The following is a 48,466-nucleotide window of genomic DNA, read 5'->3' as shown; positions in this document are numbered from 1 at the left end:
TTGGCTTTATAAAGGAGAAATATTACCGAAATCAAAATGTATTTTGATGGAAGGTAGCTAGCGAAGCGGAGCGGAACCGAGGAATCTCATATCGTGTTAACGTTAGCTTTAGAGATCTCTCCCGAAGCCTCGGGAACAAGGTCGAGATGACAGGAAGTTAGAAGTTGAAAGTTAAAAGTACAAAGTTAGAAGTTAGAAGTCCCTGATATAGGTTGAAAAATACAAAAGATAAAAAAATCTACCATTCCTTTTCGGTAAAATCGGTGCCAATTCGTGAAATCCGTGTCTAAACTTGAAACCATGAAACTTGAAACCCTTTTAACGTCCTCCCAGTTTAACCTTGAATTTTAAACTAAGAATATTGAATCTTTTGGAGTATGAAGAGGTGAGAAGTTTGCAGTTGGAAATTAGATATGAAAAGTACAAAAGATAAAAAAATCTGCGAATACTTTTCGGTAAAATCGGCACCAATTCGTGAAATCCGTGTCTAACCTAGAAACCTAGAAACTTGAAACCTGAAACCTTTTAAACTTCATCCCTGTCTAATCTTGAATTTTAAATGAAAAATATTGAACCTTTTGAAGAACCTTGAATCTTTTTAAGCATGAAAAAAACAACCCAAATAGCCTTGGCAATCGCCCTACTCTTATTGCTGTTTCTCTTCAAAGACTGGATTAGACATGCCATCATTACCAGTCTGGGCGGCTATACGACCAAAGAAACCCAAGTAGTCACCAAAACCGAATACCGACAAGGAATTATTGATACCTTGGAGATCTTTAACCACTATGTGAGCACCAAAGGCATCACACTCAACCCCAAGCCTAAAATTGTATATGTTACCCGTAAAGTAGGGACTCAAACACCTATTGCCACTCCCAAAGAAAGCATCCCGATAGATTCCGTCAAGCAGTTTGAAGTCCAAGTGAAAGATAGCTTGCTAGACGGACGCTTTACCATCTTTAATAAATTTAATGGAGATTTGCTCTCTTCTGAATTCAACTACAAACCGCTCTTTCCCAAATACCTCTTACGGGTAGACACCCTCCGAATCGCCACTACTCAAACGGAAACCTTGACAAGGATTCGTTCTAAATTCGGACTGGGCTTAGGGTTTGACACGCAAAGTCGGCTTCAAATCCTGGGCAGTTATACCACCAAAAACAACTGGCAGTTTGTCTATGAGTTTGGAGTACCTAGTGGGATTTCTAGTACTACGGGTGTGCAGCAACCGGTACATGGGGTAAAGGTGTTGAAGGGGTTTTAAATAGTCCTTTTTGCCCCTTTGTCCTACGGACATTTCCCCTAAGGGGAAAGTGAAAAAGTCCATTCTGATAGTGGTTTTTGCTTTGGTTAGAGTTTGGAAATATAAGTATTATGTAAAATCGTGTAGAGATGTAAGTTTTGAATTTATACAAGAGGGCTATGAGGTAGTCTACAGATATAGCAAAGGAAATTTGTACCAGCCCAAATGCAATCTAATCTGCTTTGATGATTTAGGAACGGAAAGCAACTTAAAATACTTCGGGAATGAGTGCAATGTCATGGCAGAAATTATATTAAGTCGGTACGATCTATTCATAAGTAAAAAATTAAAAACGCACACCACTACAAATCTATCAGCATCAGAAATCGAACAACAGTATGGGAACAGAGTAAGAAGTAGGATGCGAGAACTATTCAATTTAATTGCTTTTAATAATAGTTCAAAAGACAAACGAAAGTGAAAATCAATGAACACCGCTTGAATACAAAAAGCACTTTTCACCAGAGAACCGAGTAGAATTTAGCGAGATATCCTGTTCATGATTTAACCTTGTTCACGAATAATGAACCTTGTAAAAAAGTGAACATAAAGTGCAGGTAAAAGGAGTGGACTAGCTATTTTAAAGAATGTTATATAGAAGGAAATTACAAATTAAACGTTGGCAAAAAATAAAGTATTTGCCAAATTTTGGTACAAAACTAGCAGAATAGATATAGGTGAAAAAATTAAAATGAGTGTTATTTCAATCATATATAGTATATTTGTAGGAAATAACAATCATTTAGTGATGGCTAAGAAAAAACAAATACTGTTTCCGAAGCATCAGGATATGCTAAAACAGATGGGCGAGAATATAAAGTTAGCGCGTAAGAGAAGGAAGCTAACACAAGAGCAAGTTGCTGAAAGAGCAGACATTGTTAGGAGCACCGTGTACCTAATAGAAACAGGAAATCCTAGTGTGGCAATAGGTGCCTATTTTAATGTATTACGGGTATTGGGTTTACAAGACGATTTTTTAAAACTTGCTGCAGATGATGAATTTGGTAGAAAACTCCAAGACCTCGACTTAATTTAAAGTAAGGTCGTCATTGCGAGCGAAGCGCGGCAAACTGTTCATCGTAAATAAAGTATAAAATGGCAAAGGGCAAACAAGATATATACGTTTACGCACATTGGAAACCAATGCAAGAACCTCAATTAATTGGTACACTTTCGGCACTATCTGCCAAAGGAAAAAAGGCCTTTAGTTTTGAGTACAACAAAGATTGGATAAAATCCAAACAGCAACTATTGCTCGACCCAGACATACAATTCTACGGAGGCCCACAATATCCCAATAATAAAGAAAATTTCGGTATCTTTTTAGATAGCATGCCAGATACTTGGGGACGTACATTAATGAAACGTAGGGAAGCACAAAGAGCAAGAGAAAAAGAGGAAAGAGCAAAAACACTCTATGAAATAGATTATTTATTGGGTGTGTATGATGAGAGTCGCATGGGAGCATTGCGCTTTAAAACAGATTTGAACGGCTCTTTTTTAGATGACAAAAACCAAACACCAACACCACCTTGGTCATCCATCAGAGAGCTACAAGAAGCAGCAAAGAATTTTGAAAATGACGAAGATAGTGAGGAGGTAAAAAAATGGTTGGCAGTATTGATGGCGTCAGGATCTTCATTAGGAGGTGCCAGACCAAAGGCCAATATTCTAGACAACGATAAAAACCTTTGGATCGCAAAATTCCCTGCCAAAAATGATACCATAGATAAAGCAGCTTGGGAATACCTAGCGTATCAACTCGCCACAAGAGCTGGCATTAAGATGTCCGAATGCAGAACTCAAAAAATTACAGGTACATACCATACCTTTTTTACCAAACGATTCGATAGAGATAGGGGAGAAAGAGTACATTTTGCATCGGCAATGACCATGACAGGAAATAATGAAGATACTATAAGAGACCAGCCTGCAAGTTATTTAGACCTAGCAGAATTCATCCAGACCCATGGCGCAATGGTAGATGAAAATTTGGAACAATTATGGCGAAGAATGGTATTCAATATAGCCATTTCAAATACAGACGATCATTTAAGAAACCACGGATTTATACTCACCGATAAAGGTTGGGTATTATCACCCGCCTATGATATCAACCCATCCATAGACAAAGACGGATTAGCATTAAATATCGATATAGATAACAATGCCCTTGATTATGAGCTGGCAAAAAGCGTTGGAGAATACTTTCGTTTGGACGAAGAGGAAATGAATACAATTATAAATGAAGTGCTAGCGGTAGTGGCTATGTGGAAAGAAGTAGCTAAAGAAATAGGGATTTCAAACAAAGAGCAACAGATAATAAATAAAGCTTTTAATATTTCATAAAAAATACCCTTATCATTTTAAAGGTATTTTATATAAAAAGATATCGCGTATTGCAATATGCGATATTAAATAGTCTAAGGGTAGATTTATATAATAATTTTTTCATATTGCATATCACAATACAAAATATTAAGATGGCACAAGCAAAAAACAATCTGAAACCACAAGACATTGTAATTTCAGCAATGCATATCCACCCATTAGTCAGAGAAGAAAGGTTTCAGATGTTAATGGAAAAAATCGAATAATTAACAAGGTAATATTTGAAGAAACTAAATTATAACTTCTCACAAATCAAAATTCAAGAGCTGTTTTTCAAATTGTCTCTATCTTCTGTTTATAAAACTTATCCTGAGCAAAGCCAAAAGGCGCGCCACACGCCCATAGCGTTTAAATCCCCATACTACTGCAGCACATGATAGCTTGCTCCATTCGTACCTCCTTCCACAACTATAAAGAGCTGCGCCAGCAAAAGCTACTCACTACTCAAACATCCTTCAAAATTAAATTAAAAAAGCAGCGCTATTTTAAAAAAAACAAAATTAATTTATCATCCTTATCAAAACCTTTTCGAATTTTAATATAAGCAATACGTAATTGCCCTTCTACAGTTTTTAATGAGATATTTAGTTGTTCTGCAATCTCTCGGTGTTTGTATCCTTCCCATTTACTAAGTAGTAAAATTTCTTTACACCGTTCGGGTAAATCATTTACAATACTTTTTAATTTTTCGATTTTAGCATGCAATTCATTCTCATCATCCTCCAATTCAAAAGACATGGCTTCATATTTTAGATTTTCAAAAAAATCTTCTTTTTTTTTATTTTTCCTAAATTTATCTATGTAGGCATTATACACTGCTTTATATAAATAAGATTTTATAGATGTATTAATCGTTAAACTTTCTCGTTTCATCCAAAGTTTCACAAAAACACTTTGCACCAAATCTTCCGCATCGGGCATGCGTTGTGTGAATTGTACAGTATAAGAACAAAGAGGTTTATAGTAGAGGTTGAAAAGTTCTTTTAACGCCAATTCATCATGTTGCTGAATACGAATCCATAAAGAGTTACTCTTCATCATAAAACGAGATAATTTTGTAAGGTAATAAAATCTAAAAGGTAAAGATTAAAAAAATATTTAACTTTTTGTTAAGGGTGTAATATCTTTTTTGCGTCACACGTAAAACAAAACAAACCAATCATTGGAAAAAATAATTATAAAATACCTAACGGATAAGATCTCTTTAGAAGAACTTAAGATATTAAGAGCTTGGTTGAAAGATAACAAAAATAAAGCATCTTTTAAAGAGTTTGTAAGGATAAATCAACAGTTAGATACGGCGTATAGCAATGTGAATGCAGAAGAAGCGTATCAAAAAATTATCAATAAAACAAAAGAGAGAGAGAAACCAGTTAAAAGAGTGTATCAAACATTCTTTAAATATGCTGCCGCTATTTTAATCCTATTTTCAGTGGGCTATTTTTATCAGCAAGGATATTTTAAGACGAATAATACATTAATAATTCCTAATGAAAATGTAACACTTCAGTTGGAAAACGGTGACGTAAAGGTTATTTCTGAACAAATAAACTCGCCAATCGTTAATAAAAATGGTGCCGTTGTGGGAAATCAAAAAGGGAATGTAATTGCGTATAACGGTACAAATGAAATACAAGAATTAAGCTATAATACCATAACAGTTCCATACGGTAAAAGATTTGAGTTATTTCTGTCAGATGGTACGCATGTTTATTTGAATGCAGGTTCTACATTTAAATACCCTGTAAAGTTTTTACCTGATATGGAAAGAAAGGTTTTTTTAAATGGCGAAGGTTTTTTTGATGTAACTAAAAACAAAAAAAATGCATTTATCGTTAACGCCGAGGAGCTAAATATTCGGGTATTTGGTACTCAGTTCAATGTAAGTACATATCCAGAAGATGTATCAACCGATGTTGTATTGGTTGAAGGTTTAGTAGGTTTAGATAAAATACATACTACTTATGATGTAAACAAACAAAAAAAAGGAAAAATGACTATAAGTCATATGCTAGAACCTAGCTTTAAAGGAATTTACAATAAACAATCAAAAATCATTAATCAAGAAAAAGTAAATACATACAATTATACATCCTGGATTGAAGGAAAGTTAATTTTTAAAAACACATCGTTTAAGAACATGCTTAAAAAAATGGAACGTCATTACAACGTAACAATTGTGAATAATAACCCAAATTTAAATGAAGAAATTTACAACGCAAATTTTGGTGATATTTCAGTGTACGAAGTTTTAGAAGGTTTACACGCTTCTTACGGCGTTGAATATACCATTGAACAAAATAAAATATTTATTAACTAAACAAGATAACAAATGAACAGTATTTCAAAACACTTTTATTGAATTAAAAGGAAAAGAAAATCGGAAAATGCGGTCACATTTCCCGATCCTTAAAAAGTAATTAAACAAAATTTATTTAATCACCTAAACAGCGTAAAAGTATGAAAAAGCTTCTTAACACAAAAAGAAGATGCAAATCTTTATTAATTCTCCATTTAAAGATGAAACTTAGTCTATTATTTATATTTAGTATGGTTTTTGTAATGCAGGCAAACACTGCATTTTCTCAAAAAAAAATCACCCTAAATTTAGAGAATGTTACCATAAAACATTTGATTGATCAGATCGAATTAAAAACAGAATATCGTTTTGTTTATAAACTAAAAGATGTCGATTTATATCGTAAAATCTCCATTAATGTGGTTCAAGAACCAGTATCAAATGTGCTAACTCAAGCATTTGAACTATCTCAAACAGATCATAATATTATAGAATCACAAGTTTTTTTGGTAAAAAAAACAACAAATACTTTAAAGGAAAATACAATTAAAGTACCAAAAAAAGTGCAACAAAAAATTACAGGGAAGGTTGTAGATGAAAACAATGAGCCCTTACCAGGAGTAACGATATTAGTTAAAAAAACAAAAAAAGGGACGAGTACGAATCTTGACGGTACGTTTAGTATCGCCGCAAACCCAAATGATGTCCTGGTATTCAGCTACCTGGGATACAAAACAGAAGAAGTAACTCTTCAAAATCAAAATACAATCAATATCCAAATGAAAGAAGATGCTACTGCATTAGATGAGGTAGTTATTTCTACGGGTATTTTTAAGCGCAAAGCAAATAGTTTTACAGGGTCTACAATAACCGTCACTAAAGAAGAATTAAAACGTGTGGGGAATGCCAACCTATTTCAAACCATTAGAAATTTAGATCCCTCTATTGCAATATTTGATAATTTTGAATTAGGCTCTAACCCTAACGCCCTACCCGATGTTCAAATACGAGGTACTTCAACGCTACCACCAGAAGAATCTGAATTAAATTCTAATTTAAGAGGAAATTACTTACGAAACCCTAATCAACCACTATTTATTTTAAATGGTTTTGAAAGCACCATTGAACAAGTCTTAGACATAGACATTAACTTTATACAGAGTGTTACGTTGCTTAAAGATGCTGCATCCAAAGCCATTTATGGATCACGTGGCGCCAACGGTGTTGTGGTTATTGAAACACAACGACTATCAGGTGCTAAATCTAGAATTACTTATAATACCAATTTAGATGTTGTGTTACCAGACTTAACAAGTTATGACCTGACTAATGCCGCAGAAAAATTGGAAGCAGAGCGTATAGATGGGGTTTATACACGTAATAGTGGAGATCCAGACGAACTAGTACGCTTACAACAATTATATAATTTTAGACGAAAATTAATCTTGGAAGGCTTAGATACAGATTGGTTGGCAAAACCCCTGCAAACAGGTATTGGACAACGCCATTCTTTATCTGCAGAATTTGGTTCAGAAAGTCTACGAATGCTTGCCAATGTAAGCTACAATGATGTTGCTGGTGTTATGAAAGGCTCTGGAAGAAAGACTATAAGCGGTGGTATAACAGCATTCTATCGTACAAAAAATCTAGCTTTTACAAATAGAACAAATATTATTAGTAATAAAGCTGAAGAATCTCCGTATGGTGCATTTGGTTTATATACAAGGATGAATCCTTATTGGAGAGCAAATAATCCTGATGGGAGTATTCCTTTTTACAGTGAGGTCATATCAGATGATATATATTATACCAATCCATTATACAATGCAACTATAGGAACAAAATTAGAATCCACCTATCTTAATGTAATAAACAATCTTTATATAGAATGGGACATTTCACCAGAATTTCGTGCTACTACAAGAATAGGTATTGACGCCAAGCGTAACGATGCCGATGAGTTTTTACCATCTGACCATACCAGTTTTGACATCTTTGATCCCGGCGGTATAAGTGATGAGCGAAGGAGAAGAGCAGGTTCTTATCAGGTTAACAATGGGAAAAGTATGCGTTTGTCAGGCGATTTTAACCTTCAATTTAATAAAACTGTAAATAAACACACCTTTTTTACGAATGTAGGTTTCAATGCTTATGAATATAAGTTCAGCGAAGTCGTACATAAGGTAGAAGGCTTCCCTAGTGGACAAAGTAATATTATATTTGGTAGAGATTATGCTTTGGGGTCTCGACCAACAGGTATAGATGCCATATCGCGTGAGCTTGGATTTTTAGGGACAGGTTCTTATGTATATGACAACCGTTTTCTTTCTGATGTAACCTTAAGAACCAATGCATCGTCACAATTTGGTGCAGATAATCGCTGGGCTACCTTTTGGAGTCTGGGTTTAGGATGGAATTTACACAACGAAAAATTCTTTAAAAGTGATGCCATAAAACAGCTAAGACTTCGTGGTACGTTAGGATCTACGGGAAATCAAAACTTTAATGCCAATGCTTCAGTAGCTACGTATTCTTATTATTTAGAGAAGCTATATCAAAACTTTAATGGCTCTTTTTTAGATAGACTAGCCAATAATGGTTTGCAATGGGAAACCAAATTTGATTATAATTTAGGGCTTGATGCACGTGTAAAAGGACTATCACTTACATTTGAATACTATGAAAGTTATACAGAAAATTTAATTACAGATATTACAATACCCACCTCTACAGGATTTAATTCGGTAAAAGAAAATTTAGGTAAAGTTAAGAATTCTGGTTTCGAGTTGAATGCTTCGTATTTGGTATGGTCTAATGAGAATAGCTTTTTAACCTTTAATGTAGGCTTATTTACTAATAAAAATGAAATTATAGAACTCTCTGATGCTTTAGAAAGTTTTAACGAGGCTGCCAGAATTCGTGCTGCAGCAGATGATAATAATAAACCTGTACTTTTTTATGAAGATGGGCTTTCATTGAATACTATTTGGGCTGTACCTTCTTTAGGGATTGATCCTGCAACAGGTAGAGAAGTGTACATAAATAGAGATGGTAATACAACTTTTGAGTGGGATGCGAACGATATGATTGCTGCTGGAGATAGCAACCCAACTTTTCGTGGTAATTTTGGTTTTACTACAGAATATAAAGGCTTTGGGCTTTCTGTAACTGGTAGATATTTAGGTGGCGGGCAACTCTATAATCAAACACTGGTAGATCGGGTCGAAAATGTCGATATTAATTTTAATGTTGATAAGCGTGTACTTACAGGACGTTGGAATACCCCAGGCCAAGTCACACAATTTAAAGGACTGGGATTTTTTAACAAAATTGGGACTTTTACAGATTTTACTACGCTAACACGACCTACCACACGTTTTGTTCAAGACCGTAATGAACTAGATATTGCAGCTATAAACGTGTATTATGAATTTAATAAAAAGTTTTTAGCTAATACAAAATTGCAACGTTTGCGATTGAGTTTTAATATGAACGAAGTGGCTAAATTTTCGTCAATACAGATTGAACGCGGTACCAGTTTTCCGTTTGCGCGCACCCTATCCTTCTCGCTTGCCGCTACATTTTAATACTAATTGATAATAAAGAGACAAAAAATGAAAAATAAAATAACCTATATATTTTTAGCAATAGCGATACTCTTATCTAGTTGGTCTTGTAATGATTTTTTAGATGAAACATCATCGGCGCAAATTACCGCAGAAAGTCAATTTAGTTCTGAATCTGGTTTTAAAGATGCTTTAATAGGAGTATATATTGGGATGACTACCCCAGAGTTATACTCAAGAGACCTTATGTATAATTTAGTCGATCTGTTGAGTCGTCAATACGAACTTGTTAATGCACTCTCCGATTATGCCCAAGTTCAGAATTATAATTACAGAGGTGTAGAATCTACCCCTCAAGTAGATGCCTTATGGACAAAGACCTACAATATAATAGCCAATATAAATAGTGCGCTAGATGTGATTGATGAGCAACGCAATATTCTTGACCCTATTGACTATGCCGTTATAAAAGGTGAATTTTTAGGGCTACGAGCATTCTTACATTTCGATTTAATGCGCTTGTACGGATTAGGAAACCTAGCTGAACGTAACAATGGTAATGGAGAACTTGCCATACCGTATGTTATAAGTTTTACCAAAAATGTGACTCCAAGACGTTCCTATACAGAAACTTTTAATTTAATGGAAACTGATATTGAAAATGCATTAGAACTATTAAAAGAAGATCCTATTTATACAGAGTCCAGCAAACCGAATGGGTACTACGATCAAGTAAATAGAAATGGGTTTTATAACAATAGAGAATTACGCATAAACTATTATACGGTGAAAGCACTGAAAGCGAGAGTACTTATATGGCAAGGTGGATTACAAAACCTAGATGCTGCAAGGGTTGCAGCAGAAGAAGTTATTACACAATCACCAGCTATGCTCATTTCAGCAAGTGACTATCCAGTTGCTAGCGACCCTATTTTGTATCCAGAAATAATATTTGCTTTAGATGTTAATGCACTTGTAAATGTTTATAATGGTTTTCTGGATGCAGCTGATTCTAACGCATCTATAAACCTTGGTGCTTTATTTTTATCTCAATCCAGAGCAGATGAATTATATGAAGCCAATAATCCTAATATAGGCGTGGCTGATATTCGTTTTAACACCTTGCTAGAACCTCAAAATCAGGGTTTGGTTAGTACCAAACTTATTCAGGACTCTGGCATTTCAAATAAGGATAAGGTACCGTTGATGAAATTACCAGAAATGTATTATATCGTAGCTGAATACTATTTAAACGCAAACAATTTACAGTTGGCTATCGCTAATTTAAACACCGTAAGACAAAGTCGGGGTATTATCGAAGATATTCCAGATACTGCTACAGCAGAAGAAGTAAGAGAAGAATTGATAAAAGAATATCAAAAAGAGTACATAGGGGAAGGGCAATTATTTTTCTTTTATAAACGCTTAGGTTTCACTACTTTTCCTGGGTTAGGTGATGAAGAAATAGCAAACGATGAAATTTACGTGTTGCCATATCCAGACACAGAACTATAAAATAATTAGTGTTAATTTTTTAAACTAGAAATTATGAAAAAAATTAAATATATTCTACAAGGAATCTTACTAATCACCTTTGTTATATTTACGACTAGATGTACCCAAGACGAAATTGAAACCTTTAAAGGTAATACTCAGATTACATTTGTACCCTCAACTATAAATGCAGAAAGTCCTTTTGCAAAAGCATATTCGTTTTTAGGAAATACTACAGGTGAACACATAGAAGAGCTAGAAGTTGAAATAGTAGGAAATGCTGTAGATTTCGATCGCTTTTTTAATGCCAAAGTGGTAGCAGGTGATGATACTACAGCATCCGAAAACCAGTATGAAATACTTGAAGGTGTTATTAAAGCCAACGAATTTAGAGGAAAATTACCTGTAAAGCTTTTGAACTCTGATGCCTTAGATTCAGAAACAGTTTCCATAGAAGTAGAATTAACAGATTCTGAAGATTTTACAGCAGGCATCGTAGAAAGTGACCATTTTGTGCTGTCTTGGACGAATCAAATCGTAGTCCCTTCGTGGCGCTACTATCGCTTTTTCTTTACTAGTGTTGCCAGTACCAATGCATACCGTATCATCGTAGAGACCACTGGAGTTAAAGTATTTGATCGCTCAGATTTTAGTTTAGTTGGTGTGCCAGGAGCGACAGCATTAGGCACACAATTTGGCGATTATGTAAAACAGTATAATTTAGATAACCCTGGGAACCCATTATTACATGATGATGGCGATTTAGCGGGTGAAGAAATTGTGCCAAGATACTATACCAAGACAAAGTTCGATTAAGAAATTAAAATATTATAAAACATAAACACATGAAAAAATCAACACTATTTGCATTACTATGTTTTGGTCTAATGCTAACAATAAATCTATCTTGTTACGAAGATAATAGTACTTTAGACGATAACTTGATTAGCGGTGTTCGTATAGACACAACTGGGATGAGTGAACTTACAGTACGCCAATTTGAACGCCTAACTCTAACTCCAGATTTAGATATTGGTAATCTCTCGGAAGCAGATTTAAGTTATGAATGGCGCATAAACCTAGCACCAAATACAACAGAATATGATGTGATTAGTACAGAAAAAAATCTAGATTACGAGGTTCGTTTACCTCCCAATAGAACGGGTAGATTCCATCAATTATTTTATAAAGTAATTGATAATATTACGGAGTTAGAATATAGTATAGCCTGGCCATTAACGGTGTTGAATAATATTGGTGAAGGCTTGGTAGTAGCTGTTACGGCTGATGGTATTACTACAGATATAAGCCATATTATGTCTCCAGAAGTATCACCAGATTTTAATGAAGTGAGTGTTAAGCAAAATGTATATTCTGCTATTAACAACAATACTATAGATGGACTTATAAAAGATATGATATTTACAACCATTTTTGGGGTAGATGCTATGTTAATGATTACCGATAATAGTGTAGTTCGAATTAATACACTCGATTATACCTTTGGAGGTAAAAATGATGATTTATTTTTTGGCAATCTAGGTACTTACCAACCTCAATCTTTAGGAGTTGCTACTAGTGCAGTTTTATATGTAGGAAGTAACAAATTTACTGCAACTAATTTAGGTATCTCTAGAGAATTTGGTATACCCTTCGATTTTACATTTCAAGTGCCTGCTGAGATTGCAGTAATTCGTAAGGCTAATCCCCCTGTAATTATTAGTTTTTATGATGAAACTAACGAACATTTTGTATACCAAGCCAGAATTGGTAGTTTTGGAGATCGTAATATGATACGTGTGCCTAGTGCACCTACAGGCGTATTTAATCCAGATGATGTTACTAATAAAACGAATGTTGCCGCAGGCGTAAGTACAACAGGTAATTTTAGACATTTACTTAAAGACCTCACAACCAACGAGATGATACTTTATGAGTTTGATGGAGGTATTGATGAGTTTCCAAGTCCAATAGCACCAGCGCCACTATCTATAACTAGTTTAGCAGGTGCACCTAACATCGCTAATGCCAAGCATTTTGTGATATTGGAAGACCAAAAAGTAATATATTATGCGACAGATACTACTATTTATGCTATGCTTTATAGTGCATCTACACCAACTTTTGAAACTCGTTATACAGTACCAGCTGGTGAAAAGATTACAACGCTACAAGTATATCAGCAGGCTGGGTATCCTTATGATCAATCTACTAGCTATATAACAACCAATAATAAACAATTAATAATGTCTACTTATAATGGTACAGAAGGTAAAGTATCCATTTTACCTATCATCAATATTGGTCTTGGAAATATTGATACACCAAATATTAAAACTTTTACAGGCTTTGATCGTGTAACAGCCATAGGTACTCAAAAATAACAACTTGTCTTTGTTGGAAAAATAGTAGGAGGTTATAAACCTCTTGCTATTTTTTATAAGCAACATCCATAAATCATTAATTAAAAATGGAGTCTAAAAAATAGGCTTAAACAGCTTTTTAAAAAACGTCTAAAAGTTACAATGAAAAAAATACTAAAAATAGCTAAAGTTGAACTCAGTATCCTCTTCTACTCTCCCATTGCCTGGTTAGTATTGATCATTTTCACCATTCAATGTGGTGTATCTATTACAGATTTAATTGATGCAAAAGAAGCCAATCAACAACTAGGTTACGATTTAAAATCATTGACGACTAGTATTTTTGGTGGGAACCAAGGTTTTTTTACTTCAGTGAAAAGCAAACTCTATTTGTACATTCCGTTGCTTACCATGGGACTTATGAGCAGAGAGTTGAGTAGTGGCTCTATAAAACTTTTATACTCCTCGCCGATAACAAATTTCCAGATTATTTTAGGTAAATTTTGTGCGATGGCTATATACTGCATGCTGTTTGTATTGATATTATTTGGCGCATTTTTTACTGGGTTAATAACGATTGAATCACTAGATATTGAATTTATTCTTGGTGGTATTTTAGGTTTATATCTTTTGGCTTGTGCATATTCGGCAATCGGTTTGTTTATGTCTAGTTTAACGTCCTATCAAGTGGTAGCTGCTATTACTACACTCGCTGTTTTTGGCGTGTTAAATTTTATGGGTTCTGTGGGGCAAAGTATTGATTTTGTAAGAAACATTACGTATTGGTTGGTACTATCAGACCGTGTAGACAATTTTATAAATGGCTTAATAAGTAGTAAGGATGTAATCTATTTTATTTTGATAATTGCCTTATTCTTAACACTTACCATTATGAAATTAAATAAAGGTAGAGAAACAAGAAGCTTAGGAAAAATAATAATGAAATACAGCCTCCTTATTATGGGTGCGCTTGCGATTGGTTATCTAAGTTCTTTACCAAGTTTTACAGGTTATTATGATACGACACGTTTTAAAACCAACACCTTAACACAAAACACGCAAGACTTATTAAAGCAACTAGACAAACCCGTGAATATTACTGTGTATGCAAATGTTGTAAATAGTTTTGGACAATTAGGATCCCCAAAATTTAGGATTTACGATCAAAAGCAATTTGATACGTACATTAGGTTTTTACCAAATATGAATATAGAGTACATACCGTATTATGATTATACCTTAGATGCTAGAGATGATAGAGGTCAAACACTGCTTGAACGCGCACAAAAATATGCAACAGCTTTTGGGTATGATTTTGTCGATGTATTAGCTCCAGAAGAAATTAAAAAAATCATTGATTTAACATCAGAATCAAACGGGTTTGTAAGAGTTATAGAGCACGATGGTAAAACGGCAAACGTACGTATGTTTTATGATCTGGTGCAATATCCTGGCGAAGCAGAAATTTCGGCAGCTATTAAAAACATACTCACAACTTCACCTAAAATAGGCATCTTGCAAGGCAATGGTGAACGTAATATAGAGAAAAGAGGCGATAAAGATTATAAATCTTTATTGAATGAACTCAATTCGAGAGCATCACTAATCAATCAAGGCTTTACTACTGTAAAAATTCTTAATAATGAAAACAAAATTTTAATACCAGAAAACCTTTCAGCATTAATTATTGCAGATCCTATAGAGGCATACAGCAATTCAGAATTAGAGGGTATTATTAAGTATTTACAATCAGGTGGTAATGCCATTATTGCAGAAGAACCTAATAAACAAGACCTTCTTAACCCTATTTTAAAGACCATCGGTGTTACCTTTTCAGAAGGCACATTGTTACAAGAAAGTGACGATTATAGCCTAGATTTACTAAAAACGCATTTTACCAAACAAGCATATTTACACGGTTTTTCATTTAAAGAAGACCAGATTGTTAGCATGCCAAGTACCATGGCAATAGCGCATAAAGATACATTAGAATTTAAGACCACTCCAATTTTGGTCACAGATAAAAATCAAGTTTGGAACTATAAAAAGCCATTTAATATTGAAACCGATTCTATTGGTTATAATCCTTCAACAGATAAAAAAGTAGAAGCAACCGTTGCATTGGCTTTAACAAGAACTCTAAATAATAAGCATCAAAAAATAATGGTTTTAGGTGATGCAGACTTTATGAGCAATGGTGAATTTGGCCGTAAAAACTTAAAAATAAGAACTAAAAACTTTGAGTTTGCTACGGCAATATTTAAATGGTTTAGTAATGGTGAATACCCAATAGACACCACACGACCCAAACCCATTGATAATAAAATTATAGCATCACAAGATCAATTATCATGGATTAAAATTGGTTATGCTTTTGCACTGCCGTTTTTATTAGGAGTTTTTGGGCTCATTATTTTATTAAAAAGAAGAAGACATTAAAAATCACTCAGTAATAGTATTATAACATGGAAGAAAGTATTGCAAAAATTGAAAATTTATCTCATAGATATAGCAAAGATTGGGCGATAAGACATATCAACTTTGAAATAAAAAACAAAGGCATTTTGGGTTTATTAGGGTCTAATGGTGCGGGGAAATCTACCACTATGAATATTTTGTGTGGTGTGATTAACCAAACTGAAGGGGATGCTTATATTGATGGGATTAATGTTAGAGAAAACCCTGTAGAGGCAAAAAAATTGATTGGATTTTTACCACAAAAAGCACCATTGCATTTAGAGTTAACGGTAGATGAATATTTAACCCATTGTGCCCACATGCGTTCAATACCCAATAAAGAAATCAAAAATGCCCTCACAGTTGCCAAAACAAAATGTGGTATCAGTCATTTTAGTAAGCGTGTTTTAAAAAATCTATCTGGTGGGTACCAACAACGTGTAGGATTGGCGCAAGCCATAATACATAACCCCAAGTTGGTAGTTTTAGATGAGCCTACTAATGGTTTAGACCCAAATCAAATTTTAGAAGTACGAAAATTAATAAAACACATTGCTGAAGATCGCGCTGTGATTCTATCTACCCATATTTTATCTGAAGTACAAGCCACTTGCGATACTATTGTTATGGTAGAGCATGGCAAAGTGGTATTCAAAGATTCTATGTATGCATTTAACAATTACATAAAGCCAAATACCTTAATGGTGTATATGGAAAACCCTCCTGATGCCGAAACGTTCTTAGCAATACCAGGAATTGTGAATGTAGATTTTGTGAAGAAAAATAGCATACGATTAACTTTCAATACAGGATCAGAAATTACAAAGTCTATTATTAAGTTAAGTATTGATAAGGGTTGGGACATGACAGAAATCCATCTTGAAAAAAGTTCGTTAGATGCTATTTTTGCTCAATTATCAAAAAAAACAGACGCTAGCACATGAAAAAAATCATAAAAATAGCACGTCTAGAACTAAGTATTTTATTTTATTCACCGATTGCTTGGTTGGTTTTAATCATTTTTTTTACGCAAACCGCTTTAACATTTACAGATTTATTATATAGGTTTGAAACGTCACAACAATTAGGGCGTCCATTACAACGACTTACAAATATTTTGTTTGCCTTAGATGATGGTATTTTAGCTACAGCACAAAAGCATCTTTATTTATATATTCCTTTACTTACTATGGGGCTTATGAGTAGGGAAATTAGTAGCGGTTCTATAAAACTATTATACTCTTCTCCTATTACCATTACAGAAATTATATTAGGCAAATACCTGTCTATGCTAGTGTACAATTTTTTATTAGTACTCATACTTTTAAGCTTTATTTTTGTCGGAACCCTATCTATTGAAGCTTTAGATATTCCTTTTGTTTTAGGAGGAATTTTTGGTGTATACCTTTTAATGTGTGCCTATGCGGCTATTGGACTGTTTATGTCTAGTCTTACCAGTTACCAAGTGGTTGCCGCTATAAGCACCTTGGCTTTACTTGCTATTTTAAACTTTATAGGAAGTGTAGGACAAACCTTTGACTTCTTTAGAGATATTACCTATTGGCTTTCTATAAAAGGAAGAACAGATTATTTTGTAAATGGCCTAATTTCCTCTAAAGATATCATCTACTTTGTTGTTGTTATTTTTCTGTTTTTAATGCTATCTACTATAAAATTGAGTCATGCACGAAAAACGACATCATCTGCCAAAAAGATTATCACATATACCGCATTAGTGCTAGTGGTTGTAGCTATTGGTTATATAACCTCTTTACCAACAGTAAATAAGTATTACGACACCACACGCTTTAAAGATAGAACGCTAACTGAAACATCGCAAAATCTTATTAAAAGATTAGAGCATCCTATTCATATAACTAATTACGTGAATTTACTTCATTATTCCGCTGAAGATGCCCAGCCTAAAAAGCGTATTAGTGATCTAAGAAAATTTGAAATATATCGCCGATTCATACCAAATCTAACGATGGATTATATCTATTATTATGACGATATACCGTATAGAAGAGATACAACAAAAACACTATTAGAAGAAGCAAAACAAAAAGCAAAAACGTATCATATAAACTTTAAGAACGTGCTTTCACCAGAGCAAATACAAGCGAAAATAGATTTAAAGCCAGAAGGTAATAGATTTGTTAGGATTATAAAATATGGAGATAAAACCATACCACTTAGAATGTTCAATGATACAAGAAAATATCCTAATGAAACAGATATCTCTTCAACTTTAAAACGCATTTTGCAGCCTCCTAGTGAAGTAGGTATTTTATCCGGAAATGATGAACGCGACATTCATAAAGACGGTGACAATTCATATAAGATTATATTAAATGGATTAAACGTTAGAGGGTCGCTTATTAATTCTGGTTTTGATGTGAATGTACAAGAGATTTCTCTTAAAGATAAAAGCAATATTCCTAAAGGTTTAGATGTTTTAATCATTGCAGATCCTAAACACGAATATGCACCTGAAAATTTAGAAAAAATAAAAAACTATATAAATGCTGGCGGAAACGCATTAATTACGGCAGAACCTGGAAGACAAAATATAGCAAACCCCATTATAAAACCTTTAGGCGTAACTTTTAATGAGGGTGTATTATTACAAGAAAGTAAAAACTTCGACTTGGACTTGATACAAAATCATTTTACGGAGTCTGCTGCGGAGGTAGGACTTGATTTACATGAATCTGCTATAGTAACCACTCCAAAAGCGATGGGATTATCTTATAGCGATGCTACTGATTTTAAAGTGATTCCTATTTTAAAAACAGACAAAGCATTCACCTGGAACAAACTAGAAACTTTTGATTTAAATACGGAAACAGTAGCTTTTGATACTATTAATGATAAAAAAATCGAAGCTACTGTAGCGGTTGCTTTAGAAAGAAAGATAACTGATAATCTGCAAAAAATTATGATTGTTGGTGATGCCGATTTTATGAGCAACGCAGAAATTATCAATAGGTACACACCAAGAACCGTAAACACCATATTTACAGTAAGAATGTTTAAGTGGTTTAGTGATAATGAGTACTCTGTAAATACAAAAAGACCAAAATCTATAGACACTAAAATTTTATTAAACCGAACTAAAATCAATTATTTAAAGATAATACTTCTAGGAATGGTTCCCATTTTAATGGCTACTTTAGGTGCGGTACTGTTATTTAGAAGACGAAGAAATTAAAACTTTTCTAATATCATGATTATACGCTGTAATCAAGAAAAACATTAAAAATAATGACAAAAACAATCTCCGTATTACTACTCTTATGTTCATTAAATATTAGTACTCAAAATATAAACCTAAATCAAGGGTTACCTCTTGATACTACCGTTAAAAAAGGTGTATTACCAAATGGACTGACCTATTATATTAAAAATACCGATGTAACCAAAGATGTGGCTAGCTACTACATTATACAAAACGTAGGATCGGTTTTAGAGAATGACGACCAACGAGGTTTGGCGCATTTTTTAGAACACATGGCTTTTAATGGTACTGAAAATTTCCCTGGAAAAGGCGTGTTAAATACTATGGAAAAACAAGGCTTGGTATTTGGAAGAGACATTAATGCATACACCTCTTTTGATGAAACCGTATATAATATAAATAATATACCTACCACACCAGAACTTATAGATACAGGATTAAAAATACTACGAGATTGGTCTAACTATTTATTACTTACTGAAGAAGAGATTGATGCAGAACGAGGTGTCATTAAAGAAGAGTGGCGCACCCGACAAAGTGGCGGCATGCGCATATTGAAACAATCCCTTCCTACAATGTTTAACAACTCAAAATATGCCAAACGAATGCCTATTGGGCAAATGGACATTATAGATAATTTTGAATATAAAGCACTACGAGATTTCTACCACGATTGGTACAGAACCGATTTGCAAGCCATCGCCATAATTGGCGATATTGATGCTGAAGATATTGAACAAAAAATTATACATCTATTTGCTAACATTCCTGCTATAGAAAATCCTAAAGAGCGCTTTATTGTAGATATTCCAGATAATGACAACTTACTTTATTCGCTGGCTTTAGATGAAGAAGTAACCACAGCTTCCATAACATTTGGTATAAGGCATCCTAAATCATCTAACTATAAAACTGTTGCCGATTTAAAAAATTCCTTACTAAATAATATGGTTACCAATATGTTATCTACAAGGCTTTCTGAAATTACGCAAAAGCCAAAGGCTCCATTTTTAGGTGTTCGAATAGCTTATAGTAAAAATTCGCGATCTACAAATGTATTTTCAGCCAGAATCTCTCCAAAACCCAACCAACAGCAAGAGGCGTTTAAGGTTCTATTAGAAGAAATAAATAGAGCTGTAAAGTTTGGATTTACCGAAGAGGAAATAAATAGAACCATCATTCAATTTAAAAAATATTATGAGAACGCAATAAGCAAGCAAAACGATAAATCGCATAATGCTATAGTAGCTGCTATCAAACAAAATTATTTAGACAATGCCGTGATTACCGATATTGAAAAAGAATACGAAATTGTAAAATATATATGTAAAGAATTAAATAATGAAGAAGTTCATCATAGAATTAAAGAGTTATATAATGCCAAAAATAGATACCTACTTGTTACTGGCGTACAAGATGAAAAAAACCTTTTAAAAGAAGCCGCTTTAAAAATTATAAATGCTGTTGAAACCAGTAATAGTCTAGTTCCATATACAGACAATTTTAAAGGCAAAACATTAACAACAGGTATCAATATGAATGCGGGTCATATTGTTTCAGAAAGTGCGAATGATTCTTTAAAATCTACAACATTCATCTTAAGTAACAATATAAAATTACACTATAAATTTGTCGATAAAAACGCAAATGATGTACAATTAGTAGCCGTTAGTGATGGGGGCACATCACTGCTAGAAGATTCCTATTTACCATCAGCAAATATAATGGCTAACGTTATACAATATTCTGGATTAGGAAACTATTCGGCTACAGATTTACCAAAAGTGTTGGCTGGCAAAACCGCTCGTACGAATGTAAATCTCTCAGGACTATCTGAACAAATTACAGGAACATCGGTTACAAAAGATGTTGAAACCATGCTCCAAATGGTGTATTTACGCTTTGTAAAACCACGATTTGATAAAGATGGGTATAAGGTAATTATGCAAAATGTAAAAAATTATAAAATAAGAAGGCGAGAAAATATTTCAGAAAAAATGAAAGATAGCCTTACCGTAACACTTTATGGTAACAATCACCCGAAACATCGTTTGTTTAATGATGCTTTTATTAACGACATTTCCTTCGATAAAATCAAAGCGATCTACAGTAGCAGATTTGGCAATGCCGCCGATTTTGAATTTTTTATAGTAGGAGATATTAAAAAAGACGTTTTAAAACCACTTATAGAAAAATATATAGCGAGTATCCCCACAAATTCATTTAAAGAAGAGTGGAAAGACAACTCAACATCATGGCGAGACAAGACGATAGATAAGGATATTTATTTAAAAATGGAAGACCCAAAAACCTCCGTAAGAATAACCTTTAAAAATGAGTATGAATACAGTTTAAAAAACGCTTTCATCGCAAGTGCTTTAGCAGATGTGTTACAACTAAGATATACCGAAACATTAAGAGAAAATGAAGGCGGAACTTATGGTGCAAGGGTATCAGCTAGTGTTTCTAAAAGACCAAAGCAACAAGCTTCTATTTCGGTAAGTTTTGATTGTAACCCAGAAAAAGCAGAGGCATTAATTACCATTGTTCATCAAGAAATTGAAAAAATAGTTAATGGTAAAATCGAACAATCGGATTTAGACAAAACATTGACAAATTATGTAAAAGAACGGAAACAGCAAAAGGACTATAACAGATACGATATGAGTTTACTAACACAGTTTTATCGTGAAGGCTACAATATGAACAATCCGAAAAATTTTGAAACTATAATTTCAGAAATAACAAAAGAAGACCTTCAAAATTTTACAAAAAACGTTTTAAATAATGCTGAATCTTTTGAGATTGTATTTAAACCTTTAGAATAATTTAAGTCATTTTTAGATTACTAATTATTTTGTATAATATTTTTAAGTGCTGAATCTTAATATTTGTAACTCATCCATCAAATGAAGAACCATCTTCTTTTAGCGATAGCAATACTATTCTCTATATTGGGCTATACGCAAAATAAAGCGTTTGAAATTACAGGAACACTGATTTCTAAAGAAGATAAAACCGTATTAGAAGCTGCAACCGTCTATGTAGAGCGTTTAAAAGATAGTACTTTGGTAACCTATACCATAACAGATAAAAAGGGGGTCTTTAAACTAGAAAATAAAACCTATGACAAACAGCTAAAGCTTCTTATATCTTTTGTGGGCTATAAAACCTATTCAAAAATTATTAAAATAAATCAACCTAAAATCAATTTAGATACCATACATATGAAAGTTGGTAATAATATTTTGGATGAAGTTGTTATTAAATCGAGAGCACCAATCACTATAAAGAAAGATACATTAGAATTTAATGTGAAATTCTTTAAAACAAAAAAAGATGCCAATGTAGAGGATTTATTAAAAGTTTTACCAGGTGTTGAAGTAGATTTAGACGGAAAAATAACCATAAATGGAAAGCCTGTAAATAAAATTTTAGTAAATGGTAAACCGTTTTTTGGGAACGACCCAGTTATAGCCACTAGAAATTTAGCAAAAGCTATTATTGAAACAGTACAGGTGGTTGATACTAAAACAGATGCGCAGGCATTTACAGGAGAGGTTGCAGATGGTAAAAATAAAACTATAAATCTAACCGTAAAAAAAGAAAACAATAAAGGTGTTTTTGGAAATACTTCTATAGGTCTTGGAACAGATGAGAGGTACGAATACAAAGGCATGCTTAACCGTTTTAATAACGACCAGCGTATAAGCATAATTTTAGGCGGTAACAACCATAATTCAATTGGATTTAGTTCTGGAATAAGTAATTTTTCAATGGTTGGAGGGCCTTCAAATCTTGGTAGTGGTTCATTACCAGGTATTACTACATCGTCTAACGTAGGCGTTAATTTTGTAGATGAAATAACTAAAACATTTGATTTAGCTACTGATTATTTTTATGCAAATAGCAGTACAGAAAACAAAACAACTACCCAGCGTGAAAACATATTGCCAAATTCTAGGTTTTTTACAAATTCAGAATCTTTTTCACTTAATGATAGTTATAGCAATAAAGCAAATATGGGATTTGATTTTAAAATAGATGCTACGTTATTAATTAATATAAAACCATCGTTTAAATTTACGAATAGTGAGAATCTTTTTTCAAGTGCTGAGACCTCTAGTGACGAACTTAATAAATTGATAAACCAATCAACGACACAATCTACAAGAAAAAACCTAAGTAAGAATTTTAATAACGATATTGATATTACAAAGAAATTTGGTTCAAAAGGAGCTTATTTAAGTGTAAGCATTGAAAATGATATAAGTGCTAGCGAAAGCGATAGTTTTTTAGAATCTGAAATTAATATTTATGGAGATAATCCCAATAATATTGTAAGAGATCAATTTACAGATGGAGATAACGAGGTTAATAATTTTAGAACAAACTTTAAATACAACCTACCGCTAATAGCTAAAGAATTAATGTTGAATTTAGGATACAGCTATTCTAATGATACAAGACATGATATTCAAAGCACATTAGATAAAGATATAAACGGCAACTACACTGTTTTTAATACCGATTTAAGTACCGATTTTAAATACATAGATGAAATTTTAAAACCAGAAGTCTCTATTAATTATCGAAGCAAAAAAGGGTCTACAAATTTTGGGATCAGTTATCTATCTAGGACGCTGGAAAACCAAGATTTATTACGTCCTCAATTCAATATTGCGCGTAAATTTAAAGCTGTTGAACTAAACACAGGTTTTAGGCTCAATTTTAGTTCTAAATCGGCGATGAATATGAGTTATCATCTAACTAACAGGCCACCTCAATTATCGCAGTTACAAGCGTTTCAAGATGTATCAAACCCTTTAAATATAAGAGTTGGAAACCCTAATTTAGAACCAAGAAGCGATCATACAATTTCGGCCAATTTTTACACTCATAATTTTCAAAAAGGTACAGGATTTAATTTCCGTCTAATTACTAGCTTTATGAACAATCAGGTGGTTTCAAATACGATAATTAACGAAGATTTAGTGAGTAAAACTACCTATACCAATGTAAACGGTAATTACATGAGTTCTGGCGGTGCTTCTTATTCTAAAAGGGTTAAAATAGACTCTTTAAGATCTGTAAACATCGGTGTGAGCTTAAACGGTAGTTTAAATAAAACTATTAATTTCAATAACGGGATAAAATATGCTAGTAGAAACACATCTATAAGACCTGGTGTAAATCTAACATTTTCATGGAAAGATGTGATGTATGTAAGACCAAGTTATACTGTTTCATTTTCAAGAAATAGTTTTGACATTGATTCTTTTGACGATAGAGAATTTTTATCTCATAATTTAAATCTAAATCTAACGACTTCATTACCAAAAAAATTTGACTGGCGAAATGACATACGATACAACTACAACCCAAATGTAGCAGCAAATTTTCAAAAAAGTTCTTGGTTTTGGAACTCAACTTTATCGTATGCGATACTAAAGGATAAAGCAACGTTAAGCCTAAAAGCCTACGATATATTAAAACAAAATACCAATGCCAGAAGAACTGCAAATCAAAATTTTATACAAGATTCACAGAGCACCGTGCTACAGCAGTATTTTATGATTGGGTTTAGTTGGAAATTTAATAACACAGGTAAAAGAATGGGGTTTGGTAGAGTAATGCGCATGCGATAAAAAGTACATACAATTACGTACTAAAAAAAAGCTGGAAAATGCAGATACCTATCAAATAATTGTGAAACCTATAAGAAGGATTATAATAGGTATTTCTAAAATATAAGTGATTTTTAAGTCCAAAATAACGAACGATGCTAATCAAAAAGCTCACCTCCTTCCTTATAGCGTTTAAATCCCCATACTACTGCAGCACATGATAGCTTGCTCCATTCGTACCTCATTTCACAACTATAAAGAGCTGCGCCAGCAAAAAGCTATTCATTGAAACGCTATCTCCAAGCTAAGTAACATAATGCGCTGTTATACTGCTCTTCCATCCTTCCAGGCACTATAACGGCATTATGTTAAATAGCCGCATCCAACCGCATAAATTGGAACTATAAATTGAATTTGTGGCTATTCATGAACTCCCGTGAAAATAGAAAAGTCGTGAACTAAATAGCCAGTTTTCCAAACTCAAATGATAAATCAAAAAATATGTGTAGTTATTTATAAAAAAAAGAGCAACAGATGTGAATAGTAAGAAAAAAATCATTTCTTTTATAGAATAGATTTTAAAGACTGGTGTTTGTGCGATATTATAACCGATTTAATGAGTCTTAAAAATCCAAGTAGTACGGTAATAAATTTAAGATCTAAAAAATGGAAAGTGTACGAATAGGTAATAAAGTGATATTCTTTTTATTATTGATAGCGGTTTGTTTACATAAATCCTTTGGAGCACCAAATACTATTTTAAAGAGACAAAAGCTATCTAATGAACTATCAGAAAGAAGAATTGATATTCTTGCTGACTCATTAAAAACCAATAAAGCAAACTATTATAATGAACAGTTAGATAACACCAACGGACTCTCAAACAGTTCCGTGAATACTATTTTTCAAGATTCTGAACATTTACTATGGATTGGCACATGGGATGGATTAAATAGATTTAATGGAAAAGATTTTAAGATTTTTAGACCTGAGTTAAATAATGAAAACAGTCTTTCCAATCAAGTAATCTTAAAAATTGATGAAGATGACATGGGTTATATATGGGTATTAACCATGCACGGATTAAATAGATACGATAAAAAATCAAATACATTTAAGAGATATTACTTTTCGAGAAAAGACAAACCTCTTTTTTCAGAATCCGAGTTTAACATGACGCTTGATGCCTCCAAAAAGGTGTATTGCGCAGTTAAAGATTGGGGAATTGGATATTTTGATGGAAATGATTTTCAATTATTAAATACTAAAAACCTTCCTACGAATGCTATAAAAAAAATGACATTTGCACCAACGGGAGCATTACTTTTGTTATTAGATAATAATGAACTCTATTCCCTAAAAATAAAAACAACTAAAATAGGTGCAAAAATAGTGTCCCAAAATGAGAAGATTTTAAATGATGTCAAGGATTTTGAGGTATTGTCTAGCGATAAAATATGTTTTATTTCTACTTCAGGTAGTACGGTGCTATATTCTTTTAAAGACCAAACTAAGCTGCAAATCAATAAAGGGACGTTTCTAAATATTATATCCAGTACTAAAGAAGGTCTCTTGTTACATGATAATTCAGGATATTTTATAATGGATAGCTTAGGAACAACTACCAATAATTCATGGGTTAAAAACTTAAAGAACAAAAATATAACGACATTAATACAAGGAACTGAAAATATAATTTGGACAGGGACCGATGGTGATGGTCTTTTTAAAATGAACCCGCTTAAGAAAGTGTTTCATTTGGTTTCTAAAGCACAGGTTCCCGAAATGGATGGGGGTATTGTCAGGGTATTTTTAGAAGTGGAAGGACATTCATTTTGGGTAGGAACAAAAGGAAAGGGCTTATTCCGTTTTCCGTCAAAATTCTATCTAAATCCAAATGAACCACTAAGTTATCAGCATTTCAATGAAAGTAATAGCTTAATCAATAATGCTGTATTTTCACTTTGTAAGGGAAGGAACGATCTTGTTTTTATTGGAACGGATGGAGAAGGGATGGATGTTTTTGACTTAAAAAATTCAAAACTCATTAGTTGGCAGGATATTGTGGGAAATGAAGCCTGTGCATATTTTAAATCAACGTATGCAATTTATCAGGATGAAAAAGGATTTATCTGGCTTGGAACCAATGGATATGGAATGATTCGTTTTAAAATTTCACGTTTGGGCGGGACTTTAAAAGTCACTGATTTTAAGCAATACCTAGCTGCAAATGACACAGATGGATATTTAAGCAGCAATATTATTTTTTCAATAGTTCCAAAAAGCAATAATGAACTTTGGTTAGGAACAAGATTGGGAGGATTAAATCTTTTTAATAAGGAAACGGGTAGTTTTAAAACATTCAAAAATAGTAAGAGCGATTCACAAAGTTTATCAAATAACGATATTTTATGTTTGCATACAGATGCAAATAAAAAACTTTGGATAGGCACGAGTTTGGGCTTGAATTTGTTAGAAGAATTTAAGGATGAAGAAACACCTAGATTTAAAAACTTTACAGTAAATGAAGGGCTTCCCAATAACACCATTCATGGAATAGTTTCAGATGAAGAATCCAATCTTTGGATAAGCACCAATTTTGGGGTATCTAATTTTATATTCAAGGATTCAAAATTTATTAACTATACTAAAAATGAAGGTTTGCAAAATAATGAATTTGCAGATGGGGCTTTTTATCAAAATAATAGTACAGATTTTGTTTTTATGGGCGGAATCAAAGGATTTAACTATTTTTTGCCTTCCAAAATAGAAGAATCCCAAGTGATACCAGATCTTCTTATCGATAAAATTAGTGGCCAAAATCAAGACGCTCCCTATTATCAAAGTCTCGTGATATCTACAAAATCAAAGACATATCCATCTATTGTTTTAGAGCACGACCAAAACTTTTTTGATATAGAATTAGCAGCTTTAACGTATATAAATAGTGAAAAATGCCAGTATGCCTATAAATTAGATAATTTTGATCAAGATTGGAATACCATCAATAATAGAAGAATCATCTCTTTTACGAATGTGCCCAAAGGATCTTATGCACTCTGGTTAAAATGGTCTAATAGTGATGGTGTTTGGAGTGATGCCGTTCATGCTGTTGACATCAAAATCAAGCCTGTTTATTGGCAGTCAAACGTGGCCCTATTTATTTATCTTATTTTACTGGGTCTATTTCTCCTTTTTGTTTGGAGCTATTTTAGGAAACAGTATAAATTAAGACAAAATATTATTTTTCAAAAACGAGAAGAAGAAATACACCAAAACAGGCTTACATTTTTTACAAATATTGCACATGAATTTCAAACGCCTTTAACCTTGATCGTTGGTCCTGTTCAAAAACTTGCGGAATCTGAGAATCTGGGAGAAAGAAGTAAGAAATTTATAAATATGATACAGCGAAATGCTTCAAGACTACTTTTTTTAACACAGCAGTTACTTGAGTTTAGAAAAGCTGAGTATGATTATTTAGAAGTCACTGTAAAGCAATTTGATTTGGTTAATTTGATTGAACAAATTGCTGAGCTTTTTGATGAATGGGCATTGGATAAAAATATTAAATATGATTTGGAATTGCCACTAGAACTAATCGGGTGGTACGATAAGGATAAAATTGAAAAAATCATTTTTAATTTGTTGTCTAATGCCTTTAAATATACGCCAAAAGATGGCAGCATTAAATTGGAGTTCAATGTAAAGGGAGATGCTATAAAAACACTTTGTATTATAGTATCGAACACAGGAAAAGGCATTTCTAAAGAAAAGTTAGATTCATTATTTGATCGATTTTTTTTATCAGATGTTGAAGATAAATCAGACACTGGTTTGTTTAGAACAGGCATTGGGTTAGCATATATTAAAAAATTAATAACGGTATTAAGGGGCGAAATTGAAGTGTCAAGTAGACCAAATAAAATTACAATGTTTACAATTACTATACCCTGTAGTAAAGAATCATTTAAAGACAATGAAATTGATACAGAGGGAAGTCAAATCCTGATTTCAGATTATCTTAAAAACATTCTTGAAGAAACCCCAAATGAAACTGAAGATACATTTAATAAAATGTCGTCACTAGAAGCGTTTCTAGAGCAACGTAAAGTGATATTAATCGTTGAAGACGAAAAAGAAATTCAACTGTTTTTGAATGAATTATTAAAAGAAAAATATAAAATTATAATAGTAAATAATGGATTTGAAGCTATAGAAAGGATGAAAAAAGAGCTTCCTGATATCATTATTACAGATGTTATGATGCCAATAATGGACGGTATATCGTTTTGTAAAAAAGTTAAAAATGATGATAGAACATGCCATATTCCTTTAATAATGCTTACTGCAAAAAGTTCAATTCAACATCGTATTGAAGGCTTAGAAAGCGGTGCAAACTCATATATCCCAAAACCATTCCATCCAGATCATATCCTTGTTAGGGTTCAAAAACTAATTGAAGAAAGAGAGCTTATTTTAAAACAGCTATCTCAAGACACCTTTATAGAGAACATCAAAGATCTTCCGGTACATAATGATGATAAAGAATTGTTACGAAATGTCATCAAATTAATACGGAATAATATAGATAATGAAAATTTGCAAAGCCTATTTATAGAAGAGAAGTTAGGAATAAGCAATTCACAGTTATATAGAAAAATTAAACAAAGTTTTGGTTTTTCTCCTGCAGATTTAATAAGAACTATAAGATTAAAATATGCTGCTGAATTGTTACGGAAAAGTAATTGTACCGTTTCAGAGGTGTGCTATCGATCAGGTTTTAATAACCGATCTTATTTTTATAGGGAGTTTAAAAAAATGTACAACAGCACGCCTAAAAATTATCAAATGAATAATAATTCAGGAATAATATAAGAATAATTCATTTTAACCCTCTAAAAATAAGGTTATTATAAGTCAGTGTACACTTTTGGAGAAATAGTGTACACTATTTTTCATGTTATCCTGATATCTTTATCATGTGATTTTTTTAATCATAACCATACAATACCTTAACGAATTCAATTCACTTATAATTATTTAGAATTATGAAAAAAACTACTCAAATGATGAATCAATTAAAAACGTTCTTATTATGAAAAAAAATATGATTTATAACCTATTCTTAATAGGTGTATTGTTATTTGGGGGAACTGTGTTGGCTCAAACAATTACAGGTACTGTTTCAGATAATAATGGGCCCATTCCTGGTGTAAACATTCTTGTAAAAAATACCTCTAAAGGAACGGTGACCGATTTTGATGGGAACTATACCATCGATAATGTAGAACCAAACGCCATTTTGGTTTTTAGTTTTTTGGGATATACCACAAAAGAGGTACCTATAAATGGAAAGACGCTTATTGATGTTGTATTGATAGAAGATTTACAAACATTGGAAGAAATTGTTCTTGTAGGATATTCATCAAGAAAAAAATCAACATTAACTGGAGCCGTTTCAGTAGTAGATATGGGCAATCTTGAAAAAACCAGAGTAGTAAATGTTACGCAAGCTTTACAGGGGCAAGTGCCAGGTGTACAAGTAACCTCTAGTACGGGTGCTCCTGGAGATCCTATAGAAGTACGTATTCGTGGAGAAGGAACTATAGGTAACAATAATCCTTTATACGTAGTAGATGGTCTTCCTACAAGAGATATCAATTTTTTAAATCAAGCTGATATTAAATCAATGACGGTTTTAAAAGATGCTTCTGCCGCAGCTATCTATGGCTCCAGAGCTTCGGGAGGTGTGGTATTAATCACGACAAAAAGCGGAACGAAAGGAAAAATAAGTTTTGATGTTAACTATTTTACGGGGCTTCATTTTGCTTCTAATCTTCCTGACATGCTAAATGCAGAACAATATATGAATACTGTTGAAAAGGCTTGGAACAATTCTGACAGAACAGGAACAAACCCTTACACAGCAGATAAAGGTAGAGCTGATTTTTCTGATACTGATTGGCTTGATGAATTATTTGAAACTGGAGAATCACAAAATTTACAATTTACAGCAAGTGGAGGAAGTGATAAAATTCAATTTTTAATGTCATTGAACTATTACGGTCAAGATGGTATTGTACTCTTTGATAATGATCAATACCAAAGATTGGCTTATAGAACCAATTTAAATGTAGCGCTAACAGATCGCTTTAAAATGGGAACAAATCTTCAATTAACATATGCTATACAAGATAAATTATCTTCAAAAGGTGATGTACCTGGTGTGGTTAGACACGCTCTTTTAAGACCACCTGTTCTTGGTGTTTTTAAAGACGTGAATGATCCTACTTATTCTATAAGAGATCCCTATACAGATTTGCCATTTTATACAGATAGAAATGGTGGATGGGAAAGTGAGAAGTACGAATGGTCTTCAAACCCAATCGCTTTGGCTCATTTTACAGATGATGTACGAAAAGATTTTAGAACATTTGGAAATGTATTTGCTGAATATTCATTTTTAAAAGATAAAGAATTAACATTTAGAACCAATGTTGGAATAGATTTATCATTTATTCATAACAAAGCATTTGGTGAGAATTTTGGTGATGATGATGGACAAGGAAACGCAATTGATCAAGGATTAGGAAGAAAAAACAGGCCCAATAATTTGAATGAAGAAAGAGGTGAATTGCGCACAATAACATTTAGTAATACATTAAACTATGTAAAAACAATTAACGAAAAACACGATGTTAACGTATTACTTGGTTCAGAATTTATAGATTCTCGCTCCTCTTCTATTGGAGCCAGTCGAACTCGTTTTCCATATACATTTGAAAACTTTAGATATTTAGACAATGGTGCCACAGATATCGATTTATGGAATAGTGGAAGCGCTACAGAATCTACCTTATTCTCTTTTTTTGGATCCACTACTTATGTATTTGACAGTAAGTATATGGTAACTGCTAATTTGAGAGCAGATGCTTCTTCTCGTTTTTCTGAAAAGCATCAATGGGGATACTTCCCTTCGGTTTCTGCAGGGTGGAAAATTTCTGATGAACTTTTTTTAAAAGATGTAGATTGGCTATCTAATTTAAAATTAAGAGCAGGCTGGGGGCAAGCAGGAAATCAAGAGATAGAGGATTATAACTACTTAACTTTAATCAGTCAGACAGATGGTAAGATTATAACAAATAGATATGGAAATGAAGATGTAAAATGGGAAACTTCTACTTCTACAAATGTTGGAATTGATTTAGGTATATTAAACAATAAATTGGCAATATCAATAGATTATTTCCAAATAAATACAGCTGATATTTTATTGCCTATTGGCTTACCAAGTATTGTAGGAGATGTAGATGTTACATTTGTAAATGCTGGAGAAGTGAGTAATAAAGGTTTTGAACTTGGCATAAACTACAGAAATTCTGATCATGAATTTAAATACAGTATCAATACCAATTTAGGAACTTCAACTAATAATGTTGAAAAATTACACCCAAACTTACCAAACTTACAAGGTAGTGTCACAAAGACTGAAGTTGGAAGCTCATTAAATGCTTATTATGGCTATAAAATGGTTGGGATTTATCAAAATCAGACTGAAATAGACAGCCATTTAACCGAAACACCAGATTTAGAAAAACCAGAGCCAGGAGATCTTAAATTTAACGATGTAAATAATGATGGAAAAATTGATGCTGATGACAGAACATTTATCGGTGATCCAATTCCAGACCTCACCTATGGTATTTCTTTTTCAGCAAATTACAAAGGGTTTGATTTTTCGATGCTTTTGCAAGGAGTAGAAGGTATTGACAGATACAATGATTCTAAAAAAATACTAGATTATGACTCACGTCCTTTCAATTATACCACCAATATTTTAGGTGCTTGGGATGGTGAAGGAAGTTCGAATACCATACCAAGAGTTACATTTAACGACAATGGAAGTAGCAGGGTATCAAGTGTTTTTGTTGAAGATGCATCCTACTTGCGTCTTAAAAATATTGAATTTGGCTATACCATAAATGATCTGAAGGGACTTCAAAACATACGTCTTTACTTGTCTGGTCAAAATTTATTTACAGCAACAAACTATACTGGAATGGATCCAGAATCTGTAGATTTAATTGATATGGGAACTTACCCGTCATCAAGTGCAATTCTATTTGGCGTAAATGTTAAGTTTTAATTTATAAAATCATTAAAGATGAAAACAATATATAATAGTATAATCGTACTCTTTATCATTCTGGTAGGTTGTAATGACGAACTTACTAGGGATCCAATCGGACTACTAACCATAGATCAAGTAGATACAACACCTACATTAATAGGTTTAGAAACCTCCATAAGATCGTCTTATGAACCCTTAGGAAGCACCTTAAATAGTATTTTTGGAGGATGGGACTGGACTGGGGGAACGGTATTTAGAAATGACATTATTTTACAGGACATTGCAGCCAATGATATGAATAAAAAATGGAGTCCAGATGGCGATCAAGCTTGGATGGATGAAGTAAGTTTTTTTAATTTCACTTCAGAAAACCCAGCATTCAATGGCATTTGGGCGTATAATTATGAAGGTATCAATAGGGTAAACTTCGGGATAAGCTTATTAACAAATAATGAAACAGTGCAATTTGTAGGAATGAGTGAAACTCGTAAAAATCAATTATTAGGGGAAGCTTATTTTTTACGTTCTTTTTACTATTTTGATTTGATAAACAATTTTGGAAATGTACCCGTATTACTTACGCCTTTACAATCATTTCAAGAAGCGTTTGAAGTTGCAGTAAATGTACCTGTTAGTGAAGTTTTGGCTCAAATTAATTCAGATTTATCAGAAGCTAAAAAATTACTACCTAATACAAAATATCCAGATCCATCAGACAAATCAAGAGTTTCAAAAGGAGCGGTAATTGCATTGCAAGCAAAAGTTGCCGTGCATTATGGTAATGATTGGGGCAGTGTACTCAATTTAATTGCAGAGTTAGATGCACTCGCTTTTTACAGCCTAAATACCAACTATTTTGACAGTTTTGACGCAAGCAAAGAATTTACTGATAATGAGGTTATTTTTGCTTATGACCACCGTTCTGGTGAAGTTCCAAATAGAGGAAATGGACTTGCAGCAGTTTCTGGATGGGGCTTTTTTGCACCTACAGAAAATTTTATAAATGCTTTTGAGCCCAATGATCCTAGGTTATTATATACTGTGGATGTAGCGAATCAACATGTGTCTAAAATATTGGGATCAACTATAGATTATAAAGGGAATGATAATTCTCCTGGGAACAGAATTTTTATTCGCTATGCAGATGTATTACTTTGGAAAGCGGAAGCATTGAATGAAAATGGAGATTATCCGGGTGCTATTGCAATTATTAATCAAATTAGAGCAAGAGCAAGAACAAGTCCTACAGCAGACGGTTCTACAATTCCTGCAGGCACTTTAGTAGACAGACCCAATTCCACGAATCCATCTCAAATAAAAGACTGGTTAATGTCTGAAAGAAGAGTCGAGTTAGGTTTTGAATCTCAAAGATTTAATGATTTAAAAAGATGGAAAACAGCCAAAACAGTTCTAACAGATCTTGGTAAAAGTTTTCAAGACCATAATTATTTGTATCCAATTCCTCAAAGAGATATTGATAAATCTGGAGGAACCATTACACAAAATACTAATTATTAGAATTTTTATAAAAACAGTTTTTTAGTTTGGTTTTATTGATAAAGAAAAGAGAAGTAGTCTTTAAGTTGGTTGCTTCTCTTTAAATCAATAAAAATAGGGTTGCTTACTTTAAACAACTCAATATTGGTTCAGAATAATCATCAAAAAAATAGTATGACTTCAAAATTAAAACCTGTAAACACAAATAAAATTGGTAGTCATGACATTTATATCTAGAAAAAGCATACTCTTTTATGGGATACTACTTTTAGTATTTGTGTCATGCAGTTCAAAGGAACCCTTTGAAGATGATAATATTTCGCCGCCACCCAAAGACACCATTACAGCTTCTGCCCCTTTATTTAATGATGCTATAAATTTTAGTCATTTTAATCATCTTTATAAAGAGATTCGTTTTAATGAAAAAAAAGTTGGAATTATTCATATTTATAGTGAATACCCAAATTATGAGTATGCAATTGAACCCAATGAGGGCTTTACTTGTGTAGATGATGTTGCGAGAGCAATTGTAATGTTGTCTAAATATTTGGAATTATATAATACCGACGAAATTGCGTTAGAAAAAATTAAAAACCTTACCGAATTTGTTTTACAGATGCAAAACCAAAATGGTTACTTTCATAATTTTATATGGAATAATCTTTCTATAAATACTACATACAGAACATCACTTGCAGTTTTAGATTGGTGGTCATTCAGAGCATTATGGGCGTTAGAATCCGCATATCCTTTTTTAAAATCTGATGAAGATATAGGAGACAGAATAGCATTGGCTTCAGAAAAATTAATAACAACTATTAAAAGAGATCTTCCAACAACGTATTTAAACACAGAATTTATCAATACGATAGAATTACCCACATGGCTCCCTAATAAATCAGCGGCAGATCAATCGGCCGTATTAATATTGGGTGTATTAAAATATTATTTAAGAACAGCTGATGAAGATGCTAAAACAATAATTGATCAATTAGCGACAGGTATATTAGTTATGCAAAAAGGGGACGCTAACAATTTTCCATATGGCGCTTTTTTAAGCTCTGAAAATGTATGGCATGCTTGGGGAAACAATCAAGCCTATGCGTTATTAAAAGCAGGACAAGTTTTTAATAAGCAAGAATATATTAATAGTGCGCTTCTGGAGATTGAAAATTTTTACCCTAAAATGCTACAAAATGGTTTTGCTGAAGCTTTTTGGATAAACAAGTCTGGAGATAATTTTGTTGAAGTAAACAGAAACGAATATCCTCAAATTGCATATGGAGTTAGACCGATGATTTGGGCAGCTTCTGAAGCATATCAGTATTCAAATGATGAAAAACATTTAGCGATTGTTAATGGACTAGCGCTATGGATATCAGGAAAAAATGATGCTAATAAAGCCATGTATAATCCAGATACAGGCGTTTGTTTTGATGGAATTACTGGGCTAAATGAAGTAAATATGAACTCTGGAGCAGAATCAACGCTAGAAACGTTGCTCATGCTTTTAGAAATTGAAAAACTAAAATAACAACCACACATATAAACTCCTTATATTTTGAAAATACAATCCTAAATTTCATGAAAAATATCTCAAAAAGAAATAATCAAAATCCTCTTATTTCCCCAAAAGATTTAGAACCCAGCAATGAAAACATGATTATTGAGTGTTTGCTAAATCCGGGCGTGTTTGAGTTTAATGGGAAAATAGGACTTTTGGTAAGGGTGGCAGAACGCACGGTTCAAAAAGAAGGTCTCTTGTCCGTACCCCTTTACAATGATTTTGGCAACGTTGAAATTTTGGATTTTAATTTGAATGACCCAAAACTGGATGCGTCCGATGCCAGGGTTATCAGTTATGATGGCATAGATTATTTAACAACCATATCACATCTTAGGTTGCTTTTTAGTGAGGATGGAATAACATTCAAAGAAGGCAAAAATTACCTTTCGCTTTTTGGAGAAGGCGACTATGAAAGCTATGGTATTGAAGATTGTAGGGTTTCAAAAATTGAAGATACCTATTATTTAACCTATACCATGGTGTCACCCAATGGTGTAGGCGTTGGATTAAGAACAACAAAGGATTGGAAAAACTTCGAAAAAAAAGGCATGATATTTAGTCCGCACAATAAAGATTGCGCCATTTTTGAAGAAAAAATAAATGGTAAATATTTCGCGCTTCATAGACCAAGCAGTCCAGAACTAGGGGGAAACTATATCTGGATTTCAGAGTCCCCGGATAGTATTCATTGGGGCAATCATAAATGTATTGCAAAAACACGAGATGGAAAGTTTGATAGCAAACGTTTAGGGGCAGGGGCTGCCCCCATTAAAACGGATAAAGGGTGGTTGGAAATTTATCATGGTGCTACAGAAGCTAATCGGTACTGTTTAGGTGCTATTTTATTGGATTTAGAAGATCCTTCAATAGTTATTGCGCGTTCTGAATTGCCCATTATGGAACCCATTGCCAGTTATGAACAAACTGGTTTTTTTGGAAATGTGGTTTTCACAAACGGACATATAGTCGATGGGGACACCATCAAAATGTATTATGGAGCATCAGATGAACATGTTTGTTTAGCTAGCTTTTCAATGAATCAAATATTAAAAACACTGGGACAATAATGATAGATTTAGCAAAAGTAGGATTAAAAGATTTTACAAAGAGTGCAAAAATATTGATACTTACAAATACCATTTATGCTTTTGTATTGCCCGTAATCGACATTTTTGTAGCGTCGTACATCATGAGAAATTCTAACGATCCTTCAAAAGTTATCTTATATCAATTGGCCATTTATGTGGGGATTCCCATTACTTTTTTTATAAATGGATTTTTATTGAACAAAATCAATATCAAAAGGTTATTCTCATTGGGAATGATACTAAGCGGCGTCTCCATGGTGTTTATGATGTCTTTAGATGAAATTAATTATACAGGAATAGCCATAGCCGGTTTAATCATGGGCATGTCGTTTGGGCTGTATTGGGCCAATAGGGACTATTTGGTACTGGCTACCACCAAAGATAGAACACGAAATTTTTACTATGGTCTGGAAACATTTTTGTACACCATCATTGCATCTACGGTACCTGTCCTTATAGGATGGTTTTTAATGAGCGGGGAAGTGGAAGGCGGTTTGAAAAATGAAGGTGTTAATTCAGCTTATAGGGTCATCACCATGATTGTTTTTGGCATTACCATATTGGCATCTATCGTATTTCATTTCGGGACCTACGAAAAACCAAAGAATGAGAAGTTCTTATATTTTAAATTTCACAAACTCTGGAAAAAAATGCTTCAATTGGCCGTATTAAAGGGGTTGGCACAAGGTTTTATAGTTACGGCACCTGCTATGTTAATGATGAAATTTTTCCACTCAGAAGGCGCATTGGGTTCGGCAATATCAATAGGCGCCGTTATAGCCGCTGTAATTATGCTGCTTCTAGGGAAATATTCAAAACCAAAACACCGATTGGCTATTTTTTCCGTGGGGCTCATTTGCTTTTTCTTGGCATCATTTTTTAATGGGTTGCTTTTTAATACAACAGGCGTCATCTTATTTATGTTTTTATTATTGATAGCCAGACCGGTTCTTGATATTGCTTATTTTCCTATTCAATTAAAAGTTATAGATTTACTTTCATCAATAGAAAACAGAAATGAGTTTTCCTATATTTTAAATCATGAATTTGGTCTGTTCGTCGGTCGTTTTTTAGGCGCAGGTACGTTCTTGGTGATTGCTTTTTATATAAATACGGACATCGCATTAAGGTACGCCTTATTGATTATTGGTGTACTTCAATTGCTCTCTATAATTATTGCAAAACAGCTTTTAAAACAACAAGAAACATTGGAAAATGAAACCTTAGCGACTAAAAATGTAACCACTCAAAATAAAGATGTTATAGGGATAGATGTTACGAAAGTTCAATAAAAAAGAATATTACAGATGAAAATAATGAAATACATTCTAGTTTTAATGATCGGTTTGGGTATTTATTCATGCAAAACCGAAACATCAAAATTTACCATAGAAAATCCAGTCGATCAGCTTCATTTGAGCCGGATTGATTCCATGCCCAATTTACCAAAACCATTTAAGATTATCGACTTCCACCAGATAGCAAAAGATTATGATAGATTGGTGTACGACCCCAATCAAACAGGAATGTATTGGCCTTTGATCTGGAAAGATAATTCCCGTAAAAATGTAGATCAAGAAACCTACGGGATTTATACAGCAATGGGCGATGTTAGACAAGGAATAGCACATTATGATGGTATTTTTCATGAATCCTTGGCGAGTATTGGTTCTGTATTAGGGGGCAGTTTGGTAGGTGTAGATAAATCGAACCAGAATGGTAAAAACTATGCGGGTATGCTGAAAAATTATTTCAATTCCGAAACGAAATGGGATATTATGATGAACAATACCTGTCCAGAGGTCGCCCAATTAGGTGGTGGCTATGCTAGAGATTGGTGGTATGATGTGTATCCCAACGTGATGTTTTATGCGGTGGCGGATTTTTATCCAAACGAAACAGGTTTTGAACCCATTTTACGTTCTGTAGCCGATAAATTTTATGAGGCTGATGCTGTTTTAGATGGTGATTACAGCTATTCCTTTTTTAATTACGCCACTATGCAACCCACTAAAAATTGGATTTGTTCACAAGAAGATGTGGCTGCAGGACATGCTTATGTGTTGTATTCTGCCTATCAAAAATTTAATGACCCAAAATATTTAAAAGGCGCAAAATCATCATTAGAAGTACTTTTAAATCAGAAAGAAAATAGGTTTTATGAAATATTAATGCCTTTTGGAGCTTATGTAGCGGCCCGTTTAAATGCCGAAGAAGATACCAATTATGAGTATTCAAAAATATTAGATTGGACTTTTGATGGTACCTCGGTTTGTAGAGAAGGTTGGGGCGTTTTGGTTGACAATTGGAATGGTTATGATATTTCGGGAATTGTTGGAAGCACTGTAGATCAAGGTGGTTTTGGGTTTTTAATGAATACCTATGATACCATGTGGCCCTTAGTGCCGATGGTTAGGTACGACCAACGTTATGCAAATGCCATAGGTAAATGGATGTTGAATGCCGCTAATGCATCACGGTTATTTTATCCCTATGAAATTCCAGATGAGCACCAAACAATTCCTGAGGAAAAGGAACATACTAAAGGAGTCATAGCTTACGAGGGGCTTATAAAAAAATCGCATTATGTAGAGGAAGGACTGTATTTAGATTTAGAAGCGCCCATTGCAATTGGTGATGGCATGAAATGGAACAAAGACAATCCTAAAGTATCCCAATTTAGCGTTTATGGCAGTGGGCATGTGGGAATTGCTGGTGCCATAATTTCTAAGACCAACGTTGATAATATCTTGCAATTGGATTTGTTGGCAACAGATTTTTATAAATCCGAAGCACATCCTTCATATCTATATTACAATCCAAATCCAGAAGTTAAAGCCGTAACCATTTCAACAGGAGCACAAGAATTAAAGATTTACGATGCCATTCAAAGAGCATTTATTGCCGAAAATGTAATTGGTGATTTTACTTTTAATATTGCCAAAGAACATGCGGCTTTATTGGTTTTTGTTCCTCAAAAAGCTGTTATTTCAGAGAAAAGTGGAAAATTATACGCAGATGAGGTGGTAATAGATTATCATTATAAATCGAAAGAATAGCGCATGAAAGCGGTTGTTCCATTTCTTTTATGTCTTTTATTGATTTCTTCATGCAATTCAAAGACTATTTCAGGTTCATCAGATAAAACATGGTGGAAAGAAACTGTTTTCTATGAAATTTATATGCCCAGTTACAAAGACAGCAATGGCGATGGTTACAGTGATTTTAAAGGATTGACATCCAAGTTAGATTACATTCAAAACTTGGGAATTAAAGGTCTTTGGTTAACGCCTTTTTTGCAATCGCCAAAAGTAGATAATGGCTATGATGTTTCTGATTATTATAAAATTGATTCCACTTATGGCACCTTGGAAGATTTTAAATATTTCTTGGAAGAAGCCCATAGAAAAGACATCAAAATAATTATGGATTTGGTTTTAAATCATACGTCTACCGAATCAAAATGGTTTCAGGAGTCGAAAAAATCAAAAGACAATTCCTACAGGGATTATTATATTTGGAAAGACCAACCCAATAATTGGGAGTCTTTTTTTGGTGGATCTGCTTGGGAATTGGATAGCACCACAAACCAATATTATTACCATCAGTTTGATGTTAAAATGGCAGACCTTAATTGGGAAAACCCAAAAGTTGTTGAAGAAATTCAAAAGGTTTTAAGATTTTGGTTGGAGTTGGGTGTTGACGGATTTCGGTTGGATGTTATCAACTTTTTGACTACTGAAGGGATCACTTTAGACAATCCAACAAATGAAAAAGGAGAACAGGAACACCTCAATGATATTAATCAAAAAGGTGTTAAAGAGGCCATGAAAAGGATTCGAGCGACCATTAATGAATACGATAACCGTTTTATTGTTGGAGAAATAGGAAGTGATAAAATTGAGGTTTTAAAACAATATCAAGGCACAGAATTATTGGACGTTGTATTCAATTTTAATTTTGGAAGTATAAAAGAATTTTCTGCACAACGAATATTTGATGAGTTGCAAAGCATGGAAAAAAATATGAGCAATTATCCAACATTATTTTTTGGAAGTCATGACATGCCACGTCTTATAAATCGTCTCGCAAACAATAATCCTAAAAGAGCTGAAACTTTAGCAGCTTTAATGCTAACGGCAAAGGGCGTTCCCTTTATATATTATGGCGAAGAGATTGGTATGGAAAATATTGAAGCAAATTCAATAGATGAAATGATGGATATTCAAGGGCGTACACACTATCATTTGGCTTTAGATAATGGAACGTCTAAAGAAGAAGCCCTTATAAAAGGAAATACCCATAATAGAGATAAATCTAGAAGTCCGATGCAATGGGATAATAGTGATAATGCAGGATTTTCAAATAAGACCTCTTGGATAAAGATTCATCAAAATTATAAAGATTTGAATATTAAAGCTTTAGAGAAAGACAAAAATTCATTACTTAATACGTATAAAAAAATAATAGCATTACGTAATTCTGAATTGACCCTTCAATATGGAGAATATACAGATTTAACGTTTTCAGATGATTTAATTTCATTTTCAAGAACAAGTAATTGTGAATCCATTACGTGCTATTTTAATTTTAGTGAAACATATTATGAAATTGTTCTAAAAGAAAAAGAAAAAACAGTATTTGGAAAATTGAAATTAGAACCCGACAATTTCTTAATTATTAAAGTCATAAATTAATACATAATGCATTATGTGCTACTATCTTCAATCAATAATATTCTAAATTCATTTTGATAGTAACAACAGATTATTTTTTCATTCCTTATCTCATTCATCTGCACAAAACCATCACTAAGCCTACGCTGAACTTGATTCAGCATCCATTCCATACGCTTACCTCAAGTATTTGCTGGTCTCATTTCACTAAGAAATAAAAAAACCACAATCCCCACCACCCTTTCAAAGGTATAAGTTCCAGCAATTAGTAATGTTTGCCATGTGTCTACGGTAGGTACATTTCATTCATTCAACCCCTTTCAGGGAATCATTCATTACATGCACCCACCTCACCACTGTACATAAAAAAAGTGCACCACTGCGTTAAGCACTTCATTTATTTTCCCAACTACTCTAACATCACTAATTACCTCCACCTAAGATACTTCCCGAATGATCACAAGATTTTTCGCTATAAATCTGATAAGTTGTATGCTAATTCCTCGGATCAACCGCAATACTCATTTTTTTAGACTGAATCACATTCATACTACAAAAGCCATATCTATTGATAATTTTTCCATAACAACCATAAATGCCCATTCCATTGATTGGAAATTGATGCAGCACATCTGTAAAATGTACCGCATCAAAATAATGACCAGCTTCATCAATAAAGGTACTCAAGCGCATGAGTTTATTTTGTGATGTTTTGTTAAATCTCGTATTGACAAGCATGCCATAATAATTCCGTTTTTGTTCTTTTGGTAAATCGAAACGCATCAATACGAACCAAAATCGTTAGCTGTTCTATCGAGATGGCAATCCGATCAATAAAATCATCCATAGAAAGAAAAAGTCCATGCAATTGACGCTCCGTCAAGAATTTTTGAACGGTGATGTCTTCCAAATTCTTTAAATATCCAAAACCTAAATAAATTGTTTTTTGCTGTACAGAATTTGCATGATCACTGCGGTTTATACAAGGCAATTCCACAATAGCACTACACATTTTAGCTTCATGTATATAATGCTCTGCAGAATAAAAACCACCCCCATTGTTTAAAACCGCCACCATAAATTCAATCGGATAATAGCATTTTAAATAGAGACTTTGATAACTCTCCACAGCATAAGAAGCGGAATGCCCTTTGGCAAAAGCATACCCTGCAAAACTTTTAATTTGATTCCAAACTTCATAGGTCAAATCGGTTGTATATCCTTTCTTTTTGCAGTTGGCTACAAATTTATTTTCTACTGCGGTAAATTCCGATAAGGAACGGTATTTTCCACTCATTCCTCTTCGCAACACATCGGCTTCACCCAAGGTCAAATCTGCAAACTGATTCGCCACTTTCATTACATCTTCTTGATAGACCATAACTCCATAAGCTTCTGGCATGATTGCTAACAAAATCGGATGCGCTTCTTTTCGCTTTTCAGGAAACCGATGTCTTTTGATGTATTCGTCTTTCATACCAGAACCAGAAACACCAGGGCGAATGATCGAGCTTGCAGCCACTAAACCTAAATAATCTTGCGTTTGTAATTTCTGCATCAAACCACGCATGGCAGGAGATTCCACATAATAAGCACCAATGGCACCACCATCTTTTAAAAGATTGTTGATGTTTTTATCGTTCTTAAAACTTTCAATATTTGTAATGTCGATGGGTGGATGATCAGGATTGTTTTCTTTGATAATTGCCAACGCATCTTTAATTTTTGCCAATCCTCTTTGTCCTAAAATATCAAACTTAAAATTACCGACATCATCGGCAATATTCATATCATATTGCACCGTAGAAAAACCTTTGGAGGCATACTGGTTGAAGAAAAATATTGAATGGGTTTGTCTAAAATTAAAATCCCTGCGGAATGTACGCTTACATAATTTGGGAACCCTTCAATGAGCTTTCCATAGGTCAACACCATTCAGAAATATCATCTAATTGATCCGATTGTATTTCTTTACTTAATTTGTCTATTTCCTCTTTTGGCAAGCCAAAAACTTTCCCCAATCCCCGAACTACAGCTTTGTATTTAAAAGTATTATAAGTCGCTAAAAGTGCCACATGCTCAAAGCGATCAAAATATATTGGGTGACGGTATGTCTATCTTTCCATGAAAAGTCAAAATCTATTTCATTTTTCTCTTGTCCTAAAATTGTCTGAAACAAAGAAAGAAATATTAAAGTGATTACAATCAGTTTTTTCATTTTATTGGTCGTTATTTTTTTCAATTTATCTTTTCGTTAATAGCAATGTTAAGGCTGTAATTTCGTTGCGGTGATGAAATCGTTAGATTTCGAACCGTAGAAATCGAGTTGGTTTAAAGTTAATGTTTTTCCAGATAAGGAAGGGGTAGCTATGAATTATAGCAATTGTTATGATTTCGTGTATTTATCTTTCATTAAGCATTATATGAATTTGTTCAGTAATTATTTTGCATTTCACTGGATCCACATGAATTCCAAAAGCTTGATTTAAAACAGTACTGGTCATTTTACTTACCTGATTCACCGTGTTGTTCTTTTTTATCTGAAACAGGATATCAGTCGCTTCAATTTCATAATTATTTAAATCGCCTATTTGAACCGATCGTTTTCCGAGTGGATTCCATTCAGTTAATAAAGCTTGTATTTTAGCAATATGTTCTTTATTCATCTTATGTCAGATACAAATTGAGATTGAGCTTTCCCGTCAATTTTTAAACCTCGATTGGAACAGTATTTTCTTAATTCGTTCAAATCGACCACGAAATCGTTCACGACCAAACCTTGTGAAGTCAAACGATGTTTTGCCTTTAAATAAGATTTGTGCCATTCCTTCCAAGTGTCATGCATGCTTTCTCGGTCGTCGATTAACTTCAGGAATTTTCTCCAATCTTTTTTTCGATAGTAGGCTAAATTTATCTCCATGATTCGCTTTTATTTCGGTTTTCAGCATGAAGCACAACGTTGTTGTATAGGAGTTGCTGCTTGTTTTAAGCAAGTAATTTAGTAAATAAAACACAAACAGCAAAATCCCGAAGGAATTTCCCAAGTGAGCTAAAACTAGCAATTAATTATACATGGCTTATCACACGTTTTTCATTTCAGGTTGATATTTATATGGGTTTTCAAATTCAGTTTTTCCATCGTGATATATTAAAAATTCCACATCATTTTCTTTAAATTCTAAAGTTACAATTTTATCGATTCCGGTCACGCAAAAGTTATTTCCAACATAATATTGTTTGTCTAAAATTCCAAACTCGGACTTTGTAATTACCAAACTTTCCCCACAAGCAAAAAATCCTCCAACTCGAACTTCCACGTTATGATTTGTGTTAATTTTAGATTTTGCAAAAGGTGGTTGAAATGGTAAAGTGATTAAATAAAAAAACACATATCCTATTTCCCAAAACAAACTTAAAATTCCAAAAATAAAAATTGGTATTGTCAAAATTCCGCTCAATATTTTAGTCAGACTTTTTTTAGTTAATCCGAAAACTAATATTGTAGAAAGCAAGAAAGTTAGTCCGATTATTGAGCTTGTATATTTTCCTTTTAGTCGGTAGTTAAAAACTAAAAGTAAAACACAAATTAAAATTCCGATTAATGAGTAAAATGAGATTTTTCTAATAACTTTTTCCAGTTTTGTAAAGTCATATTTTGTTAAAATCAGCACTACACTAATTCCTGAAAATATTGTTATTAAGACTATAAATGTTGTCATTTCTCAAGTGTGGTAGCGTATTTGTAGATGGCTGGTTGCGGAAAATCAGCTGTGATTTTTCGTCGTAACCGAAAGATAGCAATTTGCAATGAATTCCGATTAGGAATTCATTGCAATGAGCTATACACGTCTTCCATTGGCTTTTTTTGTTAATATTCTAATTTAATTCCATATTCACTGGCTTTTGAAGATAAAGATATTACTTTCTCGTTATATTTATCTTCCATTCCAATTTCAGAAATTCCATTTATTGCGTTGTCAAACATTTTTTCTAATGCTATATAATAATTCTCATCCCAATATCCAAAATCTTCAATAATTTCTAGGCAACAGCTTACATAATGTAATTCCAATTCAATGTTTAATTCCGTGATTTTCATTTTTCGAACTGTGCGAATTATTTTTCGTGCTTCGGTTTCGCGTAAGTCCATATTTCTGCCATTGGGATAAATATATTTTTCAATCTGTTTTTTATATTTTTCGGCAAGTTCTTTAGTTTCTCCCGTTGCAAAAATATCCAAGTAGTTTTTGGCTTCTGGTACTTTTTTATACAATTCTGAAATCAGTTTAATAATTTCAGTCTTTTCCATTTTGATCAGTTCCTTTTTTAATCCATTTAGAGCCATTTTTTAGTTCTATTTTTAGTTTGTGCTTGCTTATGGCTAAAGTTGTTGTATATGGTTTGTTGCGTGTTTCAAGCAACTAATTTAGTAAATAATTACTGACCAAGAAAGTCCGCGAGTTCCGAAACTTCGGGATTCGCAAGTAAGCAAAAAGTCATCAATAAAGTTTATATGGCTTGCCCACAGGTGTTACTTCTTTCGTTTTATTTTCTTTTTATTCTCAAATCTAAATTCATATAATTCTTGTAATTCGTTCATTATTTTTTCTTTCCATTGAGTCAGTTTTTCATTATTTCCGCCACTTTCAGTTTCTCTAATTAGTAATAATCTTTGTTCAGAAAATTCCGCCATTATTTCGTTACTGATTTTATTCATAATATCAAAACCTTTTGAGATTTTCCATTTTTCAATAAATAATCTCTTTCTAAATTTTCGTGCGTGAATTTCGGCAAGATCAAATTGAGTTTGTTGAAATTCAATTCGTTTATCAATATTCTCTACTTTTGCAGTATCTATCCAAGAGGCATTTCCTAAAAATAAATTTCCGATTTTATTATTTAGATTTCTTTTCAAAAAGTCAAATCCTTGTGCAGAGTAAGAAATCACAAATTGACTGTAAACAGCTTCATTATTTTCGTCACTAATTTTTATTTTGAAATCGTCAATTGTGAGTTTGTTTTCAGAGTTCCATCTTTTTTGTCCATCTTGTATTTCCTGTCCGAAGCTTAAATTCAAACAAATTATGCTCAATACAATTCCTATAATTTTTCCTTTCATTTCGGTTTTTTTTAACTTTTGGGCAGCGGCTAGTATAATAAACCTAGGGCAGGTGAGAAGCACTATGTTTAGTTTTATGAATTAGCTAAATATAAATATGTTGCTTTTATTTTTTACTTAAAAGACTAATTTTATATTTAGCGGCTTTTGTTAATATTTCTAATGTTCAAATTTAGCAGAATCGCCTTATGTTTTTATACATCTTTGTTGTGCGTCGTTTTTTTTACATCACATTAATCAATTTATCCGATAGTACGCCTATTTGTTCCTCATATTCCGCTACATTATTGATTATTTCTAAATATCGATTTTCGAGTTTTTTGTTTTCAAATATCAGTTCCTCATTCTTAAAAGTCCATTTCGTTTTATTTTTCTCAAGAAAATTAACAAGTTCAATTAAGTTATCGCTATAAGAAAGATGTGATTTTATAAACGGTTTAAAAATTTGCATTTGAATTGAATCTTGTTTGTTAATTCCCTTCATTATGCCTTTCAAGGTTTGGTTTTCTTTTGGAATGCCTTTGAAAAGGTCAGCTATTATAGTAGTTCTATTTTTAAAATGATTTTCATAAATTCTTGATTGAGATTTGTAATTTTCTAAAACACCGATTTGGTAATCATATTCATTTGGGTTTTTGAGAACACCATAATCTAAAATTCTTGGACTCATAACCGAATCGTATGAACTCTGCCAATTAATCATTACATTATTATTTATTTGGGTGAACTTACGCAGATTTATGTATACTTCCTGTTCATTTCCAGTACTGTTCTTTATCAATTTTGATAATCCGCCATCAATATTAGTAGAATGCTCTTTAAAAGCTGATACTGCATCCTCCTCATTGTTAATTTTATCCTTTAATTCTGAAACTGAATTTGAAATAGTCTTTACTCCTTCTGACTTTTCTTTGCTTATCTCGCCTATCTCTGTAATCATACCAAAAGTCATAACAACTAAAACAATATTGAAAGTGTATGTTCCAGCATAATTTTTCTTTCCACGAATTAACCAAACCACAAAAGCAATAATTAAAGGAATAAGACCTGCGGTTACAATCGAACCAGCCAGATAGCCAAAACTAAAGCCGTTAATTCCGTCCTTTCTTAAAAAAATAAAAGCTGAAATTCCGATTACAATTAATGCGAAAATCCAGTTTACTTTTGATAATTTAAAAGGGTGTTTTTGTTCTTCCATAAATTTTTTCTCAAATGACGCACAACGTTATTGTGTAAGATTAGTTGCGTGTTTTAAGCACTAAAGTTAGCAAATAAACACAGATAGAAAGTCCGCGAAAACTTTCGTAAATTGGCTAAAACCAAGCAATTTTTTATACACGTTGAGTGTGCCCAGCATGGGCATCTTTTGATTTACCGAAAGGTAAATAATTAATCTAGAGGGTGCAAGTCCCTTATGCGCAGGAGTAACCCTTCGGCTTCGCTCAGGACAGGCTCTCTGAAGCATTAGTAAGTCGCAAGCTCGTTTGTCGTGAGACATGGAGTGAAGGAAGCGGAACTACAAAACTCGGTACTGACCCTTCGGTTTCGCTCAGGATAAACCAAGCAGAAATCGTATACAGAGGCATATTTACTCGGGTAAGCAAGCACATCACTGTAACGCCCAACGATTAACAAGAGAGT

At 33.1% G+C, this 48,466-nt stretch carries 28 protein-coding genes and 1 pseudogene; 22 read left to right on the top strand and 7 right to left on the bottom strand.

The genetic code is table 11. The annotated features are described in order from the left end of the window. Positions 1-604 precede the first annotated feature (604 nt). The 4 genes from Q0998_RS17270 to Q0998_RS17255 all read left to right on the top strand — a co-directional run bounded on the left by Q0998_RS17270 (position 605) and on the right by Q0998_RS17255 (position 3,655). Positions 605-1,267, top strand: coding sequence for a hypothetical protein (locus Q0998_RS17270; protein WP_299672124.1), 663 nt, complete (start codon positions 605-607; stop codon positions 1,265-1,267). A gap of 49 nt (positions 1,268-1,316) precedes the next feature. Further along, positions 1,317-1,727 (top strand): hypothetical protein, encoded by a 411-nt coding sequence (locus Q0998_RS17265; protein WP_299672122.1) that lies wholly within the window; start codon positions 1,317-1,319, stop codon positions 1,725-1,727. 270 nt (positions 1,728-1,997) lie between these two features. Further along, positions 1,998-2,342, top strand: a complete 345-nt coding sequence (locus Q0998_RS17260; protein WP_299672120.1) for a helix-turn-helix transcriptional regulator — start codon at positions 1,998-2,000, stop codon at positions 2,340-2,342. Between the two features lie 59 nt (positions 2,343-2,401). Then, positions 2,402-3,655: a type II toxin-antitoxin system HipA family toxin gene (locus Q0998_RS17255; protein WP_299672118.1), complete on the top strand. Its 1,254-nt coding sequence runs from the start codon at positions 2,402-2,404 to the stop codon at positions 3,653-3,655. 522 nt (positions 3,656-4,177) lie between these two features. Here the strand turns inward: Q0998_RS17255 and Q0998_RS17250 are convergent. Continuing rightward, positions 4,178-4,738: an RNA polymerase sigma factor gene (locus Q0998_RS17250; RefSeq protein ID WP_299672116.1), complete on the bottom strand. Its 561-nt coding sequence runs from the start codon at positions 4,736-4,738 to the stop codon at positions 4,178-4,180. 121 nt (positions 4,739-4,859) lie between these two features. Between Q0998_RS17250 and Q0998_RS17245 the strand changes: the two genes are divergently transcribed. The 18 genes from Q0998_RS17245 (at position 4,860) to Q0998_RS17160 (ending at position 41,727) form a co-directional block, all read left to right on the top strand. Then, a complete protein-coding gene (locus Q0998_RS17245; protein WP_299672114.1) occupies positions 4,860-6,017 on the top strand; it encodes a FecR family protein in 1,158 nt (385 codons plus the stop codon). A 200-nt stretch (positions 6,018-6,217) separates the two neighbouring features. Further along, entirely contained in the window at positions 6,218-9,583 is a 3,366-nt protein-coding gene (locus Q0998_RS17240; RefSeq protein ID WP_299672112.1) for a SusC/RagA family TonB-linked outer membrane protein, read from the top strand. 6 nt (positions 9,584-9,589) lie between these two features. Further along, positions 9,590-11,077 (top strand): RagB/SusD family nutrient uptake outer membrane protein, encoded by a 1,488-nt coding sequence (locus Q0998_RS17235; protein WP_299672110.1) that lies wholly within the window; start codon positions 9,590-9,592, stop codon positions 11,075-11,077. Between the two features lie 33 nt (positions 11,078-11,110). After that, positions 11,111-11,872, top strand: coding sequence for a DUF4843 domain-containing protein (locus tag Q0998_RS17230; protein WP_299672108.1), 762 nt, complete (start codon positions 11,111-11,113; stop codon positions 11,870-11,872). A 29-nt stretch (positions 11,873-11,901) separates the two neighbouring features. Beyond that, entirely contained in the window at positions 11,902-13,440 is a 1,539-nt protein-coding gene (locus Q0998_RS17225; protein ID WP_299672106.1) for a PKD-like family lipoprotein, read from the top strand. 141 nt (positions 13,441-13,581) lie between these two features. Next, positions 13,582-15,858, top strand: a complete 2,277-nt coding sequence (locus tag Q0998_RS17220) for a Gldg family protein (protein ID WP_299672104.1) — start codon at positions 13,582-13,584, stop codon at positions 15,856-15,858. 26 nt (positions 15,859-15,884) lie between these two features. Continuing rightward, positions 15,885-16,820: an ATP-binding cassette domain-containing protein gene (locus Q0998_RS17215; RefSeq protein WP_299672102.1), complete on the top strand. Its 936-nt coding sequence runs from the start codon at positions 15,885-15,887 to the stop codon at positions 16,818-16,820. Beyond that, a complete protein-coding gene (locus Q0998_RS17210; protein ID WP_299672100.1) occupies positions 16,817-19,090 on the top strand; it encodes a Gldg family protein in 2,274 nt (757 codons plus the stop codon). The genes Q0998_RS17215 and Q0998_RS17210 overlap by 4 nt, the downstream gene beginning before the upstream one ends. 53 nt (positions 19,091-19,143) lie before the next feature. Next, positions 19,144-21,945, top strand: a complete 2,802-nt coding sequence (locus Q0998_RS17205; protein WP_299672098.1) for a pitrilysin family protein — start codon at positions 19,144-19,146, stop codon at positions 21,943-21,945. Between the two features lie 81 nt (positions 21,946-22,026). Further along, positions 22,027-24,765, top strand: a complete 2,739-nt coding sequence (locus Q0998_RS17200; protein ID WP_299672096.1) for an outer membrane beta-barrel protein — start codon at positions 22,027-22,029, stop codon at positions 24,763-24,765. Between the two features lie 645 nt (positions 24,766-25,410). After that, the gene (locus Q0998_RS17195) at positions 25,411-29,622 is read left to right on the top strand and encodes a two-component regulator propeller domain-containing protein (protein WP_299672094.1); all 4,212 of its coding nucleotides are present in this window, start codon (positions 25,411-25,413) and stop codon (positions 29,620-29,622) included. 220 nt (positions 29,623-29,842) lie between these two features. After that, on the top strand, positions 29,843-32,893 hold the full coding sequence (locus tag Q0998_RS17190) for a TonB-dependent receptor (protein WP_299672092.1): 3,051 nt from the start codon (positions 29,843-29,845) through the stop codon (positions 32,891-32,893). An 18-nt stretch (positions 32,894-32,911) separates the two neighbouring features. Continuing rightward, positions 32,912-34,396: a RagB/SusD family nutrient uptake outer membrane protein gene (locus tag Q0998_RS17185; RefSeq protein ID WP_299672090.1), complete on the top strand. Its 1,485-nt coding sequence runs from the start codon at positions 32,912-32,914 to the stop codon at positions 34,394-34,396. Positions 34,397-34,595: 199 nt separating this feature from the next. After that, on the top strand, positions 34,596-35,909 hold the full coding sequence (locus Q0998_RS17180; RefSeq protein WP_299672088.1) for a hypothetical protein: 1,314 nt from the start codon (positions 34,596-34,598) through the stop codon (positions 35,907-35,909). A 50-nt stretch (positions 35,910-35,959) separates the two neighbouring features. Next, entirely contained in the window at positions 35,960-37,009 is a 1,050-nt protein-coding gene (locus Q0998_RS17175) for a glycoside hydrolase family 130 protein (RefSeq protein ID WP_299672086.1), read from the top strand. Further along, a complete protein-coding gene (locus Q0998_RS17170; protein WP_299672084.1) occupies positions 37,009-38,322 on the top strand; it encodes an MFS transporter in 1,314 nt (437 codons plus the stop codon). Before Q0998_RS17175 ends, Q0998_RS17170 begins: the two co-directional genes overlap by 1 nt. A 24-nt stretch (positions 38,323-38,346) precedes the next feature. Then, positions 38,347-40,089: a hypothetical protein gene (locus tag Q0998_RS17165; protein ID WP_299672082.1), complete on the top strand. Its 1,743-nt coding sequence runs from the start codon at positions 38,347-38,349 to the stop codon at positions 40,087-40,089. Positions 40,090-40,092: 3 nt separating this feature from the next. Then, on the top strand, positions 40,093-41,727 hold the full coding sequence (locus Q0998_RS17160; RefSeq protein ID WP_299672080.1) for an alpha-glucosidase: 1,635 nt from the start codon (positions 40,093-40,095) through the stop codon (positions 41,725-41,727). Positions 41,728-42,201: 474 nt separating this feature from the next. Here the strand turns inward: Q0998_RS17160 and Q0998_RS17155 are convergent. The 6 genes and pseudogenes from Q0998_RS17155 to Q0998_RS17130 all read right to left on the bottom strand — a co-directional run. Beyond that, positions 42,202-43,852: pseudogene (locus Q0998_RS17155) on the bottom strand (DNA polymerase III subunit alpha); the annotation flags it as partial. Positions 43,853-44,108: 256 nt separating this feature from the next. Continuing rightward, on the bottom strand, positions 44,109-44,372 hold the full coding sequence (locus Q0998_RS17150) for a hypothetical protein (RefSeq protein WP_299672078.1): 264 nt from the start codon (positions 44,370-44,372) through the stop codon (positions 44,109-44,111). A 414-nt stretch (positions 44,373-44,786) separates the two neighbouring features. Next, positions 44,787-45,425 carry a hypothetical protein gene (locus tag Q0998_RS17145; protein ID WP_299672076.1) on the bottom strand — a complete coding sequence of 213 codons (639 nt, stop codon included), beginning with the start codon at positions 45,423-45,425 and terminating at the stop codon, positions 44,787-44,789. A 149-nt stretch (positions 45,426-45,574) separates the two neighbouring features. Further along, complete coding sequence (locus tag Q0998_RS17140) at positions 45,575-46,051, bottom strand: DUF6155 family protein (protein WP_299672074.1); 477 nt, start codon at positions 46,049-46,051, stop codon at positions 45,575-45,577. A 186-nt stretch (positions 46,052-46,237) separates the two neighbouring features. Next, entirely contained in the window at positions 46,238-46,825 is a 588-nt protein-coding gene (locus Q0998_RS17135) for a hypothetical protein (RefSeq protein WP_299672072.1), read from the bottom strand. 223 nt (positions 46,826-47,048) lie between these two features. Further along, positions 47,049-48,023, bottom strand: a complete 975-nt coding sequence (locus tag Q0998_RS17130; protein ID WP_299672070.1) for a stage II sporulation protein M — start codon at positions 48,021-48,023, stop codon at positions 47,049-47,051. Positions 48,024-48,466: the final 443 nt, after the last annotated feature.

It is taken from the genome of uncultured Polaribacter sp. (assembly GCF_947501385.1).
Classification (GTDB): Bacteria; Bacteroidota; Bacteroidia; order Flavobacteriales; family Flavobacteriaceae; genus Polaribacter.
This window is presented reverse-complemented; position numbering and strand designations above follow the sequence as displayed.

Bases quoted from the DNA above. Each gene is read 5' to 3' on its own strand.
- Q0998_RS17150 (WP_299672078.1), bottom strand. From the start codon at position 44,372: ATGAATAAAGAACATATTGCTAAAATACAAGCTTTATTAACTGAATGG.
- Q0998_RS17240 (WP_299672112.1), top strand. From the start codon at position 6,218: ATGAAACTTAGTCTATTATTTATATTTAGTATGGTTTTTGTAATGCAG.
- Q0998_RS17135 (WP_299672072.1), bottom strand. From the start codon at position 46,825: ATGAAAGGAAAAATTATAGGAATTGTATTGAGCATAATTTGTTTGAAT.
- Q0998_RS17230 (WP_299672108.1), top strand. From the start codon at position 11,111: ATGAAAAAAATTAAATATATTCTACAAGGAATCTTACTAATCACCTTT.
- Q0998_RS17175 (WP_299672086.1), top strand. From the start codon at position 35,960: ATGAAAAATATCTCAAAAAGAAATAATCAAAATCCTCTTATTTCCCCA.
- Q0998_RS17145 (WP_299672076.1), bottom strand. From the start codon at position 45,425: ATGACAACATTTATAGTCTTAATAACAATATTTTCAGGAATTAGTGTA.
- Q0998_RS17205 (WP_299672098.1), top strand. From the start codon at position 19,144: ATGACAAAAACAATCTCCGTATTACTACTCTTATGTTCATTAAATATT.
- Q0998_RS17190 (WP_299672092.1), top strand. From the start codon at position 29,843: ATGAAAAAAAATATGATTTATAACCTATTCTTAATAGGTGTATTGTTA.
- Q0998_RS17200 (WP_299672096.1), top strand. From the start codon at position 22,027: ATGAAGAACCATCTTCTTTTAGCGATAGCAATACTATTCTCTATATTG.
- Q0998_RS17170 (WP_299672084.1), top strand. From the start codon at position 37,009: ATGATAGATTTAGCAAAAGTAGGATTAAAAGATTTTACAAAGAGTGCA.
- Q0998_RS17185 (WP_299672090.1), top strand. From the start codon at position 32,912: ATGAAAACAATATATAATAGTATAATCGTACTCTTTATCATTCTGGTA.
- Q0998_RS17255 (WP_299672118.1), top strand. From the start codon at position 2,402: ATGGCAAAGGGCAAACAAGATATATACGTTTACGCACATTGGAAACCA.
- Q0998_RS17220 (WP_299672104.1), top strand. From the start codon at position 13,582: ATGAAAAAAATACTAAAAATAGCTAAAGTTGAACTCAGTATCCTCTTC.
- Q0998_RS17180 (WP_299672088.1), top strand. From the start codon at position 34,596: ATGACATTTATATCTAGAAAAAGCATACTCTTTTATGGGATACTACTT.
- Q0998_RS17215 (WP_299672102.1), top strand. From the start codon at position 15,885: ATGGAAGAAAGTATTGCAAAAATTGAAAATTTATCTCATAGATATAGC.
- Q0998_RS17210 (WP_299672100.1), top strand. From the start codon at position 16,817: ATGAAAAAAATCATAAAAATAGCACGTCTAGAACTAAGTATTTTATTT.
- Q0998_RS17250 (WP_299672116.1), bottom strand. From the start codon at position 4,738: ATGATGAAGAGTAACTCTTTATGGATTCGTATTCAGCAACATGATGAA.
- Q0998_RS17165 (WP_299672082.1), top strand. From the start codon at position 38,347: ATGAAATACATTCTAGTTTTAATGATCGGTTTGGGTATTTATTCATGC.
- Q0998_RS17260 (WP_299672120.1), top strand. From the start codon at position 1,998: ATGAGTGTTATTTCAATCATATATAGTATATTTGTAGGAAATAACAAT.
- Q0998_RS17225 (WP_299672106.1), top strand. From the start codon at position 11,902: ATGAAAAAATCAACACTATTTGCATTACTATGTTTTGGTCTAATGCTA.
- Q0998_RS17130 (WP_299672070.1), bottom strand. From the start codon at position 48,023: ATGGAAGAACAAAAACACCCTTTTAAATTATCAAAAGTAAACTGGATT.
- Q0998_RS17195 (WP_299672094.1), top strand. From the start codon at position 25,411: ATGGAAAGTGTACGAATAGGTAATAAAGTGATATTCTTTTTATTATTG.
- Q0998_RS17160 (WP_299672080.1), top strand. From the start codon at position 40,093: ATGAAAGCGGTTGTTCCATTTCTTTTATGTCTTTTATTGATTTCTTCA.
- Q0998_RS17140 (WP_299672074.1), bottom strand. From the start codon at position 46,051: ATGGCTCTAAATGGATTAAAAAAGGAACTGATCAAAATGGAAAAGACT.
- Q0998_RS17270 (WP_299672124.1), top strand. From the start codon at position 605: ATGAAAAAAACAACCCAAATAGCCTTGGCAATCGCCCTACTCTTATTG.